This is a genomic window from Cupriavidus sp. CuC1, assembly GCF_044627735.1.
In the GTDB taxonomy this organism is placed as follows: Bacteria; Pseudomonadota; Gammaproteobacteria; order Burkholderiales; family Burkholderiaceae; genus Cupriavidus; species Cupriavidus ulmosensis.
Window position 1 is genome coordinate 1 of record NZ_JBIUHC010000082.1, and the last position, 45,348, is coordinate 45,348.

The following is a 45,348-nucleotide window of genomic DNA, read 5'->3' on the forward strand; positions in this document are numbered from 1 at the left end:
CGCCGCCCTGCTGCGCGCGCTGGCCGCCGCGCTCGAAGCCGAACGCGAAACCCTGGTGCCGCTGGCCGACCGCGAGAGCGCGCTCGGCCTGCCGCGCCTGAATGGCGAACTGGACCGCACCGCCTTTCAGCTACGCGGCTTTGCCGATGTGCTGGAACGCGGCGACGCGCACGCCAGCCTCGACGATCCCGCCGTAGCCGGCGCACCACCCGCCGGGCGTCCGCGCTTGACCCGCGTGCGCGTGCCCGTGGGGCCGGTGGCGATGTTCTGCGCCAGCAATTTCCCGTTTGCGTTCTCGGTGCTCGGCGGCGACACCGCCGCGGCACTCGCGGCCGGCTGCCCCGTGGTAGTAAAGGCGCATCCGGCGCAGCCGGAACTGTCGCGCAAGACCGCCGCGCTGGCGCAACGCGTGGTGGCCGGGCAAGGCCTGCCTGCCGGCATCTTCGGCTTTATCGAAGGCGCAGCCATCGAGACCGGCGTGCGCCTGGTGCAGGCGGAGGCGATCGCGGCCGTGGCCTTCACCGGCTCGTTCAAGGGTGGCATCGCGCTGGCCAAGGTGGCTGCCGAGCGGCCCCACCCGATTCCCTTCTACGGCGAGCTCGGCTCCGTCAATCCGCTGGTAGTGCTGCCGGCCGCGCTGCACGGCAACAGCGCGGAGCTGGCGCAGAACCTGGCCAGCTCGATCTGCCTGGGCAGCGGCCAGTTCTGCACCAGCCCCGGCGTGATCGTGGTCGGCAAGGACGCCGCCGGCGACGCCTTCGTCGGCGCGCTGGCCGGTGCTCTGCATGCGCTCGCGCCGCACGCCATGCTCAGTGCCGGCGTTCGCTCCGCCTTTGACCAGGGCGTGGCGCGCTGGCGCGCGTCCGACAAGCTCAAGCCGCTGCTCGGCGAAGTGGCGCGCGCGGACGCCGGCGGCCTGCCGCGCCCCTACCTGGCCGAGGTCGACGCCGCGGACTTCATCGCCGATCACAGCCTGCACGAGGAAGTCTTCGGTGCCGCCGCGCTGGTGGTGCGGATCGACTCGCCGGAGCAAGCACAGCAAGTGCTGCGCGCCGTAGGAGGCTCGCTCACCGTGACACTGTGGGGCGTGGATGCCGGCAGCGAAACGCCGGACGCCGCCACGCTGGAACTCGTGCGCGCCGCCACCAAGGTGGCTGGGCGCGTGCTGTTTGCGGGCGTGCCCACCGGCGTGGCCGTGACCGACGCCCAGCACCACGGCGGCCCCTTCCCCGCGTCGACGCAACCGTTCACTACCTCGGTGGGCTACGCCGCGCTCGATCGCTTCCTGCGCCCGGTGGCGTTGCAAGATGCACCAGCCTGGCTGATTGCACGCGAGGGGGTGCCATGCTGAAGACAAGAATGCGGCATATCGTGTTGTTCCGGCGCAAGCCGGACGTGCCCAAGGACGCCACGCTGGAAGCCGCGCTCACCGCGCGCATGGCGGCCCTCGGCGCGCGCATCCCCGCGATAAGGAGCTGGCGCTTTGCCGCCAACGAGCTGGATCGTGCGATCTGCTGGGACTATGTGCTGGAGTCCGAGGTGGATGACAAGGAGGCGCTGGATGCTTATCTGTTCCATCCCTTGCACCAGGCGCTGGTGGCGGATCTGAAGCCTTACTTTGCGTGGGCTGCGGTGGACTACACGGTTTGAGGCGGCGGGGTTTTCCCGCGCATCGGGCACGACCGTCCCATTTGCTGGGAGTGCGCTGGCGATCCCGCCCCGCGAGCATCGCCAGCGCGCGCAAAGCTTCCTATTGTGTTGATTCCCGCAAGATCAAGACAAAGGAGCCCGGGCATGGAGACACAAAACGATTCGCAGCACCCTGAGCAGCACGAACTTCCGCTTCAGCAAGCCGCTTCTGCGCAGCGTCGCGGCTTCCTGAAGGGTAGCCTCGCACTGGCGGCCAGCACCGCCGCCGGTCATGCCGTAGCACAGTGGACACCTTCGCTGCGCTACCCCGACCCCAGCGTCGTCATCCTCGACCCCTCCTTCGCGAAGTACCGTCTGTTCAACGCCAGCGTGGAACAGCTCGCCACCGGCCTGCGCTGGGCCGAGGGCCCGGTGTGGATCGGCGACGGCGGCTACCTGCTTGTCAGCGACGTGGCATCCAACCGCATCATGCGCTGGGACGAGGCCGGCGGCCAGCTCACTACCTTCCGCGCGCCAGCCAACTATCCCAACGGCAACACGCGCGACCGCCAGGGCCGGCTCATCACCTGCGAAGGCGCAATCACGCGGCGCATCAGCCGTACCGAGCACAGCGGCAGAGTGGTCACGCTGGCCGACAACTTCGCAGGCAGGCCCTTCAACTCGCCGAACGACATCGTCTGCAAGTCCGATGGCTCCATCTGGTTCACCGATCCGCCCTTCCAGCTCAGCAACAACTACGAAGGCCGCATCGGCAAGCCAGAGCTGCCGCACGCGGCTTATCGAATCGACGGCGAGACCGGCAAGCTCACCCAGGTCATCAGCGACCTGGCCGGGCCGAACGGCCTGTGCTTCTCGCCGGACGAGAAAACGCTCTATGTGATCGAAGGCCGTGCCCAGGCCAACCGGCTGGTGTGGGCCTACAGCGTCGGGCCCGATGGACGCCTGACGAACCGCACCAAACATATCGACGCCAACGGCCCCGGCGCGCTGGACGGCATCAAGTGCGACGAGGACGGCAACATCTGGGCTGGCTGGGGCAGCGGCGGCGCGCCCGGCGTGGACCCGGCACCGCTGGACGGCGTGATGGTGTTCAACCCCAAGGGCAAGCCCATTGGCCATGTCCGCCTGCCGGAGCGCTGTGCCAACCTGTGCTTCGGCGGCCTGGAGAACAACCGGCTGTTCATGGCCAGCAGCCATTCCATTTACGCGCTGTACGTCAATACGCGTGGCGCTGGCGCGGCGTGACGCGAAGCGGGCGTTAAACGCAACCGGCGCGCCCTGCAGCGCGCCGGTTGCGTATGCCTTGGTGCGCTATCGCTAACGACTGCCTACGGCCTCGCCCCAAACTCCACCCTGTCCGCCGTCCAGGCGAGCGCCTGCTCGCTCAGGCTAAACCCAAGCCCCGGCCGGCTGGGCACGATCATCCTGCCGTCGCGCAACTCCAGCCGTTCGTTGAACATCGGCTCCAGCCATTCGAAATGCTCCAGCCACGGCTCCTGCGGATAGGCGGCAGCCAGGTGCAGGTGGATCTCCATGGCAAAGTGCGGCGCCAGCTTCAGGCCCTTGTAGTCCGCCAGGCTCATGATCTGCAGGAAGGGCGTGATGCCACCCACGCGCGGCGCGTCGGGCTGCACGAAGTCGCTGGCATGCGCGGTGATGAGCTGCGCGTGCTCGCCGAAGCTGGTGAGCATTTCGCCGGTGGCGATCGGCGTATCGAGCGAGGCGGCGAGCGCGGCGTGGCCTTCGATGTCGTAGGCGTCAAGCGGCTCTTCGATCCACACCAGGTTGAACTGTTCCAGCACGCGGCCGAAGCGCTGCGCGGTGGTGCGGTCCCATTGCTGGTTGGCATCCACCATGAAGGGAAAGTCGTCGCCCAGCAGTTCGCGCACCGCTTTGACGCGCTTGAGGTCGGTGGCGGTATCGGGCTGGCCGACCTTGATCTTGATGCCGCCGATGCCGTTGGCGCGGGAGGCGTCGATGTTCTTCAGGACCTGGTCCAGCGGCATCGACAGGTAGCCTCCGGAGGTGTTGTAGCAGCGCACGGAATCGCGGTGCGCGCCCAGCAGCTTGGCCAGCGGCAGGCAGGCGCGCTTGGCCTTGAGATCCCACAGCGCGATATCGAACGGGGCGATGGCCTGCGTGGTCAGGCCGCTACGGCCCATCGACGCGCCGGCCCACAGCAGCTTGTTCCAGATGCGGGCGATGTCGTTCGGATCCTCGCCGATCAACTCCGGCGCGATCTCCCTGGCGTGGGCGTACATGCCGGGGCCGCCGGCACGCTTGGAGTAGCCAAAGCCGATGCCTTCGTGTCCGTCGCGGGTACGGATCTCGGCAAAGACAAAGGCGATCTCGGTCAGCGGGCGCTGGCGCCCGGTCAGCACCTTGGCGTCGCTGATCGGGGCCGCCAGCGGCAGGGTCACCAGCGAGACTTTTACCCACGCGATACGATCGCCCGAGGCTTGTGCCGATGGCATTGGCGCGGCGGTTGCTTGATGTGAAACGTTGCTCATGATTCGTCCTTGTCTGCTCGAATTCTGTCTTGCGGCGCAGCGCATGTGCGCCGTTACTCCGGCTTGATACCGGCCTCCTTGATGACCTTGCCCCAGCGCACGGTCTCGGACTGCACGAAGCGCGCGTAGTCCTGCGAGCTGGACGCCACCACCACGAAGCCGTTGGCTTCCAGCTTGGTGCGGACGTCCGGCTGGCGGAACGCCTTCATCATCTCAGCCTCCAGCTTGTCGACGATGGGCTTGGGCGTGCCCTTGGGCGCGGACAGGCCGACCCACGATACCGCCGAAAAGCCGGGATAGCCGGATTCCGCCACTGTCGGCACATCCGGGAACAGCGCATTGCGCTGCGCGCTGGTGACCGCCAGCGCGCGCAGCTTGCCGGCCTTCACATAGGGCAGCACCGCGTCCTGGTTCACGAACATGGTGGGGATCTGGTTGGCCAGCACATCGGTCAGGGCTGGGCCGCCGCCACGGTAAGGAATGCCGACCATGTTCAGGCCCGCCGTCTGCTTGAGCAGCTCCATCGCCAGGTGGCCGGACGACGCATTGGTCACGCCGTAGTTGACCTTGCCCGGGTTGGCCTTGACGTAGTCGACGAACTCCTTGAAGGTCTTTGCCGGAAAGGCGGGGTTGACCACCAGCACGTTAGGGCCGGCGATCAGCTGCGAGATCTGGATGAAATCGCGGCTCGAATCGTAGTTGGGCTTGGGCGTCATGCCGTGCGCGATGGCGTTGCTGCCGATGCCGGAGAGCAGCAGCGTGTATCCGTCCGCGGGGGCTTTTGCCGCTTGCTCGGAGCCGATGGTGCCACCGGCGCCGCCCTTGTTCTCCACGATAAAGGGCTGCTTGAGCGCCTTGCCAAGCTGCTCGGCGATCAGGCGGCCCATGATGTCGCTGGTGCCGCCGGCCGGGAACGGCACGATCATGCGCACGGGCTTGGCCGGCCAGGTGTCGCCTTGCGCGTGCGCGGCAGCCATGATGTTTGCCAGTACGCCCGCGAGCGCCAGCGCGCAGCCGGCGAGGAAGGTTCTTTTGCTGATGAGGGTCATGCTGTGTCTCCTGCTTCTTCTAGTGATTCATTGTCCGGTTTGCTCGCTGCTCTCGCGCAGCGAATGAGGGGCGGGGGAGAGGGCGGGCGTTCACTGTGGCGATGAGATGCCAATCTGCCCGTGGACTTGCCATCGCTCCCGGCGCATGAGCCGATCTCGCTTCGGCCTGCGCCCACCCTCTCCCCCGGTTGCTCTCCCATTTCATGGGAGTGGGGAGCAAACCGTTGGTAAGTCCATTTAGTCCACCAAGTTCATCAAGTCCATTGAGCCAATCAATCCACCACGCCGATCGGCCAGGGCACGAACTCGTTCAGCCCGACCCCGAGCGCTTCGCTGCAGGTCTTCTCGCCGCAGGCGTGGCGCAGGATCTGCGCGAAGATCAGCTGGCCCATCTGTTCGATGGTGGCTTCGCCGTCGATCACCACGCCGCAGTTGATATCCATGTCCTTGACCATGCGCTGGTACATCGGCGTGTTGCTGGCCAGCTTGATGGTGGGCGCGGGCACCGAGCCAAAGCAGGAGCCGCGCCCGGTGGTGAAGCAGATCAGGTTGGCGCCGCCGGCGATCTGGCCGGTGGCGGAGACCGGGTCATAGCCCGGCGTGTCCATGAACACCAGGCCGTGCTGCGTCACCGGCTCGGCGTATTTGTAGACTTCCATCAGTGGCGCGTTGCCGCCCTTCTTGGCGCCGCCCAGGCTCTTCTCCAGCACGTTGGCGAGGCCACCGGCGTTGTTGCCGGGGCTGACGCGGCCGTTGATCTGCGTGTCGCGGCCCTTGTTGTACTCGAGCCACCAGTTGATGCGGTCGACCAGTTTCCGGCCTACCTCGGGCGTGACCGCGCGGGCGGTCAGGGTCTGCTCCACGCCGAAGATTTCCGAGGTTTCCGACAGGATCGCGGTACCGCCGTGGCGCACCAGGATTTCCATGGCCGCGCCCAGCGCGGGATTGGCCGAGAGGCCGGAGAAGCCATCGGAGCCGCCGCATTGCAGGCCAACGGTGATGTGCTCCGCCGAGACGGGCTCGCGCGTGACGGCATTGGCCTTGGACAGCATCTGCTGCACCAGCGCGATGCCGGCCTCGATGGCGCGGCGCGTGCCGCCAGCGTCTTCGATCACCAGCGTCTTGAGCATCGGGCCCGGCTGCAGGCCCTGGTCGGCCAGGAAGGCGGGCAACGCGTTGTGCTCGTGCCCGAGCGCAATCACCAGCGCGCCGACGGTGTTTGGATGGCGGATATAACCGCCGAGCGTGCGGCGCAGCAGGTCCATCGGCTCGCCGCTCATCTCCATGCCACTGCCTTGCTCGTGCACATAAGGCACCACGCCATCGACATTGGGGAAATCCACCATGCGCTGCTCGTCGAACCAGTTGGCGATCTTGCGCGCCACCGTCGCGCCGCTATGGCCAACCAGGAACACGCCGATGTAGTTGCGCGTGGCCACACGGCCATCGGCGCGCACGATGCCCATGAACTGCGCGCGCTGCGCCGGCGGCACGTAGTCCGTGGGCTTGTAGTCCAGTCCGTGGCGGTAGTCCTTCACCAGGTCGCCGAAGGCGATGTTGTGGCTGTGCATCCAGGTGCCGGGCGGCAGGTCCTCGGCCGCGAAACCGATCACCGTGTTGTATTTGAGCACCGGCTCGCCCTTGGCGATAAAGCGCGCGGCCACCTTGTGGCCGGATGGCACGAGCTGCAGCGTGACGAGGCTCTCGCTGGGCACGGCGGTGCCGGCTGGCACTTCCATGCGCGCCACCACCACATTGTCCTGGGGGTCGAGGCGGATAAACGGGTTGCGCGCGCTGTCCTGGCTATTGGGATTGGGATTGGGATTCATCTTGTTGTCCTTTGCGAGGTGGTTCAGGCGAGCACGCCGATGGGCCAGGGCACGAACTCGTTCTCGCCCACGCCCAGCGCTTCGCTGCGGGTCTTCTCGCCCGAGGCATGGCGCAGCATCTGCGCGAAAATGCGTTGCCCCATCTCCGCCACCGTGGCTTCGCCATCCACCACCGGGCCGCAATCGATGTCGAGGTCGTCCTCCATGCGCGTGAAGGTGCGCGTGTTGGAGGCCAGCTTGATGGTGGGCGCGGGCAGCGCGCCAAAGCCGGAGCCCGTGCCGGTGGACAGGCAGATCAGGTTGGCGCCGCCGGCAATCTGCCCGGTTGCGGAAACCGCTTCATAGCTGGGCGCATCCATGAACACCAGGCCGCGCGCCATGACGGGATGCGCGTACTCGTAGACCGCCGTCACGGGCGAACTGCCGGCGCGGCGCACGCCGCTGGCCGCTTTCTCCAGCGCGTTGCTCAGGCCGCTGGCGCCGCCGTCGGCACGCACTCGGCGGTTAATCTGGGTGTCGCGCCCCGCGTGGTACTGCCGCCACCACGCGATGCGTTGCGCGAGCTGGCTCGCCACCTCCGGCGTGGCAGCCCGCGCGGCGAAGCGTTGCCCCAGGCTTACCAGGTCCACGGTTTCCGACAGGATGGCGGTGCCGCCGTGCGCCACCAGCAGGTCCACCGCCGCGCCCAGCGCCGGGTTGGCCGAGATGGCACAGAGGCCGTCCGGCCCGGCGGATTGCAGGCCCACCACCAGGTGCTCCGCGCAAACCGGCTGCCGCACGTGCGCATTGGCCGCCGGCAGCATCTGCTCGACGATGGCGATGCCCGCCTCGATGGTGTTGGCGGTGCCGCCGATTTCCTGCATCACCAGCGTCTTCAGGCAAGGGCCCGCGGCCAGCTTCTCCTGCTCCAGGAAGCCGTAGATATTGTTGCGCTCGCAACCCAGCGCGATCACCAGCGCGCCGGCGATGTTGGGATTGCGGATGGTGCCCGACAAGGTGCGGCGCAGCAGGTCCATCGGCTCGCCCGTCATCTCCATGCCGCAGCCGATCTCGTGCACGAATGGCACCACGCCGTCGACATTGGGATACGCAGCCAGGCGCGACTCGGTGAACCAGTCGGCCACCTTGCGCGCGGCGGTGGCGCCGCAATTGCCCACCACGAACACGCCGATATAGTTGCGCGTGGCAACGCGCCCGTCGGCACGCACGAAGCCCTGGAAGGTGGCGCGCTGCGCGGCGGGCACGGCTTGCAGCGATGTGCTTGCGCAGACGGCCGCGCCTGGCGCATCGCTGGCCGCGTCATCCGCCGCGAGGTTGTGCGCATGCACCCAGCCGCCGGCAGGCACGTCTTCGGCCGCGCGCCCGATGGCGATGCCGCACTTGATCACCGGCTCGCCTTTGCGGATGGCCCGCGCGGCGAGCTTGTGCCCCGCGGGGATGTCCTGCAATGCGTTGGCGCCGGCTTCCGGCAGGGCCGTGCCGGCGGCGATCTCGGTGCGCGCCAACACGACATTGTCGGACTCGGCAAGGCGGACGGTCAGCTTGGATGAGGACTGGATCATGGTGTCTCGGTGAGGCTTGGCGCCAGCGTTTTTCCGGAGGATGGCGGGGCCGCTGCGCGCTCTTATGGATGCGCTTCCATTTTTCGGGATGGTGGCCGACAATACAAGCCTGCCCGGCGCCGCCCGGGCGCCGGTTTCCCATGATCTGGGACAAAGCCACAGGCGAATGCGCCCTGAAGTGATTCGCACCGATCAAACCAGGGAAAACGTGTAGCCCACGGCACCGCCCCACCTATCACCAATACCGAGACCAATACCGAGCCAATGGCAACCAACAAGGCCGCGCCAGCACAGCAAGACGACCCTGCCCCGGGCGGCGGCCGCATGGTCGACGTGGCGCGCATGGCCGGCGTATCGCGCGTGACGGTCTCGCGCGCCATCAGCCATCCGCACCAGGTCTCTCCCGCCACCTTGGCGGCCGTGCGGGACGCCATCGCCAAGCTGGGCTATGTGCCCAACCTGAACGCCGGCAGCCTCGCCTCGCGGCGCTCGCGCATCGTCGGGGCCATCGTGCCCACGCTGTCCAATGCGTGGTTTGCCGAGACCATGGACGGGCTCGGCGAAGTGCTGGAGGATGGTGGCTACCAGTTGCTGCTGGGCCAGACACGCTACCGGCAAGCGCAGGAAGAAAGCCTGATCGATGCCTTTATCGGCCGGCAGGTGGACGCGGTGGTGCTGACCGGCGTGAGCCACGCTGGCACGGTGCGCGCCAAGCTGCGCCGCTGCGGCATGCCGGTGGTGGAAACGTGGGATCTCACCGACGACCCCATCGACATGGTGGCGGGCTTCTCCAACCGGGCGGCGGGCGCCGCCGTGGCCGCGCACCTGCTGGCGCGCGGCCACCGCCATCTCGGCTTTATCGGCGCCGAGGAAGACCGCGCGCTGAAGCGCCTGGCGGGCTACCGCGAGACCATCGCCGCGCAGGGGCTGCCCGATGTGGCGGTCTGCACGGTGACGCCGCCCTCCTCCATCGCGGACGGCGCGCGCGGCCTCGTCGAGCTGGTGCGCCAGAACCCGCGACTGCAGGCCGTGTACTGCAGTAACGACACGCTCGGCGTGGGCGCGCTGCAGGCGTGCCGCGAGCAGGGCTGGGCGGTGCCGGGGCGCATGGCGGTGGTGGGCTTCTCCGACCTGGCCATCGCCGCGGCCAGCGTGCCGGCGCTGAGCAGCGTCAAGGTGCAGTCACATGAAATGGGCAGACGTGCCGGGCAGATGTTGCTGGCACGGCTTGGCGCACCGGATAGCGCACGGGATAGCGCACGCGAGCGCGAAGCCCGCATTGTCGATCTCGGCTTCAGCGTGGTTGCACGCGAGAGCAGTTGAGGCCCGCCATGAAGCACACCAAGCCCACTGATCTGCAACCGCAAACCCGTACCGGCGCCGTGCGCATGGCGGACGTGGCCCGCGCCGCCGGCGTGGCCAGCGTGACAGTGTCACGCGTGATCAACCACCCCGACACGGTCGCGCAAGCCACGCGCGAACTGGTGCAGGCCACCATCCGGCAACTCGGCTACGTGCCGGACCTGACCGCCGGCAGCCTGGCTTCCACCCGATCGAAGATCGTCGGGGCCATCGTGCCCACGCTGTCCAACGCGTGGTTCGCCGACACCATGGACGGCCTGGCCGCCGCGCTGGCGCCGCAGGGCTACCAGTTGATGCTGGCGCAGTCGAGCTATCACCCGCGCGAGGAGGCAGGCCTGGTCGACGCTTTCCTCGGCCGGCGCGTGGACGCCATCGTGCTGACGGGCGTGAGCCATGAGAAGAGCGTGCGCGACAAGCTGCGCCGGCTCGGCCTGCCGGTGGTGGAAACCTGGGATTTGACCGACGACCCGATCGACATGGCAGTGGGCTTCTCCAACGCCGGCGTGGGCGCGGCTGTGGCGCAGTACCTGTGCGAGCGCGGGCACAAGCGCATCGGCTTTATCGGCGCGGACGAGTTGCGCGCGCGCAAGCGGCTCGAAGGCTTGCAGGCGCATCTGGCCGAGCTTGGCATCGCGCCAGCCGAAATGGAATTGCTGCCACCGCCCTCCACCATCGACGCCGGCGCGCAGGCATTGACGCGGTTGCTGGAACGCGCCCCGCGCATCCAGGCCGTCTTCTGCAGCAATGACATCCTCGGCGTGGGCGCGCTGCTGGCATGCCGTCAGCACGGCTGGCAGGTGCCGGGCCGTATCGCCGTGGTGGGCTTCTCCGACCTGGCGATGGCGGCGGCCAGCTATCCCACGCTGACCACGGTGCAGGTGCAGCCGCGCGAGCTCGGCCGCCAGGCCGGCGAGGTATTGCTGCGCCGGCTGCAAGGCGCCGCGCGGCCCAGCCGCCGCGCGCAGCGGGTGATGGACCTGGGCTTTCGCATCGTGCCGCGCGAAAGTGCATAAGGACGAAAGCGCATAAGCGCATAAACGCATCGACGTACAATCTGCGCATTCCAGAAAAACAATCCAAGGAGACAAGCATGGCAGTCATCGGACCGGACGTGAGCTTGCACCCCACCGCCTACGTGCACGAATCGGCCTACCTCTATGGCAAGATCACCGTGCATGAAGGCGCTTCGATCTGGATCAATGTGGCGGCGCGCGCCGAGAGCCGGGAGATCGTGATCGGCGCCTACACGAATATCCAGGACTTCGCGATGCTGCATATCGGCGACCGCACGCCGACCCTCATCGGCAGCCACTGCTCCATCACCCACCACTGCACCATCCACGGCTGCACGATCGGCGACAACTGCCTGATCGGCATCAACGCCACCATCATGGACGGCTGCGTGATCGGCGACAACTGCATCATTGCCGGGCATGCCTTTCTCAAGGAAGGCACCGTGATCCCGCCCAACTCCATCGTGATGGGCAGCCCGGGCAAGGTCACGCGCACGCAGAACAACTATGTGCGCAACCGGCTGAATGCATTCCTGTATTACAAGAATGCGCTGGCCTATGCGCAGCAGAATTACCGGGCGTGGGAAGGCCCGGCGTTTTCGGCGCAGATGATGCGGGAGGTGGAGAGGCTGCAGGCGGAGCTGGAAGCGGCCGACGTTTGAAGACGGTCATGACGCAGGGACACGCCGCGTTCAAGGCCTCCCCACTATGCGCTGAGAACGTAGGTCTTGCCGTATTGCGCAAGCAACGCATCCTCTGTGAGCAGCACCATCGCCTCGCTCATCACTTGCGCGATCAGCATGCGGTCGAATGGATCCTTGTGATTGGCGAAAGTCGGCAAACCCTCAACCAGAAGCGCGTGTTTTGCCTCAACGGGTAGCAACTGGTAGCCTGAGAGGCGGAAGGCAACCGCGGCTTGCGCTGCGGTTATGGCTGCCGGCAACTTGCCGAGCGAACTCTTGATGGCAATCTCCCAAATGCTAGCGGCGCTGACCCAGATCTCATTCGTGGGCGCCTGGATCAACCCGCGGGCTTGGGGCGAAAGCCTTTCGTCGTCGAAGCTGGCCCAGAGCGCGATATGCGTGTCGAGCAGGAGTTTCACCGTTTGGTGCTCCCTGGCTCGCCCACGCCGAACAAGCGGGCGACCTCGTCATCGGCTGCATTGAATTGCTCCAGGCTGAAGGACTGCCAGTTGGCCAGCACGGCTTTGCCAGCCCCGATCCGGCGCGCAACGTCCTTCTCGGGTGGCAGGATGGGAACAAGTTTGGCGGCCGGCTTACCGTTGCGGGCAATCACTACCTCCTTCTCTTCGCCACTCTCGATCGCTTCCACCAGCCTGGAGAGGCCCGATTTGGCGTCGTGCATGTTCACAATCAGCATGGCAGGCTCCGCTTTATCTAGCTAATCAATTAGCTAAGCCTAGCATCCGCGGCTCGGGACCACAAGCCCACTGCTGTCGCGGTTCACCAGCCGAGCAGATCTTTGTCTCCCGCCTCCACGCCCAGGGGTGCATGACCATGCACATCCGCTCCTCAAAAGATATCCGGCTCCCGCGTCGGCTCCGTCCCCCGCAACAACGCAAAGTCACACCCTTCATCCGCCTGCGTGACCTGCTGCGCGAAGATCGCGCCATAGCCTCGCTGGTAGCGCGGCGGCGGTGGCGTCCACGCGGCGCGGCGGCACTCCAGCTCGGCATCGTCCACCAGCAACGCCAGCTTGCGCGCCGGGATATCCAGCTCGATCAGGTCGCCGGTGCGCACCAGCGCCAGCGGCCCGCCAACAAACGATTCCGGCGCCACGTGCAGCACGCACGCGCCGAAGCTCGTGCCGCTCATGCGCGCGTCGCTGATGCGTACCATGTCGCGCACGCCTTGCTGCAGCAGCTTCTTCGGGATCGGCAGCTGGCCCCATTCCGGCATGCCCGGCCCGCCCAGCGGCCCGGCATTGCGCAGCACCAGCACGCTGTTGGCGTCGATGTCGAGATCGGGTGCGTCGATGCCGGCGTTCAGCGCTGCGTAGCTGTCGAACACCACCGCGCGGCCGGTGTGGCGGTGCAGGTGCGGCTCGGCGGCGGCGGGCTTGATGACGGCGCCGTTGGGCGCGAGGTTGCCGCGCAGCACGGCGAGGCTGCCGCCGCCCACCAGCGCGCGTTCCACCGGCAGGATCACGTCGTCGTCATGCACCGGGGCGCCGGCGATGTTGTCGCCTAGCGTGCGGCCGTTGACGGTGAGTGCGCCCACACGCAGCAAGTGCCGCAAGCGCTCAAGCAGCCCGCGCAAACCCCCTGCGTAGAAGAAATCCTCCATCAGGTACTTGCCGGCCGGGCGCAGGTTGGCGATCAGCGGCGTGCTGGCGGCGAGCGCGTCAAAGCGCTGCAAATCCAGCGCCACGCCGGCGCGCCGCGCCATCGCCACCAGGTGCACCAGCGCGTTGGTGGAGCCGCCCAGCGCCAGCACGCACACCACGGCATTGTCGAAGGCCGCGGCGCTCAGCACCTTGGCGGGCGTGAGGTCTTCCCACACCATCTCGACGATGCGCCGCCCGGTCTGCACGGCCATCTGCGCATGGCGCGAGTCCGGCGCGGGAATGGATGCCGCGCCCGGCAGGGTCAGGCCCAGGGCTTCGGCGGCGCTGGTCATGGCAGAGGCGGTGCCCATGGTCATGCAGTGCCCTGGCGAGCGGGCGATGCCGCCCAGCACCTCTTCCCAGTCATCGTGCGTGATGGTGCCCGCGCGCAACTCGGCCCAGTTCTTGAACATGTCGGAGCCCGAGCCCAGCGTCTTGCCGCCGGCATTGCCGCGCAGCATGGGCCCGGCCGGCATGAAGATGGCCGGCAGGTTCATCGAGGTGGCGCCCATGATCAGCCCGGGCGTGGTCTTGTCGCAGCCGCCCATCAGCACCACGCCATCCACCGGATAGGAGCGCAGCAGCTCCTCGGCTTCCATCGCCAGCAGGTTGCGGTACAGCAGCGCGCTGGGTTTCTGGAATGGCTCGGCTAGCGACATGGCGGGCATCTCCAGCGCAAACCCGCCGGCCTGCCAGACGCCGCGCTTGACCTCCTGCGCGCGTTCCTTGAAATGCGTGTGGCAAGGGTTGATCTCGCTCCACGTATTCAGGATGGCAATGACCGGCTTGCCGCGATATTCCTCCGCGCCAAAGCCGATCTGCGCCATGCGCGAGCGGTGGTTGAAGGTGCGCATCGACTCCTTGCCGAACCAGCGGTGCGAGCGCAGTGTCTCGGGCGTCTTGCGAATGGGCTGCTGTGCCTCTGTCATGGGGGGGCCGCCGCGGTGCTTAGCCGCGCGCCGGCGTGGACCACACGCCGGCCGCCTGCAACAGTCCGCGCGTATAGCCCAGCGCGAAGGACATGAAGCGCTCGCGGTTTTCGTCAAGGTCCGACACGGGCACGTGGTCCGGGCACAGCGGGCCCTGGTAGCCGCCACGCTGGTAGGCCTTGATGGCCTGGAACATGTCGACGTCGCCTTCGTCCGGGAACACTTCCTGGAAATCGAGATAGCCGCCGCGGATATTGCGGAAGTGAACCATGAAGATGCGGCCGGTGGCGGCGAACTCCTCGATCACCGGGATCATCGCGCGGCCCGGCTCCTTGAACATCTCCGCAACGGTGCCCTGGCAGAAGTTCAGCCCGTGGTTGGCGCTTGGGCTGAGCGCGAGGAACTTGCGGATGCCGTCGGCAGAACCAATCACGTGCTCGATGCCGTTGAGGCCGCCCACCGGGTAGGCAGGGTCATGCGGATGGCAGGCCAGGCGCACACCGGCGCGGTCGGCGACGGGCACCAGTCCTTCGACCAGGAATTCGATGGCGTCCCAGCCGGCATTCTCGGTCACCGGTGGCACGTCGCGCGCCATTTTCTGGCCACACAGCATGGCGGTCTCGGCGTCGCCTTCGTCCTGGTTGGTGGGGTAGCCCACGCCCCAGTAGGAATGCTTGCGGTCGTCGTCCGCCGAGTACTCGACATAGACGAAGCCGGAGTTCTGCGCGCCGCCGCGCCCCCGCTTCAGGCCGGTGCGGGTGATGCCAACCATCTGCACGTTGTACTTGAGGCAGGTGATGCCGGCGTCGGCAGCCTTCTGGATGTTCTGCGCCAGCACGTCGCGCTGCTTGCGCGCGCCGTCGAGATCCACCAGCGAATCCAGCAGGATGGAGCCCACGTCGAGCGCGAACACGTCGAGCTTCAGGCCAAAGCCCTCCACCCACTTGCGATAGGCAGTCAGCTTGCCGGCATCCCAGGCGCTGACGCCGCCCGTGGCCGACACCAGCTCGGTGCCGCGGTTGTCCAGCACCACGCTTTCGACCCCGAGCTGGGTGGACAGGCGCAGGCGGCGCTCGTCGGGGTTGAGTAGCTGTTCGCTGATGTACATGCTGCGTCTCCTGGATACGAATTGGGGCGCGGGCGTCTTGGCCGCCACGTCGCTCCACGCTGGAGCCGGGGCATGTCCACCCGCGATGAACACGTGTCCATTCTTCTGTAAGCGGCTGCCTGCCGCAAGCGCGGAACGCGGCCGGCGCGCGCCAAACCGGCTCGGTGTCCCAGGATGTGGAAAAAGCCGGCCATCGGCACCCGGCTTGCATGGATTGGAATCAATCGGCCCGCCCGGCGGGCCGAAGCTGCACATCTCCACGGCATTTCCCAAAGGCTGGGACGCCGCCCACTCCCGGCGCCGGGCACCGCTATCTTGTTTCAAAGTCCTTCTCTAGCATGCAGCCATACACCCCGGCAGCACCCTGCCTCGGGGACGCGCCACCACACAAGGCCAGGCGCCTTCGTGCCATCAAACAAGACTGGAGACCGCCATGTCAGCCGTCATGACATCCGCCACCTCGGACGCGGCGGGTTCCGCATCCGCGGCCACATCCACCACCGCCGCACAGCCCTCGGCAGCCGCCATCGCCACCGGGCGTTACCGTTACCTGATGCTGGCCCTGATCACCATCGTGCTGGCGCTGAGCACCGGCGACCGCGCCACGTTGTCGGTGGCGGGCCCGCATATGGGCAAGGATCTCGGGCTCGATGCGGTGCAGATGGGCTGGCTGTTTTCTTCCTTCGCCTGGGCCTATGTGCTGAGCCAGGTGCCGGCCGGATGGCTGGTGGACAAGATCAGCGCCAAGCAGGCCATCGGCCTGGGGCTGGTGCTGTGGTCGCTCACCACCTTGCTGATGAGCACGGTGCACTGGTTTGCCTTTGCCTTCATTGCGCTGCTGGTGCTGCGCTTCCTGCTGGGCGCGATGGAGTCGCCGGTGGGTCCGTCATCGGGACGGGTGATCGCGGCTTGGTTTCCCTCCACCGAACGCGGCGTGGCCGGCGCGATCTTCAATAGCGCGCAGTACCTGTCGCTGGTGGTGTTCACGCCGCTGATGGGCTGGCTCGACCATCGCTTCGGCTGGCAGCACATCTTCTCGGTGATGGGCGCGCTCGGGCTGCTGCTGGCGTGGGCGTGGTATCGCCTCTATCACGCGCCGGCCGCGCATCCGCGCGTGACGCAGGCGGAGATCGACTACATCGAGCAAGGCGGCGCGCTGGTGCACCTCGGCGGCAAGAGCGCCAAGGGCAGCAAGGGCCCGACGCTGGCGCAGCTCGGCCAGCTGTTCCAGAGCCGCATGCTGGTGGGCATCTTTATCGCGCAGTACTGCATCAGCGCTATCACCTGGTTCTTTGTCTCGTGGTTCCCGAGCTACCTGGTGAACGGGCGCGGCTTCTCCATCCTGCAAGCGGGCTTCGTGGCCGCGGTGCCGGCCATCTTCGGCTTTGTCGGCGGCGTGTCCACCGGCTTCGTCTCGGACGCCCTGCTGCGCCGCACCGGCTCGCTGACGATGGCGCGCAAGCTGCCGATCACCATCGGGCTGCTGCTCAGCGCGACCATGATTGCCTGCAACTACGTCGACACCGACTGGATCGTGATCGCGTTGATGAGCATCGCCTTCTTCGGCAAAGGCTTCGGCTCGCTGGGCTGGACCGTGGTGGCCGACACCGCGCCGGCCGCCATCGTGGGCAGCACCGGCGGCGTGTTCAATGCGGTGGGCAATATTGCCGGCATCGTTACGCCGATCGTGATCGGCTACATCGTGGCCGATACGCATTCCTTCAATGGCGCCCTGGTGTACGTCGGCGCGCATGGCCTGCTGGCCATCCTGAGCTACTGGCTAATCGTGGGCAAGATCGAGCGGGTAGTGCTGCCGGCCGAAGGCTGAGCGAGCGCCAGGTCAGCTAGACCAGCCCGAGATCCACCACCCGGGCATCGGGAAACACATGCGCCAGGCGCGCGTCGTCCAGCCCGTACAGGCGCTTGAACATCCCGCCCAGCATCGCGCGGTATTCATTGAGCACCGGCCAGTCGCGATTCTGGTTCAGCGTGCGCTGCTCCACCGCCACTTGCTCGCCGGCGATGCGCCCGCCGCGCACGGCGCCGCCGGCCACCCAGTACACCGTGCCATGACCGTGGTCGGTGCCACGCGTGCCGTTCTCGCGGAAGGTGCGGCCGAACTCGGAGACCACCACCACCGTGGTCTTGCTCCACACCGGCCCGATCTCATCGGCAAAGCCGGAGATGCCGCGCCCGAGGTTATCCAGCAGGTTGGCCAGCTGCCCCTGGGCGCCGCCCTGGTTCACGTGCGTATCCCAGCCGCCGACATCGATAAAGCCGAGATTGAAGCGCTCGCGCATCAGCCCTGCCATGCGGCGCGCTTCCACCTCGAAGCCCTTGGCGCTGAGCGCGCGGCGGTTGGCCGCCTGCATTTCCTGCATGCGCCCCGCCATGTCCGGCTCGGCCTGCGCGGGCAGGCTCGCGGCCATCATGCTGTTGCGGCGTTGCATGGCTTCGGCCTCCTGCGCCACCGTCTGGCGCAGCTCGAAGCCCTCGTTGATCAGCGACTCGAAGCGCGTGCCGCGATACATCTGCGCGAGAACGCGCGTCTGGCGCTCGTCGAAGGGGGTGCGCCCGGTGCCCTTGAGCGAGACGTTGGGCACGGTGAGCGCGCCGCTCAGCACCATCGGCAGGCCGTCGGTAAAGGCAACCGGCGCGGCGCGTGCGCCCATGGACTCGGCCAGCCGGTTGAGAAAGCCGGTGCCGCGCAGCGAAGCATCGATGCGCCCGCTGCCCTTGCCGTTGCCGGCGAGCGGCAGGCCAGCCTCGACCCCGTCCTGGGTCTCGAAGTGGCTGCGCGACAGATCATCCGTGCCGGCAAACGGCACGAACGCAAGCTGCTGCTTCTGCCACAGCGGCAGCAGGCTGTCCTTGAGCGCGGGATGCAACGCCCAGGCATCGATGCCCCTGCCCGCGCCGCCATCGAAGGCCGCCGCGAGTGACAGCGCGGCGCGTGGATCGGCCAGGGCGCCCTGCGCTACCGGCCTGGCAATGGCGATGTTCGGGCGCGACGCGTAGTAGAAATCGCTGCCCGCGGGCACCAGCACATTGGTGGCATCGTAGCCACCGCGCAGGAACACCAGCAGGAAACGCGCATCGGCCTGTTGCGGCAGCGCGTACACGCGCGAGACGATGCCGGGCGCCAGCGCCGCCAGCCCGGCAAGCCCTGCGCCTTTTAGCCAGTCACGTCGTTGCATGAGGTACTCCTTGTTCAGGGCGGACCGCTCAGTCCTGCATCCATTCCGGTGACGAAAGCAGGATGGTGTTCCACTCCGCCTGCGACGTCGCCTGCGTCATCGCGGTGCGCGTAGCGGGGCCCAGCGTGGACTCGATGCTGTCGAAGAACACACGGTTGCTCAGCAGCGGAAAGCCGGTGCGCTCTGCCGGCTTGCCATCGTCCTTGGAGAACAGCCCGGCCTGCCCCGAGCCAATGGCGCGCGCGATCTCGAAGCGCTTGACCATCTGCCCGGAACTGGCCCATGCGCTCTCCGCGGCCGGGAAGCCGTCCGGCGTGATGCGGCCATAGAGCGGCTCGCCAAGCTGGTTAAGCCAGCCGATGGCCGGGCGCAGGTTGGCCACCGTGCGGCCGTCATACGCCAGCCGCAGCGACGAGGCCACGAACTGCATCGGGTCCTTGAACTTGCGCGTGCCGGAGGCCAGCGTGGTGTTGAGCTCAGGCGACAGGAAGAGCGTGCGCAGCACCGCCGCGATATCGCCGTCGGTCTGCGTGAAGGTGCCGGCCATGCGGTTGACAAGCGACGGCGGCGGCGTGTCGCCCACGAAGTGCGCGGCGAGCTTGTAGGAGATGAACCGCGCGGTGGCCGGATCGCGGCTGAGAATCTCCACGGCCTGCTCCACCTCGTGGAAACCGGTCGGCTCGATGCGATGGCCAAGCAAGGTCTTGGGCCCGAAGTCGTGCCGGTTCGGGTTGAACTCGAACAGCCCGCCTGCGCGGTAGAGCGCCTGCTTTTGTGGCGGTAGCTTGGGCGGCTCCGCGCTGGCGTTGATGCCAAGGCCGGTCAGCACGCGGGCCAGTTCCTGCACATCCTGCTGCGTATAGCGCGAGCCGCTCGGGCCGCCGGCCACGCCCAGCGTGTGCAGTTCCATCAGCTCGCGTGCATAGTTCTCGTTGATGCGGTTGACCGCGCTCTGCGCGTTGTCCAGGTACTCCAGCATGGCCGGCGACGTCACGGTCGCCATCAGCAGGTCGCGGAACTTGCCCAGCGCATGCGGGCGCACCGCCTTGTCTTCATAGTCGGCCAGCACCCAGCGCACCGAGCCCTTGCCGGAGTACACGCTGAAGTGGTTCATCCAGAACCACGTCATCTGCTCGCGCAACTGCGCGGGCGAGTAAAGCGCACGCAGCAGATGGCGGCGGCTGGTGTCGAGCACCACGTCGTTGCCGCTGCGGTTGAGCGCGTCGCGCGCCTTCTGTTTTTCGTCTTCGTCGGTGAGGGTGTTGATGCGCTGCTGCTCGGCGCGCACGCTGCGCAGCCTTTGCTCGCCGCTTTGCTGCGCAATGCTCAGCGCGCCGATGGTGGCGGCGAGCTCGCCCGTATCGGTGCCGGGTGCCTTGAGCTGTTCATCCAGATAGCGCTCGCGTCCCAGCTTGCGCAACCGTTCGATGCTGGCCTGGTTGGCGCCGAAGGTGACGGTGTTGAGCCAGTGCAGGTCGGCCGGCTTCAAGGCCGCGCCGGATGCGCCGCCCTCCGGCGCGCCGCCTTGCGCGCAAGCACCCAGCAGGCCGGCGGCCGCGCTCAGGAGGCACACCGTTATCAGGCGTGACTTCAGACGTGACTTCAGGCGTGAAATGCGCAAGGACATGGTTGGCCTGCCTCGAACCCCGTGGGGTGACACCGCTCTTACGCTGGCGGACGGGTTTTGGTTGACGTGGATTCACCCGATATCCAGCCTGAACCAGTAAGCAAAATGAAAGTTCCCGCCGCTTTACCGGCGCAAGGTCGCGCCCCAGAACACCAGCGCGGCAGCACTGATCGCCGCGCCCAGCATGCAAACGCCGGGCCATCCTGCGCGCGCATAGACATGCGTCGAGGCGATCGATCCCGCACCGCTGCCAAGCGCATAGAACAACATGTAGCAGCCCACCAGCCGGCCATGCGCTTCCGGCCGCACGCGAAACACCATGCTCTGGTTGGTGACATGGATGGCCTGCCCGGCGAGGTCCAGCACGATGATGCCCGCCACCAGCAGCCACAGCGACTCCCGCGCGAAGGCCAGCGGCACCCAGCACGCCACCAGCAGCACCAGCGCGATGCCGGTAGTCCACTGCCCCAGCCCGCGATCCGCAAGGCGGCCGGCACGCGCGGCCGCCAGCGCGCCCACGGCGCCAACCAGCCCAAAGGCGCCGATGGCGGTATGCGACATCGAATACGGCGGCGCGCTCAGCGGCAGCACCAGCGCGGTCCAGAACACGCTGAACGCGGCGAACATCAGCATGGCGAGCACGCCGCGGACCTGCAGCGTACGCTCCTGCGCCAGCAGCGTGAACATCGAAGCAAGCAAGCTGAAGTAGCGCATCTTCACCGGCGCGCTGGCCTGCCGCGGCAAACGGCGTGCCAGCAGCGCGATCATCAGCAGCGCCAGCACGCCCGAGACCACGTACACCGCGCGCCAGCCGGCGAGATCTGCCAGCGCGCCCGCCATGGCCCGCGCCATCAGCAAGCCGATCACCACGCCACCCTGCGCGGCGCCCACCACGCGCCCGCGTTCGGACGGCGCGGCGAGCGTGGCGGCGAAAGCGATCAGCCCTTGGGTCATCGCCGTGCCCAGCAGGCCCACGGCGAGCATGCCTGCCAGCAATGCCGTGCGCGTGGAAGCCACGGCCACCAGCGCCAGCGCCACGGCGAGCAACAGCAGTTGCAACAGGATCAGGCGGCGCCGATCTACCAGGTCGCCCACCGGCACCAGCAGCAGCAACGCCAGCGCGCAGCCCGCCTGCGTGGCCGTGACGACGATGCCGACCGAACCGTAGCCGAAGCCGAACTCACGCGCCATCGCATCGAGCAAGGGCTGCGCGTAGTAGACGTTGGCCACGCTGAGCCCGCACGCCAATGCGAACAGCCAGACCAGCGGGGCCGGCATGGCAGACGGCGCGTCCACGGTTTCCGCTAACGATGCGGTGGCTACGGTGGCTGGGTTCAAGGTCATCACGGCTCCATCTGGTTTTATAAAGAAACCGAACGGAGTCTAACCACATCGGTTTCTTAAAGCAACCAGATGCAGCCATCCGCACACCAAGATGGCACCATCAAGTGTCACATAAGGCGCCTCTGCAAAGCTGCCGCGTATATCGTATAGTCACGATATTAATTTTGTGAGAAGCGGATATATGTTTCGCCAAAACGCGAAACAGCCCGCGTCTCGGATACCGGACAAACCCACCCAATGGACATCGACGCCATCCACAAGGCCCTGGCCAATCCCGTGCGGCGCAACATCCTCGCCTGGCTGAAAGCCCCGCAGGAGAATTTCGCCATGCAGGACTACCCGCTCGAGCTGGGCGTCTGCGCGGGCCTGATCGACGCGCGCACCGGACTGTCGCAATCCACCGTGTCGGCGCATCTCGCCACGTTGCAACGCGCCGGGCTGGTGACTTCCAAGCGGGTTGGCCAATGGATTTTCTTCAAGCGCGACGAGCAGACCATCCAGGCCTTCCTCGATCACATGCACAGCGATCTTTGATACAGCGGCGCGCGAGCGCCTACTTATGCACCCACGGTGCGCCACCCTCCTCGACACCCAGACAAACTGACATGACCTCTCTATTCGACCCCATCCGCATCGGCGACCTCGACCTCCCCAACCGCGTCATCATGGCGCCCCTGACGCGCTCGCGCGCAGTGGGCGGCGGCCGCGTGCCCAACGCCCTGATGGCCGAGTACTACGTGCAACGCGCCTCCGCAGGCCTCATCCTCAGCGAAGCCACCTCCGTCACCCCGCAAGGCGTGGGCTATGCCGACACCCCGGGCATCTGGTCCGACGAGCAAGTGGCCGGCTGGAAGGTCGTCACCGATGCCGTGCACGCCGCCGGCGGCCGCATCTTCCTGCAACTGTGGCACGTGGGCCGTGTTTCCGATCCGGTCTTCCTCGACGGCGAGCTGCCAGTGGCGCCCAGCGCCATCGCCGCCGCGGGCCATGTCAGCCTGGTGCGCCCCAAGCGCGCGTTTGTCACCCCGCGCGCGTTGGAAACCGATGAGATCCCCGGCATCGTCGCCGCCTACCGCCACGGCGCCGAGAACGCCAAGGCCGCCGGCTTCGACGGCGTGGAAGTGCACGGCGCCAACGGCTACCTGCTCGACCAGTTCCTGCAGGACAGCACCAACAAGCGCACCGACGCCTACGGCGGCTCGCTGGAAAACCGCGCGCGCCTGCTGCTGGAAGTGACCGACGCCTGCATCGACGTGTGGGGCGCAGCGCGCGTGGGCGTGCACCTGGCACCGCGCGCCGATGCGCACGACATGGGCGACTCGGACCTGCCGGCCACCTTCGGCTACGTGGCGCGCGAACTCGGCAAGCGCGGCATTGCCTTCATCTGCTCGCGCGAAGCGCTGGGCGAGCCCCGCCTCGGCCCTGCGCTGAAGAAGGCGTTTGGTGGCACCTATATCGCCAACGAGAAGATGACCAAGGAAACGGCCGAGCACGTGCTGCAAGCCGGTGAAGCCGATGCGGTGGCCTTTGGCCAGCTGTTCATCGCCAACCCCGACCTGCCGCGCCGCCTGCAGATCGACGCGCCGCTGAACGCGCCGCAGCCCGAGACTTACTACCATTCGGGCGCCGAAGGCTATATCGACTACCCGGCGCTCGCCTGAGCACGGTTGCCGGCCCGCGCTGGCTTGCGTGAGCACACGCGGCCAGCGAACTGGTTGAGCAGGATGCGCGAACGGGCTCACTGACTTGCGAGTTGTGTCTTCCCGTGCGTGCGCTATAGCGCGGTGAGCTCAACGCAAGGTCAAGCCGCCGGCGGCCCGAACTCCGCCACCACGTGGTCGATAAAGCTGCGCAGCTTCGGTGTCACGCGGCTGGCCGCGAACACCACATGCATCGGCCGGGACGGCGCCTCGTACTCGGCCAGGATGCGCACCAGCTGACCGGACGCCAGCGCACCCTTCACCGCCACCTCCGGCCCGAGGATGATGCCGAAACCATCCAGCGCGGCAGCGATCAGCGCCTTGATGTCGTTGGCCTGGAAGCGGCTGCGCACCGGCACGGTCAATGGCTTGCCGTCCTTGCCGGCAAAGTGCCACTCGCTTGCCGGCGGCTGCGATGAATAGGCAAAGCCCAGGCATTCGTGCCCCGAGAGTGCTTGCGGCGTCTGTGGCGCGCCGTGCTCCGCCAGATACGCGGGAGAGGCGCAGGGCAGCAAGCGGTAAGGCATCAGCGGGCGCGCAATCAGCGAAGAATCCGGCAACGATCCCAGGCGGATCGCTGCCTCAAACCCTTCGTCGATCAGGTCGACAAAGCGGTCGGTCAGCGTGAGATCGACCTGCACATCGGGATGCGTGCGCAGGTATCGGGTCACCACCGGCACCAGGCTGAACGCGCCGAAGGTCACCGGCGCGGTGATGCGCAGCTTGCCGCGCGGCGAGGCGGATAGCTCCTGCGCCACCGACTCCGCCGCCTCGGCATCGGCCAGCAGGGTTTTGCAACGCTCGTAGAAGATCTTCCCGATTTCGGTCAGGCTTTGCCGCCGGGTGGTGCGGTTGAGCAGACTGGCGCCCACCCGCTCTTCCAGGTAGTTCACATGCTTGCCGGCCATCTGCGAGGAAATGCCGAAAGCCAGCGCCGCCGCCGCGAACGAGCCAGTGTCCGCCGTCTTCACAAAGACGGCCATGCTCGTCAACCGATCCATCATTCGCAACTCCCAGTTTCCACAGCCGGGCGAATCCGCCCATTTATCTCGTTTGAGTTTCCAATCATAGTCTTTCCAACCGCAGTCAATCGCTCGGCGGCACGCTTGAAAGACTCAGATGGAGATAAGGCAATGAAAATCGGCATCCTCGGGGCGGGCTATATCGGCCGCGCGCTCGCCATCCTCGGCACGCAACATGGCCACCAGGTCATGATCAGTAACTCCCGCGGCCCACAAACGCTGTTGAGCACGGTGGCGGCGATCCGCTGCGCCGCCGGCACCGCCGAGCAGGCAGCCGCGTTCGGCAATGTGATTGTCGTCGCCGTGCCGCTTGCCAGCTACCGGTCGATCCCGGCGCAAGCGCTCAAGGGCAAGATCGTGATCGACACCGGCAACTACTACCCGCAGCGCGACGGCCAGATCGCGGCGCTGGACAACGGCGCGACGACCACCAGCGAACTGCTGGCGGATTTCCTGCCAGGCGCGAAAGTGGTGAAGGCATTCAACGCCATCCTGGCGAAGGACATCGACACCACCGGCCAGCCGGCCGGCACCATCGGCCGCCGGGCATTGCCCATCGCCGGGGACGACACCGAAGCCAAGCAGGTGGTCGCCGGCCTCGTCGACCAGTTCGGTTTTGATACGGTCGACGCGGGCAAGCTGTCGGAAGGTTGGCGCTTCGAGCGCGCCATGCCGGCATATTGCATTGCGCTGGATAGCGCCGGGCTGAAACAGAAGCTCCAAGACGCGGAACTGGATGTCAGGCAGGCGGAAGGGGCCTGGCGCCATTGAGCTTTCAGCGCTCCGGTAGCTCCGGCGGAAGAAGCCCAGCGAACTCGATGCCCGGTATGCCGACGATGTTCGGGACCGTGATCACGGTGAGTTCTACGTCGCCCTTGGCGACGGCGTTCAGGACCGCGCGGTGGCGAACAGCGCGGCGCACCGCATTTTTTCTATACTGAATCCATCGAATGCGCCTTGGCGGAGTGGCCATCGCCTTCATGGCGGGCCGGGGGCCGCGAGTGGAAGCTGAAGAACAAGAAGTACGCGATGATCGACAATCTGTTCCCCCGCGCGTGCATGGCTTCACGCCATCACGCGGCGGGGATCGCAAGGCCGCTGGCAATGGTCGCCCTGACCTTGGCCATCCAGGGCTGCGGAGGTGGAGGGGACGGCGGCGGTGACGTCATCCCGGCTTTTGTCTCGCCCGCCAACGTGGTCATCAGCGATGTCAACCAGGATGGCGAGCTCGATCTTGTGGTGTCAGCCGCCACCGTTCACTCTGCGCCCCCACACCCGGGATTTGTCGTCGTTCTGACGCAGAAGCCACTGTCGCCTGGTACTTTCACAGCTAGCGTGCGCTTCGGTGCGGAATTCGATCCCTCAGGACTGGCGCTCGGGGCCCTCTCCGGCAATGGCGGGAAAGACATCGTCCTGGGAAGTCAGAACACCAAGGCCGGCACGCTGCTTCCCAATAACTTCGTCATTCTCAGGCATGACCCGAGCCGCCTCGGCTCGTTCCTCAGCCCGCAGCTAGTGCCAATCGGAACGCACGTCATCAACGACGTGGCCGTCGGCGATGTCAACGGTGACGGCAGACCCGATATCGTCGTGACGGCGAGCCCGGCATCTGCCGGTCCGACGGTCCTTGTTTTCACGCAGAGTGCGATGCAGCCTGGCACGTTCGTGTTGTCCCAGTCGATCATGACTGCCACAGGTTCCGGGGCAGTTGCCCTCGCCGACCTGAACGGCGATGGCCGTCTGGACATCGCGGTAACGGCTTCCGTGGACAACGGTCCTGGTAAGGTGCTGGTCTTTATGCAGGATGCCGTCACCCCTGGAACCTTCCTGCCGGCGACGGAGTACGTGGTTGGACTCCAACCGACGGCCATCGCGATTGGTGACCTGAACGGCGACGGCAAGCCGGATCTGGCCGTGGCAAACCAAGGCGCCGGCAACGGGTCGAGCCCCAGTATGTCCGTCCTGCTTCAGGACACCGCATCGCCCGGGCGATTCTTGAACGCGGTCAGCTACCCGTCCGCCCGTGCGCCGATGGCCATTGCCATTAGCGACATCGACGGCGACGGCAAGCTGGATATCGTCACGGCGAATGCGAGTGGTGCCCCGCCGTTCAATGGGAGCGTGCAAATCTACTTCCAGGGCCAAATACGCGGGGCCTTCGGCAATCCAGTCAGGATCGGGAATTTCCAAGGCGCCCACACGATGGCCGTGGGCGACCTCAATGGCGACAAGGCACCGGATATCGTCGTGGACGACGGCGAGGGCATCGCCATCCTGTTCCAGAACGCGCAACAGCGTGGCCAGTTCCTGCCCGCCGTGCACCTTGCTCTCTGACGAGTGCGGTGAGAGAGGCGGCCAACGACGGCTGCTGCAACGGGATCGCAGAGCCGATTTCGATTGCACGCCCCTTGTCCAGCAATACTCGCGGTGTTTGCGTTTCGTAGCGTTATCCAGCCGGTCATCGCAAAGCGGCAGTGCGAAATGGGCGTCACTTGTGCCGCCGGCCGCCTCCAAGCGAATCAACGATGATCATCGTGCGATCCAGTACGCCCTGGTCGTCAAAGTAGACACTGAAGTGGGCCGGCTGATAGCCACTCGCATAGAGCCGGTACGACCATGCCTCGCGCTTCATGAGCGGGTAGTACTGGACAGGCTCGCGCGGCAGGCCGAAGCGCTCGGCCACGTCGCGCTTGGTCCAGACCCCCGGCTTTGCCTCGTAGATCTCTTTCTCCGTCAACATCTGGCGGAAGTTGACGAGCTCTCCGTTCGCGCCAAAATCTGCGGCGTAGACCTCATATCCCAAGGGCTGGTGCGAATAGATCCACCGGCTGGTGCCGCCGGCGAGCTCATAGGTCTCCGTGGGCGCGCCAAAGGTCTCGCGCACGGAGCTTGCCGGGCTGCCTATCATTTTCTGCGCAGTCTGGACGGGTTGCAGGGACGCACAGGCTGACAGCGCAACCGCGGTGCCGGCCAGCCACTTGGCGAAACGATATTGCATGACCATTCTCCACTGCCGAAAGGTGCAGTTTCTTTCGGCTGGTCTTCGATCCAAGCATAGTCCACCCGCTACATTCCGGGCCCTGACCCTACGCCGCCAGCCCCGCCGGCGCCACCACCGATGCCGCCGGTACCTGGCGCCGGCTGGAATCCGGGCGCGCTTCCTGACGATGCGCCGCCCGTCATGCCCGCCCCCGATCCGGCCGTGGTGCCGGGCTCGTCCCCGCCTCCGCCACAAGCCGCAAGAAGGCATGCGGCAAGCAACGCCGCAAGGGTTCTAGCCGACATGATGTTCTCCTGTGTCGCATCAGTGAACGCACCCCCTGGTATTGCCAAGCGCTTCAAGGCCCAAGCACGAACTCCACCTGGATGTTCATGTGCACGGCGTCGCCAATAGTGGGGAACCATGCTGCCAGGCCGAACTCCCGGCGGCTGACTTCTCCGGCCGCGGAGAAGGCAAGCGTGCCGTCGCGCCGCGGCTCTCCGATGGCGCCGCCTGGTGTTACGAGAAGGCGGACCGGACGCGTGATGCCATGGATCGTGAGGTCGCCGAGAAGCCACCCGCTGCCCTCTGCGGTCCGGACAAAGCGAGTACTCACAAAGCGGATCTCCGGATAGCGGGCCACATCGAGCATGCCGCCGCCCCGGATGATCGGAGACAGGAAGCGCGGGCGCGCCTCAACGCTTGCGGCATCGATCGTCACGATGACGCGGCCCGAGTCAAGACCGGCCCGCGTCCCTTCGAGCTGCGCATTCATGCGGTGAAAGCGCATCTTGATCTGTGAGTGCGAGAAGGCGTCGACGTCGAACGTGACGCTCGAGCGTTGCGGCGCTAGCATGTACCGATCGGGGGGCCGCCCGTCGGCCTCGGTTGGCTGGGTCTGGCCGACGGCGCCCGCCAGCGATGCGAATGTGGCGAGCACAAGTTCGGCGATTGCGTGCCCGCGGGTGGCCCGAAACCAGAGTGGCGAATCGCGCACGATGCCTCCACGGCAGAAGAACTGTGGTCCGGTTGAGTAAACGCTTCGCGGCCAGGATTTATTCCATTGCGCGCCGCCGCGAATGCCGAAGGGTCGGTTGCCAGTCTATCCACCCCTCCTTCAGCCGGCTGAGGTGGTGAATCACTGTGCGCACACGAGCTGAAGGCCGCGGTATAGTGCGGGCTCCAGAACTCAGCGCTGCGCCTGATGGACAGGATTCGCATCATCAACCCCGATGCCTATTTGGAAACGCCGGCAGGACGGGTATGGACGCCGGAACGCAGCAAGTTTGCGTGGTCGAGCAGCTTTGCTGCACTCGAACAGGCGCTGATTGAAATGCGTGACCTTCAGCCGCGAGTGCTCATCGTCTGCGGACTGCAGGGCGCAGGCAAATCTCATTGGATCGCACGTCACGCGAGCGACTACGCGCCTTGCATTTGCTTCGATGCGGCGTTGCCGGGCGCGCGGCATCGGAGCCCGATCATCGAGATCGCCCATCGACGGAGTGCCCAAGCACTGGCGATATGGATTGACACTCCGCTAGCCGTCGCGAAGATGCGCAACGCCGACAGGCCAGCGGACAAACGCGTACCGGACGAAAGCATCGAGAGTGTAGGAAACTTGTTCGAGCCGCCTTGCATTGAAGAGGGATTTTCCAAAGTGCTCAGAATCGCGGGATCCTGAGTCCCGATGTCGGTGAAGAACTCCAAGCAAAGCCGGGCCAGCCATGGGGCCCGGCTTTCTTCTTCACACTACGCGCTCAATCCGCCTGCGCCCCCGAGCGCTTCACCACCGCGCCCCACTTGCGAATCTCGCTGTCGACGAATTTGCCGGTGTCCTCCGGGCTCAGCGGCATCGGCTCCGAGCCGCGGTCGGTGATGAATTTCGACAGTTCGGGCGACTGCAGCGCCTTCACCGTTTCCGCGTTGAGCTGGCTCACGAGCGCGGGTGGCAGGCCTTTGGGCGCCATCAGGATGGCCCAGCCCAGGGCCTCGAAGCCGGGAACGCCTTCCTCGCGCACCGTGGGCACGGACGGCAGCTGCGGCGTGCGCTTGGCCACCGTGACCGCCAGCGGCACGGCCTTCTTCGATTGGATCAGGGGCAGCGCCGCCGTCACCGAATCCACCATCAGCGGGATCTGGTTGCCGAGGAAGTCGGACTGCGCCGGGCCGCTGCCCTTGTAGGGGATGTGCACCATGAAGATGCCAGCCTGGGCCTTGAGCATTTCGGCGGACAGATGCTGGGTACCGCCGACGCCGGCGCTGGCGTAGCTGTACTTGCCGGGCGCGGCCTTGGCCTTGGCGATCAGGTCGCGCAGCGAGGCGATGCCGGAAGCCGGCGTGGCGAGGAACACCAGCGGCACGGAGAACACGCCGGAGATCGGCTGGAAATCCTGGCGCGGGTTGTAGTTGAGCTTCTTGTACAGCGTCTGGTTGATCGCCATCGCGCTGCCGGCCATCACCAGCGTGTAGCCATCGGGCGCGGCGTGGGAAGCGATCTCCATGCCGAGGTTGCTGCCCGCCCCGGCGCGGTTGTCCACCACCACCGGCTGACCTAGCTGCTTGCCCAGCCGCTCGGCCAGCGCGCGCGCAAAGATGTCCGTGGCCTGTCCCGGCGGAAAGGGCACGATCAGCTTGATGGGACGGTCGGGATAGGCGGCGTGGGCAACGGTGGCGGCCGTCGTCAATGCTGTTGCGGCGGCGATGAGGGCAAAGGGCTTCTTCAAGGGGCTCTCCTGGGTTATTGGTCTTATGTGTTGTGCCGGGTATGCGCATGCCGCGCAGTGCATGGGCATGACCGCACAGGGGAGAATTCTACGGGATGGCGCATCGCTTGCCGGCGGCCCCGTCACGCGCAAGCACTGGGCGGCCCTACTGCGGCAGCTCTATCGCAGCGATCCGTCGTATCGCCGGTAACCGCCAGCAGCGGCAGGCGGCTCCGTAGCCGGCTCAGCGCCTGTGGTCGAAGCGCCGCGCCAGCCGCTCGCCGCCGAACTGCACCAGCGTGACCAGCGCCACCAGGATCACGATCACGTTGAACATCACCGCGGTCTCGTAGCGCTCGTAGCCGTAGCGGATGGCCAGGTCGCCCAGGCCGCCGGCGCCCACCGCGCCGGCCATGGCCGATGAGCCAATCATGGCGATCACGCTGACCGTGGCGCCGCCGACGATGCCGGGCAGCGCCTCGGGCAGCAGCACGTGGCGCACGATGTGCCAGCGCCGGCAGCCCATGGCGCGCGCGGCCTCGACCAGGCCCGGATCGATCTCGTTCAGGCTGACCTGCGCGATCCGCGCAAAGAAGGGAATCAGGTGCACGCTCAGCGGCACCACCGCCGCCCACGTGCCCATGGTGGTGCCGACGATCAGCCGCGTCACGGGCAGCATCGCCACCAGCAGGATGATGAACGGGATCGAGCGAAAGGTATTGACCAGCGCCGACAGCGTGCGGTGCAGCCGCGGCCGCGGACGCAAGCCGCCCGGCGCGCTCAGCGTGAGCACGATGGCCAGCGCCATGCCGCACACGAACACCACCAGGCAGGCGGCGCTCACCATCAGCATGGTCTCGCCCAGCGCCTTTACGTACTTGTCAGCCATTGGCGGGAACATAAGCCTGTCTCTCGATATTGGCGCGCGCACTCGCGTACGACGCGTTGGCCGCATTGGCCGCATTGGCGGCATGAATGGCATTGGAAAACTCGCCGCCGGCCGGCACCGGCAACTCCAGCCGCAGCGGGCGCAACAGCGCCAGCGTGGCGGCGGCCTGTGGCTCGGCAAACACCTGCCACACCGTGCCCAGCTCCACCACGCGGCCTTGGTCGAGCACCAGCACGCGGTCGCAAGCCTGGCGGATCACCGCCATGTCGTGCGTGATCAGCACCACGGTCAGCCCAAGCTTGCGGTTGATATCGCGTAGCAGGGCCAGGATCGATTCGGTGGTCTCCGGGTCCAGCGCCGAGGTAGCCTCGTCGCACAGCAGGATCTCCGGCCGGTGCACCAGCGCGCGCGCAATGCCCACGCGCTGCTTCTGCCCGCCGGACAGCGTGGCCGGATAGACCTGCGCCTTGTCGGCCAGGCCCACCAGCTCCAGCAGCGCCATCACGCGCGGCACGATCTGCGCGCGCGGCACGCCGGCCACGCGCAAGGGCAAAGCCACGTTCTCGAACACGGTCTTGGCGGACAGCAAATTGAAATGCTGGAAGATCATGCCGATGCGCCGGCGCAGCGCTACCAGGCCGTCTTCCTCCAGTTCGCCCACATCCGCGCCATCCACGCGCACCTGCCCGGCGCTGGGACGCTCGAGCATGTTGATGGTCCGCAGCAGCGTGGACTTGCCCGCGCCGCTACGGCCGATGATGCCGAAGACTTCTCCGCGCGCCACCGTGAACGACACGGCCTGCAGCGCTGCCACCGGCGCGCCCGGGTAATGCTTGCCGAGATGCTCGAAGACGATATGCGGCAGGCTTGATTGCAGCGGGAGCGCTTGTGACACGATGAAGATCCTCCGGTAACGGCGAGAACAATGACATCAGAACGCCGGGATGACCGAGCCCTGGTACTTGGTCAGGATGAACTTGCGCACCTCATCCGAGTGGTACGCCTTGATCAACGGCGCCACCCACGGCGCAGCCTTGTCGCGCTCGCGCACGGCGATCACGTTCACGTACGGGTTGTGCTCCTTCTTCTCCACCGCAATGCCATCGCGCGTGGCGATCAGGCCGGCTTGGTAGGCAAAGGTGTTGACCACGGCGGCGGCGTCCACGTCAGGCAGCGAACGCGCCAGCACGACCGAGGCGCTTTCCACCAGGTCCAGCTTCTTGGGATTGGCCGTGATGTCACCCAGCGTGGCCGTGCCGGTGTACGGGTCGAAACCATCGCGCAGCTTGATCAGCCCATGGTCGCGCAGGATCACCAGCGCTCGGGTCTGGTTGCTCGGATCGTTGGGAATGCCCAGCCGCGCGCCCTGCGGCAGCGACTCCAGGGACTTGTACTTGCGCGAGTAAAAGGCGATCGGCGAGATCAACGTATCGGCCACCGCCGCGATCTTGTAGCCGCGCTGGTTGATCTGGTCGCGCAGGAACGGCTTGTGCTGGAACGCGTTGGCGTCGAGATCGCCGTTGTTCAGCGCCTCGTTAGGGCTGGCGGTGCCGGTGATCACGATCGGCTCCACGTTGAGGCCTTGCTTCTTGGCCACCTTGGTCACCACTTCCCAGATCTCTTCGTCCACGCCGCCGCGCACGCCTACCTTGATGGGCTTGTCGGCGGCCAGCGCCGGGGCGGCGCCGATGGCGAGCGCCGTCGTGGCGGCCAGGACCGTGGAGAAAATTGCGCGCAGGTTCATATGCCGTTCACCTCGAATGTTTGCTGGCGATGATTGAGTTGGCGGGATGCCAGGGGAACCAGTCTAGGCAGGCGACGGCATGCCGGTCCAAGAATAAAACCGCAGTAGCAAATCCGGAAAACCTGCCAGCGATTGGGCGGGCCTGCATGACTCGATAGGAAAACCGGGGCGCCAGACCGTATCATGCACACCTATTTTTGAATTCGCGCAAGAACAGAGGATGAAATGAGCAGAAGGAATCTGGCGCCGCTGTGCCTCGTGCTGAGTTGCAGCGCCGTGTTCGCGGCAGGTGGGCCATCGAGCGGGCCCGTAGCCATCAAGACGCCTGCGTCGCAGGAGGTATTCAAGACGCTGTGGAATGCCGAGATTCCGTCCTTCGTTGAATTCAAGGGCGAGCCGGTGGTCTTCGCGCTCAAAACGCAGGACCAATACCTGGTCACGCTGCCCTACGCCGCTCAGGCTGATGCGAGCAAGCTTCCGCGCACCAGCAGCGACGTGTTTGAATCCAGGCTGACGTGGATCGCAGCCACCACGCAAATGCTGGTGGCGGTGGTCAAGCTACCCGCAGGACAGTGGCCCACCGACGGCAAGGCGCCGGTGATACTTGCAGAAAGCACGCTTGCCATCGACCGGGATTGCGCATTGAAAGGAATGCCGAGCTCTGGCTCCGAGGACGGCCCGATGCCCAAGTCGCTCGAAGAATTGTTTGTCCCCGCGGCGACCGAGTCCACAAGAATCCTGCATTTCTTCAGGCTGGAAACTGGGTGGTCGGAATTCTATTCGGGCGGTGGCGGATCCTTTGCCGTCCAGCACATGCTCGAATGGTCATCCGACGACAGGTATCGCAAGGAGATCTACTGGCGGGCCTGCGCGCCTGCCAACTATTCTCAAATGATCGCCGGCGGCTGGAACCCGGACGGCACGCGTGGCCACAATGAATACGAGGGAAAATGGACGTGGCGCTTCACCAGGAAAGCGACGCCCTATCCGGCGTTGCTGCTGCAGCTGCTCGATGCCGACAAGAAGGGCAAGCCGGTGGCGAGCTGGAAGACGGCCTGGCAGGATGAGTCGCCGTACCGGGTGGACTACTACAACTTGAAAGCGCCAGACTAGCAACCGTGGCGACCGGGCGGCCAAGCATGCGCAACGAAGTATGCATATCCATGCGCCGAATTGTTCCTTCCGCGCGCAGGGCCGGCTGCGTAGAGTGACGGGTTTCAGTACGCCCGGCAAGCACACCGGCTACCTGTAAGCCACGCCCTTGCCCCGACCTACTTCAGGTACTTCCATCCGCCATTCTGGATCTGGACCAGCGCCGCTGCCCGCTTGTCGTAGCCAACATGGTCGGACCGGGACATCGTCGTCACGCCTTGGGTAGTCACGACACCGCTGGTGCGCTCCAGCGCGTCGCGCAGCGCAATGCGGAACGCCTCGGTGCCCGGCTTGCCCTTGCCAAGGGCGGCGGGAATCGCCGCACGCAGCACCAGGCCCGCATCCCAGACGTTGGCCGAGAAGATCGAGGCTGAGTTAGGGCCGTACGCGGCCTCGTAGCGCTTGACGAAATCCTGCGCGACGGGCCGCATCGGGCTGCCCGGCTCCAGCTGGTCCGCTACCAGCACCGGCCCGACCGCGAAGATCGCGCCCTCCGCATCCTTTCCGGCAACGCGCAGGAAATCCCGGTTGGCAATGCCGTAGGTCTGGTAGACGCGTCCTTTGTACCCGCGTTCGGTGAGCGTTTTCTGCGGCAGGGCGCCGGGTGTGCCGGATGCGGCGACAAGGACGGCGTCCGGCTTCGCGGCGATGATCTTCAGTGTCTGCGCCACCACGCTGGTGTCCGTGCGGACATATCGCTCCGTCGCCACGAGCTTGATGCCGGCCTTGTCCGCCAGCGGCTGGAGTGCGGACAGCCATGCGTCGCCATAGGCATCCGAGAAGCCCATGAATGCCAGCGTCCTCGTGCCGGCCTGTTGCATATGGCCAAGCGTGGCGCCGATCATCAGGTTCTCATTCTGGATCGCCTTGAATGCCCACCGTCGTTTCTCGTCCTGCGGCTCGACGATCTTGGCGCTGGCGGCCAGGCTCATCAGCGGCACCTTGGTCTCGGCGGCGACGTCGACCAGTGGAATGGTGGACGGCGTGACCGATGAGCCCATCACCACATCCACCTTGTGCTCATCCACCAGGCGGCGGAAATTGCGCACGCTGACGCTCGGATCCGAGGTGTCATCGAGGACGATGAAGTTCAGCTTCTGCCCTGCCACCTCCTTGGGCAGGAGGTCGATGGCACTCTTTGCCGGAATGCCCAGCGATGCCGCCGGACCGGTCAGGGACAGGGTCACGCCAACGTTGATATCGGCATGCGCCGGGCTTGCGGCCAAGGCGGCAATGGCAAGCATCGCTGCCATCAGTGAGCGGGTGGGATGGAACATCGTCTTGTCTCCTTGGAGGATCGCGGCCATCTGCGTGGCGCGTGTTGTGATGCTGTTGCCGGGCAGTGGCGCGCCACGGCGTCGCTCAGATGTCCAGTTCCAGCTCGGGCGTCAGCGCCCGGGAAACGCAAATCATGACGGCCGTGTTCGCCTCGCGCTCTTCGCCGCTCAGCACGTAGTCCCGGTGGTCCGCCTTGCCAGCCAGCAGCGGCACCTCGCAACTGCGGCACAGCCCCTCGCGGCAGGAGAAAGGCAACGGCACGCCGTTCTGTTCAAGCGTTTCGAGAATGGTGGCGCCGGCGGGCACGGTGAAGCGGCCGCCGTGCCGGTGCAGGACCACCGTGAAAGCGTGGTCCGCATCGGCATTGGCACCGGCCTGCTGCGGATCCGCGCCGAACCGCTCGAAATGCGTGGCGGCTCGCGGCACGCCCGCCGCGTCTGCCTTGGCGGCCACCGCATCCATCAGTGGCGACGGCCCACAGCAATACACGTGACTGCCTTCGGGCAGCGCGCCAAGAAAGGAGGAGAGGTCCGCCAGCGCGCCATGGCGCTCGTCATCGACATGCAGCTGCACCCTTTCCCCATATCCCGACAAGGCATCCAGGTAAGCCGCCCGCCGGCGCGAGCGCATGCAGTAGAGCAGCTTCCACGGCCTGTCGTTGGCCTCGCACCAGCGGATCATGCTGAGGATCGGCGTGATGCCGATGCCGCCGGCGATGAACACGTGCGCCGTGGCCGCCGCGTCGATGCCGAACAGCGAACGCGGCACGCTCACCTTGAGCGAGTGGCCCTCCTCGATCGCGTCATGCAGATACTGCGAGCCGCCGCGCGATGAAGGCGCAAGCCCCACGCCAAGGCAGTAGCGGTCGGTCTGCGCCGGGTCGTTGCACAGCGAGTATTGCCGGACGATGTTGCCGGGCAGGTGCACATCGATATGCGCACCCGCGGTGAACGCCGGCAAGGCACCGCCGCAGGGCCGGCGCAGCTCGATGCCGCGAACCCCTTCGGCCTCGGCGGTCACCCTGGATACGATCAGTTCGAGCATGCCGTGCTACCTCTGCGCGGACATCGCCGCCCTCTCGGCGGATGCCGCCGCTTCCTCTTCGAGCTTCTGGTTCACGGCCCAACGGAATTGGGAGAGCGCAGCGTCGATGGAGAACGGCATCATCTTGAAGCTGGGCTCAAGCTCAAGGCTTCTCTGTTGCGCCGAGATGATCTCGCGGTCCTCGGCGAACGCGGTGACCACGCTTTGATGAATCGACGCGGTGACTTCCGGCTTGTCGATGGCGAAGTTGTGCGGATGGGCGAAGAAGTAGTGCGTGGAGTTCTCGGTCTCCGGGGTGATCGCCTGGCAGCCGCGGAATTCGGCAGCGTCGACACGCACGCCTTCCGGCGCGCCCGTGCCGGTGGGAGACATGCCGGAATCCATCAGCAGGATGGCCGGAATCGTGAAGTTGTAGATATTCCAGCGGTCGACTTTACCGGGGTAGTCCTTCACGGCCTTGGCGAAGGCGGGCGCTTCGGTATTGATGGCCCAGCGCGTGATCCGCACACCGCCATCGATCCGCTCCACCTTGGGCTTGACGGCCGCATAGTCCTCGCTACCGCCCAGGGTGGTCGGATGCACGAAGGGCAGGTGCGAGAAATCGAGCAGGTTGTCGCAGATCAGCAGGTAGTTCACGTCGTAGTGGATATAGCCGTCCAGGCTGCGCCATTCGGGGTGATCCAGCCATTGCGTGTCCGGGATCAGCGACGGATCGGCCTGGTCGGGGTCGCCCATCCAGATCCACACCCAGCGGTGTTGCTCGACGATCGGGAACTTGCGCACCTTGGCCTGCGGCGCAATGCGTTCCTGCGCGGGGGCCTCGATGCATTTTCCCGCGCTGTCGAACTTCAGGCCGTGATACATGCAGCGGATGCAATCGCCTTCCCTGCGCCCGACGGACAGCGGCGCGCCGCGATGGCAGCAGCGATCCTCCAGCGCCACGATGCTGCCGTCTTCCTTGCGGTACATCACGACAGGGACACCGATGATGGTGCGGGAGAACATGCCTTCGCCGGGGATTTCCTTGTCCCAGCCGGCGACATACCAGGTGTTTTTGATAAACATGCGAAGTTCCTTGGAGCGATCTCTTTGCACCCGGGGTGGAAATTCAGGGCGCAGGTTGCCATGCCCGCATTGCGTAAGAGCCTTGCGTGTCGCGGACGTTAAAACTGGCAGGCCGGGCTAAAGCGCCGTGGCCTGGACAAGGGAGGTAATCAGGATGGCGGCAATGCGCCGTGCGGGCTGGGATGCGGGTGGCAACGTGTGCGTGCTTGCGGTGTCATGTCTTGTCTCCAGATGCGCTGACCCATCTCCGGGGTCCTTGACTGCAGAATAGATTTGGAGGAAACATGCGTCAACGTCATCCACCTAATAGCGAGAATGTACGCCATGCATGCAGACGAGCTGGACCTCAACCTCCTGACGGTGTTCGATGCGATGCTGCGGGAGCGCAGCGTGACCAAGGCCGCGCAAGAGCTGGGCCTGACGCAAAGCGCGATGAGCCACGCGCTGAACCGGCTGCGAGCCTTCTTCGACGACCAGTTGTTCGTCAAGACGCCGGCGGGCATGATGCCCACGCACAAGGCGGAGGAGCTGACCGAGGCTATAGTCGGCGTGATGGCCACGGTGCGCCAGCAGGTGTTGTCGCAGTCCCGCTTCGATCCGCAGGCGGCGCGGCGCACGTTCAACCTGTGCATGACCGATATGGGCGAGCTGGTCTTCCTGCCGCCGCTCATCAGCAGGCTGCGCCGCGAAGCACCGCACTGCACGCTGCGCACGCTGCAGGTCCCGCTCCAGCAGATCGAAGGCATGCTCGGCACGGGAGAAGCCGACCTGGCGCTGGGATCGATCCGCGCCGCACCGGAAGGCTTGTTCCAGCAGCGCCTCTTCATGCATTCGTTCGTGACGATCGTGAGCGTGCGAAACCATGAAGTGGGCGAGGCCCTGACGCTCGAGCAGTTCCAGCGCATGCCGCAGATCGTGGTCACCCTGTCAGGGCGCGCCAGCGCGGCTTACGACAGCGCGTTCGACGACCATGGCATCAAGCGCAATATCTACCTGTCGACGCCGCACTTCCTGGTGGTGCCGTTGCTGATGGAGCAGCAGCCAGACCTGATCGCCACGGTGCCGCTGGAACTCGCCAACGTCTTCGCCCGCTACGGCACGGTGCGCGTGATGCAGCCGCCGGTGGCACTGCCGGAATTCGCCATCAAGCAGCATTGGCATCCGCGATTCCACCACGACCCGGCCATCATCTGGCTGCGCGAGCTGGTGAAGCGCACCTTCGAACACTATCCACGGGTCTACGATGGCGAGGACGAGGCAACTGCGCCGCCGCCACCAAAGCCATCCCGGCGCGTGGCAAAAGGTAAGTGAGCGGCGGCTAGCCGTTCCCCGCGACGGCTTCCATCGGCTCCATCGGCTCCATCGGCTCCATCGCGCCAAAGCGCCACGATAGCCGCCGCGCCGCCTGCAACAGCGTCCTGGCCGTCGCGCCATCGGTGCTGCTGTCGAAGCTGGCCGACGTGCCGATCAGGGCAATGACAAGCGCGATGCTGCCGGTGTGGTCGAACACCGCGGCAGCGAGCGTGTCGATGCCGGGCACCGGCTTGCTCAGCGCATTGTCGATCCGCCGCGCGCGGATCTGCGCCAGCCGGGCAGCATATGCCGGCGCAAGCGCCTCGCCTGCGCCACCGTCCGGTTCGACGACTTCCGCCTTGGGCACGCCCGCCAGCCGCAGCGCATCCTGGTCCAGCAGGCCCATCAGCACGTGCGCCGGCAGGTGCGCCGCAAATAGCCTGCCGATCGCCGTATTGACCAGCGACAGTACGGTGCCAACCCGCAAGCTCACGTGCTGCGGCCGCGCCGCCTCCTCCAGCCGCACCACCGTCGGCCCGAGCGGGCCAAGGACCGCCATCGCCACGCTCAGGCTCGTCGTGCCGGCCAGCTCGATCACTTCGGGCTCGGCCTCGCGCGTTGGCGAAAGCCGTTGCAGGGCCACCAGCCCGAGCTCCAGGCCGAGGGGGCCGGACAGGAAATTGCCTGCCGCGTCCCGCGCCAGCAAGCCGATCTTTTGCAGGCTGACCAGATGCGGGAACGCCTTGGCGGGTGCCATGCCGGCCGCGCGGGCGAGGTCGCGCAAGGGCAGCGGCCGCCCGGCCGCCACCAGCGCGGCAAGCAACTGGCCGGTGTTGTCCAGGGACTGGATGCCGCGCTGCGGTTTGGCGGCTTCGCCCTGGCTGTCGTCGATTGGCATGGGGGCTGGTGTCATTCGGAAGGCTCGGCGATGGCGTCACGGATGGCAGCGGCGGTGTCGAGCAGTGCGACAGCCACGGGGCCCCGCCAGTCCACATCGATGGTGCCGGTCGATCCCACCACCGTCAGCGCCAGGCGCAGCCGGCCGCTGGCGTCCAGCACCGGCGCGCTGAGACTGCTGACGGCGGGGCTCGGTGCGTCGATGCTGCGCTCGATGCCGCGCTCGCGGATGGCGGCGAGGGTGGCATCGAAGGCGGTGGCGTCGATGGCGGGCGTGTCGCCGGCGTGCTGTTGCTCCCAGATCGCCTGCCATTGCGCGGGCGCAAGGAACGCGCAGAACACGCGGCCGGTTGCCGTTGCCGACAGCGACATCACCGTGCCGACGTGCAGGTTCACATGCAAGGGAGAGCCGGCGTGCTCGTAGCGAACGATGGTGGGGCCCTGCGGCCCGGCGGCGCAGATCGCCACGCTGAACCCGCACGACCCGGCCAGCGCGGCCACCAGCGGCACTGCCGCCCGGTAGGCGGGATCGTGGTCCAGGTACAGCATGCCGAGCTGCAGCGCCAGCGGGCCCGGCTCGTAGCGCCCGGACAGGTGGTCGCGCTTGATCAGGCCAAGCCGCACCAGGCTGACGAGGTAAGTGTGTGCTTGCGCGGGCGCAATCTGCACGCTGGCGGCGAGGTCGGCCAGGGTCATCGGCATACGGACATCGGCCAGCGCCCGCAGGAAGCGGCCACCAACTTCCACGCTCTGTATGCCGCGCTGCGCTTTTTCCTCGCCGCCGCTATCCGTCGTGTTGTTCGCCGCGTTGTCCGCCGTGTTGGCCTCTGATCGCGCTGATCGTGCTGGTCGTGGCATTCGGCCCCCGCTTGAAAACCCAGATAGTAATCGACCCGGCGCCATCCACCTTGCCAGACCGAGGGTTTCCCCTTGGATTTCCGTGCCTTATTTGTGCTTTATTTGTCGCTTACCCGCCTCACCCCGTGAATTAGTCAAAAACAACATGCTTTGTTATTGACTAATTTTGGCAGGATTCCTAAGATGACCTTACCCCGATACCGGTGCAGCTATAGAGTGAATACGGGGCGAGACAGTCCCCGCTATGCAGTGATCCGCTCCGGCGCCTGCTGTCTCGTCTTTTCCCCACGCAAGACAAAAGAGAAGAGGCAAGCATGAGCAAGGCATTCGCATCCCAGGCCGACCTGGAAGCCAAGAAAGTCACCTTCACCCAACTCTCCGAGAACGCTTACGCGTACACCGCCGAGGGCGACCCCAATTCTGGCGTGATCATCGGCGACGATGGCGTGCTGATTGTCGACACCACCGCCACCCCCGCCATGGCGCAGGACCTGATCGCCAGGATCCGCTCGGTCACCGACAAGCCCATCAAGTACGTGGTGCTCTCGCACTACCACGCGGTGCGCGTGCTGGGCGCATCGGCTTACTTCGCCGAAGGCGCGCAGCAGATCATTGCCAGCCGCGGCACCTACGAAATGATCGTGGAGCGCGGCGAGGCCGACATGAAGTCGGAGATCGAACGCTTCCCGCGCCTGTTCGCCGGCGTGGAGACCGTGCCGGGCCTGACCTGGCCGACGCTGGTGTTCGAGAAGGAAATCACGCTGTACCTCGGCAAGCTCGAAGTCCGCATCGCGCACCTGGGCTCGGGCCATACCAAGGGCGATACCGTGGTCTGGCTACCTTTGCAGAAGGTGCTGTTCTCCGGTGACCTGGTGGAATACGACGCCGCCTGCTACTGCGGCGACGCGCAGCTCGAGCAGTGGCCGGCCACGCTCGACGCCCTGCAGGCACTGGGCGCCGAGAAGCTGGTTCCCGGCCGAGGCCCTGCCCTGACCAACCCGGAAGAGGTCAAGAAGGGCATCGAATACACCAAGGACTTCGTCACCACGCTGTTCCAGGCCGGCAAGGAAGCCGTGGTGGACCGCCTGGACCTGAAGAGCGCGATGGCGCATACGCGCAAATCGATGGACCCGAAGTTCGGCCACGTCTTCATCTACGAGCACTGCCTGCCGTTCGACGTGTCGCGTGCCTTCGATGAAGCCAGCGGCATCCAGCATCCGCGCATCTGGACCGCGCAGCGCGACAAGGAAATGTGGGCCGCGCTGCAAAACTGAAGGCCAATCGCCGCATAGATGGAATGGCCGTACCGAGTGGATGGAGACACAGGCATGAGCAACGACTACCAGAACCTGTCATTTGCGTATCAGCCTTGCCGCGAGCAAGGGCAGGAACACACTGGCAACCCGCATCCCGTCATCGTCGTAGGGGCCGGCCCGGTGGGCCTGGCCACCGCGATCGACCTGGCCCAGCACGGCGTGCCGGTTGTGCTGGTGGACGATGACTGCACGCTGTCGAGCGGATCCCGCGCGATCTGCTTTGCCAAGCGCACGCTGGATGTCTTCGACCGGCTCGGCTGCGGCGATCCCATGGTGGCCAAAGGCGTGTGCTGGCACGTCGGCAAGGTCTTCGTGCGCGACGAGCAGGTCTACACTTTCGACCTGCTGCCGGAGGCCGGCCACCAGCGGCCCGCCTTCATCAACCTGCAGCAGTATTACGTCGAAGGCTTCCTGCTCGACCGCGCGCGCCAGTTGCCCAACCTGGAGATCCGCTGGAAGCACAAGGTGACGGGCATCGAACAGTGTCACGCCGGCACGCCGGACGCGGCCGTGGTGCTCACCGTCGACACGCCGGACGGCCCCTATGCGCTCACCGGGCGCTATGTGGTGGCGGCCGATGGCTCGCGCAGCCCGCTGCGCAACCTGCTGGGCCTCGACAGCAAAGGCCGCACGTTCAAGGATCGCTTCCTGATCGCCGACGTGAAGATGGAAGCGGAATTCCCGACCGAGCGCTGGTTCTGGTTCGACCCGCCCTTCCATCCGAACCAGTCCGTGTTGCTGCACCGCCAGCCCGACAATGTCTGGCGCATCGACTTCCAGCTCGGCTGGGATGCCGATCCCGTGCTGGAGAAAACGCCGGAGCGCGTGATTCCGCGCGTGCAGGCGCTGCTTGGCCCGGATGCAAAATTCGAGCTGGAATGGGTCAGCGTCTATACCTTCTCCTGCCTGCGCATGGACAGCTTCCGCCACGGCAACGTGTTGTTCGCCGGCGACTCCGCGCATGGCGTCTCGCCGTTCGGCGCGCGTGGCGCCAACAGCGGCGTGCAGGATGCGGAGAACCTCGCGTGGAAGCTGGCCTACGTGCTCCAGGGCCACGCGCCGGACAGCCTGCTCGATACGTATGCGAGCGAGCGCGAGTATGCCGCCGACGAGAACATCCGCAACTCGACGCGCTCGACGGATTTCATCACGCCGAAGAGTGCCGTGAGCAAGGTGTTCCGGGATGCCGTGCTGGAACTCTCGAAGAAGCATGCGTTTGCGCGGCAGCTGGTCAATAGCGGACGGTTGTCATTGCCATCCGTACTGCGCGATTCGCCGCTCAACACGGCCGACACCGACGACTTTGCGGGTGCCATGGTGCCGGGCACGGCTTGCGTCGATGCGCCGGTCTCCGGTGAGCAAGGCCAAGGCTGGCTGTTGCCGAAGCTTGGCGGGCAATTCACCGCCCTGGTATTCGGCACGCCCGACGCCGAGAGCCTGGCCGCATTGCAAAAGCTGCTGCACGGCACGCTGCCACTCAAGCTTGTCGTGGTCAGCGCGGATAGGGCGTGCGCCGCATTGCCCGGCATATCGGTGCTGCACGACACCGAGGGCCTGGCGGCACAACGCTACGACGCGCGGCCCGGCACGCTCTACCTGATCCGCCCCGACCAGCATGTGTGCGCGCGCTGGCGGCAGGTCGACATCGCCGGCGTCCAGCGGGCCATGTCACGCGCGACCGGTAACGAGCAGGGCACGCAAGCCGGCGCTCCGGCAGCGCAAGCGGCCGCCCCGGTGGCTGCATGAATCCCGCTGGGACAGTCCGAATCAGAGAGACAGCAATGGCACTCAACACCCACCCCAACCTGGCGCGCGCCGATGACTTCTACGAAGCCCTGATCGACATGCACCGCGATCTCGACGACGGCCAGAGCCAGGCGGCCAATGCGCAACTGATCCTGTTGCTCGCGAACCATATCGGCGACCACGACACGCTCATCGCCGCCATGCAGCTCGCGCGGCAGGGCGCGGCGCAGGAGATCAGCGCACAAGCCTGATTACGGCGGGCGCTGCCCGCGCCCTCTTTCACTCGTTGCCAATACGCGCCAGACGTCGGCATCCAGGGCCCCGCCGGGCCCGCGTTCCCGGAGACAATCCATGACCTATCCCTCTGCAGGGGCCATCGCGCCCCCGACTTCTGCTGCCCGCGACGAAGACGCGCTCTATCGAAAGATCTGGCTGCGCATCATCCCGTTCCTGTTCGTCTGCTACGTCATCTCCTTCCTGGACCGGATCAACATCGGTTTTGCCCAGTTGCAGATGAAGCAGGACCTGGGCTTCAGCGATGCGATGTACGGGCTGGGTGCCGCCGTGTTCTATGTGGGCTACGTGCTGTGCGAGGTGCCCAGCAACATGCTGCTGGCCCGCTTCGGCGCGCGCCGCACCTTCACCCGCATCATGTTGCTGTGGGGCCTGGCATCGGTCGGCATGATGTGGGTGTCCACGCCCACGCACTTCTATACGCTGCGCTTCCTGCTGGGCGTGTTCGAAGCCGGCTTCTTCCCCGGCATCGTGCTGTACCTGACCTACTGGTTCCCGGCGCGGCGGCGCGCTGCCGTGATGGCCATCTTCTTCGCGGGCGTTGCCGTGGCCGGCGTGCTGGGCGGGCTGGTGTCGGGCTGGATCATGCGCGACATGGCCGGCGTGCTCGGGCTCTACGGCTGGAAGTGGATGTTCGCCATCGAAGGCGCACCAGCCATCGTGCTCGGGCTGATCGCCGCCGTCTTCCTGGTCGACGGGCCGCAGCAAGCTAACTGGCTCACCGACAAGGAGAAGGCATTGCTTGCCGCGCACAATGGCCCAGCCGGACGGGCCACGCACGCGCACTCGTTCAGCGCGCTCATCGAGGCGCTGCGCAATCCCCGCATCTACCTGTTTGCGTTCATCTACTTCGCGCTGACATGCGGCTCGCTGACCTTGAGCTTCTGGATGCCGTTGATGATCCGGGACTTCGGCATCACCGACGTGATGTCGATCAGCCTCTACTCCGTCATCCCGAATGCGATCGGCGCCGTCGGCCTGATCCTGATTGCCCGCCACTCCGACCGGCGCGGCGAGCGGCATCGCCACTTCGTAGCCTGCACGGTTGGCGGCGCGCTGGCACTGGCGCTGCTGACCCTGCACCTGCCCAGCTTCGCGGCAATGCTCGCGCTGCTGTCCGCCGCGTGCGTGCTGATCTTTGCCGCGCTGCCGATCTTCTGGTCCTTGCCGCCTAGCCACCTGCCTGCGCATACCGCGGCTACCGGCATTGCCTTTATCAGCAGCATCGGCATTACCAGCGGCATCGTCAGCCCGTGGGTCATCGGGCAGATCAAGACGCACACCGGCAGCATGGACAATGCGTTGTATCTGTTGGCGGGGTTGCTGGTAGCTAGTGGCATCGCCATGTGGGTTGGGGTGCCGAGGGGCGAGTCGCGGCATCCTTCGATATAAGGTTCATGCCGGTTCCCGTCGTTTAGAAGAGATGGCTGACGCCGCATGATGCATGTCCGGCACTACCCGTGCGCGCGGGTCTAGTGTCCCATTCCGTTGTTAACGGATCTATATTTTTGCAGGATGGTGGTATCGACGAACCGGAGATGCCAGCATGCCAATGGGACGACTTCGTCGCTCACTACAAGCAGAAATGCAAGTCATTCGATTGGGCTGCCTCCGCTGATTCGATCCTTGCCGAGCTCAGTAGACGTTGTGAGCGAATCAGCGGAACAGGACACTGTCTAGCCCGCTGACGCGGGGGTGTCTCTTGTGGGCGGGGTTTTGATGCTTCTAGCTGCTGGCGCGGCTGTACGGGGTTGGCCGTTTACACACGTGTGAGATGTCACTTTTCTTTACTCGTAAAGAGGGTGGAGACAAAAGAAAGAAAGACCTATTCTTCCTAAACTG

At 66.1% G+C, this 45,348-nt stretch carries 41 protein-coding genes and 1 pseudogene; 19 read left to right on the plus strand and 23 right to left on the minus strand.

All coding sequences use genetic code 11. The annotated features are described in order from the left end of the window. The 3 genes from ACGLHR_RS29890 to ACGLHR_RS29900 form a co-directional block, all read left to right on the plus strand. Positions 1–1,351 (plus strand): aldehyde dehydrogenase (NADP(+)) (locus tag ACGLHR_RS29890; RefSeq protein WP_400098131.1); only part of this gene is annotated, 1,351 nt, incomplete at its 5' end. Continuing rightward, positions 1,345–1,650 carry a Dabb family protein gene (locus tag ACGLHR_RS29895; protein ID WP_400098132.1) on the plus strand — a complete coding sequence of 102 codons (306 nt, stop codon included), beginning with the start codon at positions 1,345–1,347 and terminating at the stop codon, positions 1,648–1,650. The genes ACGLHR_RS29890 and ACGLHR_RS29895, both read left to right, overlap by 7 nt. 144 nt (positions 1,651–1,794) lie before the next feature. After that, positions 1,795–2,895 carry an SMP-30/gluconolactonase/LRE family protein gene (locus ACGLHR_RS29900; protein ID WP_400098133.1) on the plus strand — a complete coding sequence of 367 codons (1,101 nt, stop codon included), beginning with the start codon at positions 1,795–1,797 and terminating at the stop codon, positions 2,893–2,895. Between the two features lie 83 nt (positions 2,896–2,978). Here ACGLHR_RS29900 and ACGLHR_RS29905 read toward each other — a convergent pair whose 3' ends face one another. The 4 genes from ACGLHR_RS29905 to ACGLHR_RS29920 form a co-directional block, all read right to left on the minus strand. Then, complete coding sequence (locus ACGLHR_RS29905) at positions 2,979–4,160, minus strand: mandelate racemase/muconate lactonizing enzyme family protein (RefSeq protein WP_400098134.1); 1,182 nt, start codon at positions 4,158–4,160, stop codon at positions 2,979–2,981. Between the two features lie 53 nt (positions 4,161–4,213). Continuing rightward, complete coding sequence (locus ACGLHR_RS29910; protein WP_400098136.1) at positions 4,214–5,209, minus strand: Bug family tripartite tricarboxylate transporter substrate binding protein; 996 nt, start codon at positions 5,207–5,209, stop codon at positions 4,214–4,216. A 272-nt stretch (positions 5,210–5,481) separates the two neighbouring features. Further along, entirely contained in the window at positions 5,482–7,038 is a 1,557-nt protein-coding gene (locus ACGLHR_RS29915; RefSeq protein WP_400098138.1) for a UxaA family hydrolase, read from the minus strand. Positions 7,039–7,061: 23 nt separating this feature from the next. Beyond that, on the minus strand, positions 7,062–8,600 hold the full coding sequence (locus tag ACGLHR_RS29920) for a UxaA family hydrolase (protein ID WP_400098140.1): 1,539 nt from the start codon (positions 8,598–8,600) through the stop codon (positions 7,062–7,064). Positions 8,601–8,864: 264 nt separating this feature from the next. Here ACGLHR_RS29920 and ACGLHR_RS29925 point away from each other — a divergent pair, with 264 nt between their 5' ends. The 3 genes from ACGLHR_RS29925 to ACGLHR_RS29935 all read left to right on the plus strand — a co-directional run bounded on the left by ACGLHR_RS29925 (position 8,865) and on the right by ACGLHR_RS29935 (position 11,637). Further along, positions 8,865–9,923, plus strand: a complete 1,059-nt coding sequence (locus tag ACGLHR_RS29925; protein ID WP_318232073.1) for a LacI family DNA-binding transcriptional regulator — start codon at positions 8,865–8,867, stop codon at positions 9,921–9,923. An 8-nt stretch (positions 9,924–9,931) separates the two neighbouring features. Continuing rightward, positions 9,932–10,975: a LacI family DNA-binding transcriptional regulator gene (locus tag ACGLHR_RS29930; protein WP_318232072.1), complete on the plus strand. Its 1,044-nt coding sequence runs from the start codon at positions 9,932–9,934 to the stop codon at positions 10,973–10,975. A 77-nt stretch (positions 10,976–11,052) separates the two neighbouring features. Continuing rightward, positions 11,053–11,637 (plus strand): gamma carbonic anhydrase family protein, encoded by a 585-nt coding sequence (locus ACGLHR_RS29935; protein WP_400098143.1) that lies wholly within the window; start codon positions 11,053–11,055, stop codon positions 11,635–11,637. A 44-nt stretch (positions 11,638–11,681) separates the two neighbouring features. Here the strand turns inward: ACGLHR_RS29935 and ACGLHR_RS29940 are convergent, their stop codons facing one another. From ACGLHR_RS29940 to ACGLHR_RS29955, 4 genes are all read right to left on the minus strand, one after another. Then, entirely contained in the window at positions 11,682–12,077 is a 396-nt protein-coding gene (locus ACGLHR_RS29940; protein ID WP_400098144.1) for a type II toxin-antitoxin system VapC family toxin, read from the minus strand. After that, the gene (locus tag ACGLHR_RS29945; RefSeq protein ID WP_318232069.1) at positions 12,074–12,355 is read right to left on the minus strand and encodes a type II toxin-antitoxin system Phd/YefM family antitoxin; all 282 of its coding nucleotides are present in this window, start codon (positions 12,353–12,355) and stop codon (positions 12,074–12,076) included. The genes ACGLHR_RS29940 and ACGLHR_RS29945 overlap by 4 nt, the downstream gene beginning before the upstream one ends. A 152-nt stretch (positions 12,356–12,507) precedes the next feature. Next, positions 12,508–14,250 carry an L-arabinonate dehydratase gene (gene araD / locus ACGLHR_RS29950; protein ID WP_400098146.1) on the minus strand — a complete coding sequence of 581 codons (1,743 nt, stop codon included), beginning with the start codon at positions 14,248–14,250 and terminating at the stop codon, positions 12,508–12,510. 19 nt (positions 14,251–14,269) lie between these two features. Beyond that, positions 14,270–15,358 carry a mannonate dehydratase gene (locus ACGLHR_RS29955; protein WP_400098148.1) on the minus strand — a complete coding sequence of 363 codons (1,089 nt, stop codon included), beginning with the start codon at positions 15,356–15,358 and terminating at the stop codon, positions 14,270–14,272. A 433-nt stretch (positions 15,359–15,791) separates the two neighbouring features. Here ACGLHR_RS29955 and ACGLHR_RS29960 point away from each other — a divergent pair, with 433 nt between their 5' ends. Then, positions 15,792–17,186, plus strand: coding sequence for an MFS transporter (locus tag ACGLHR_RS29960; RefSeq protein WP_400098150.1), 1,395 nt, complete (start codon positions 15,792–15,794; stop codon positions 17,184–17,186). 16 nt (positions 17,187–17,202) lie between these two features. Here the strand turns inward: ACGLHR_RS29960 and ACGLHR_RS29965 are convergent, their stop codons facing one another. The 3 genes from ACGLHR_RS29965 to ACGLHR_RS29975 form a co-directional block, all read right to left on the minus strand. Beyond that, complete coding sequence (locus ACGLHR_RS29965) at positions 17,203–18,555, minus strand: DUF1501 domain-containing protein (RefSeq protein ID WP_400098152.1); 1,353 nt, start codon at positions 18,553–18,555, stop codon at positions 17,203–17,205. 28 nt (positions 18,556–18,583) lie between these two features. Continuing rightward, positions 18,584–20,182 (minus strand): DUF1800 domain-containing protein, encoded by a 1,599-nt coding sequence (locus ACGLHR_RS29970; protein ID WP_400098154.1) that lies wholly within the window; start codon positions 20,180–20,182, stop codon positions 18,584–18,586. A 123-nt stretch (positions 20,183–20,305) separates the two neighbouring features. Continuing rightward, positions 20,306–21,526 carry an MFS transporter gene (locus ACGLHR_RS29975; RefSeq protein WP_318232063.1) on the minus strand — a complete coding sequence of 407 codons (1,221 nt, stop codon included), beginning with the start codon at positions 21,524–21,526 and terminating at the stop codon, positions 20,306–20,308. A gap of 237 nt (positions 21,527–21,763) precedes the next feature. Between ACGLHR_RS29975 and ACGLHR_RS29980 the strand changes: the two genes are divergently transcribed. Then, a complete protein-coding gene (locus ACGLHR_RS29980) occupies positions 21,764–22,060 on the plus strand; it encodes a helix-turn-helix transcriptional regulator (protein WP_318232062.1) in 297 nt (98 codons plus the stop codon). 71 nt (positions 22,061–22,131) lie between these two features. After that, positions 22,132–23,187: an alkene reductase gene (locus ACGLHR_RS29985; RefSeq protein ID WP_318232061.1), complete on the plus strand. Its 1,056-nt coding sequence runs from the start codon at positions 22,132–22,134 to the stop codon at positions 23,185–23,187. Positions 23,188–23,327: 140 nt separating this feature from the next. On the opposite strand, the gene ACGLHR_RS29990 is transcribed toward ACGLHR_RS29985, so the two are convergent. Continuing rightward, the gene (locus tag ACGLHR_RS29990; RefSeq protein WP_400098191.1) at positions 23,328–24,227 is read right to left on the minus strand and encodes a LysR family transcriptional regulator; all 900 of its coding nucleotides are present in this window, start codon (positions 24,225–24,227) and stop codon (positions 23,328–23,330) included. 132 nt (positions 24,228–24,359) lie between these two features. On the opposite strand from ACGLHR_RS29990, the gene ACGLHR_RS29995 reads away from it, so the two are divergent. Together ACGLHR_RS29995 and ACGLHR_RS30000 are read left to right on the plus strand one after the other, a co-directional pair. Then, complete coding sequence (locus ACGLHR_RS29995; RefSeq protein WP_400098156.1) at positions 24,360–25,019, plus strand: NADPH-dependent F420 reductase; 660 nt, start codon at positions 24,360–24,362, stop codon at positions 25,017–25,019. 258 nt (positions 25,020–25,277) lie between these two features. Further along, positions 25,278–26,582 carry an FG-GAP repeat domain-containing protein gene (locus ACGLHR_RS30000; protein ID WP_400098157.1) on the plus strand — a complete coding sequence of 435 codons (1,305 nt, stop codon included), beginning with the start codon at positions 25,278–25,280 and terminating at the stop codon, positions 26,580–26,582. Positions 26,583–26,736: 154 nt separating this feature from the next. Here the strand turns inward: ACGLHR_RS30000 and ACGLHR_RS30005 are convergent, their stop codons facing one another. Together ACGLHR_RS30005 and ACGLHR_RS30010 are read right to left on the minus strand one after the other, a co-directional pair. Continuing rightward, positions 26,737–27,246, minus strand: a complete 510-nt coding sequence (locus ACGLHR_RS30005; protein ID WP_400098159.1) for a hypothetical protein — start codon at positions 27,244–27,246, stop codon at positions 26,737–26,739. Positions 27,247–27,586: 340 nt separating this feature from the next. After that, a complete protein-coding gene (locus tag ACGLHR_RS30010) occupies positions 27,587–28,225 on the minus strand; it encodes a YceI family protein (RefSeq protein WP_400098161.1) in 639 nt (212 codons plus the stop codon). A 207-nt stretch (positions 28,226–28,432) separates the two neighbouring features. Between ACGLHR_RS30010 and ACGLHR_RS30015 the strand changes: the two genes are divergently transcribed. Beyond that, the gene (locus ACGLHR_RS30015; RefSeq protein WP_400098163.1) at positions 28,433–28,909 is read left to right on the plus strand and encodes a kinase; all 477 of its coding nucleotides are present in this window, start codon (positions 28,433–28,435) and stop codon (positions 28,907–28,909) included. Positions 28,910–28,985: 76 nt separating this feature from the next. Here the strand turns inward: ACGLHR_RS30015 and ACGLHR_RS30020 are convergent, their stop codons facing one another. The 4 genes from ACGLHR_RS30020 to ACGLHR_RS30035 form a co-directional block, all read right to left on the minus strand. Beyond that, on the minus strand, positions 28,986–29,951 hold the full coding sequence (locus tag ACGLHR_RS30020) for a tripartite tricarboxylate transporter substrate binding protein (RefSeq protein WP_400098165.1): 966 nt from the start codon (positions 29,949–29,951) through the stop codon (positions 28,986–28,988). A 223-nt stretch (positions 29,952–30,174) separates the two neighbouring features. Continuing rightward, on the minus strand, positions 30,175–30,831 hold the full coding sequence (locus tag ACGLHR_RS30025; protein WP_400098167.1) for a methionine ABC transporter permease: 657 nt from the start codon (positions 30,829–30,831) through the stop codon (positions 30,175–30,177). Next, on the minus strand, positions 30,812–31,714 hold the full coding sequence (locus ACGLHR_RS30030) for a methionine ABC transporter ATP-binding protein (RefSeq protein ID WP_400098169.1): 903 nt from the start codon (positions 31,712–31,714) through the stop codon (positions 30,812–30,814). Before ACGLHR_RS30030 ends, ACGLHR_RS30025 begins: the two co-directional genes overlap by 20 nt. A gap of 36 nt (positions 31,715–31,750) precedes the next feature. Further along, on the minus strand, positions 31,751–32,563 hold the full coding sequence (locus ACGLHR_RS30035) for a MetQ/NlpA family lipoprotein (protein ID WP_318232053.1): 813 nt from the start codon (positions 32,561–32,563) through the stop codon (positions 31,751–31,753). 225 nt (positions 32,564–32,788) lie between these two features. On the opposite strand from ACGLHR_RS30035, the gene ACGLHR_RS30040 reads away from it, so the two are divergent. After that, entirely contained in the window at positions 32,789–33,676 is an 888-nt protein-coding gene (locus tag ACGLHR_RS30040; protein WP_400098171.1) for a hypothetical protein, read from the plus strand. 158 nt (positions 33,677–33,834) lie between these two features. Here the strand turns inward: ACGLHR_RS30040 and ACGLHR_RS30045 are convergent, their stop codons facing one another. The 3 genes from ACGLHR_RS30045 to ACGLHR_RS30055 form a co-directional block, all read right to left on the minus strand. Continuing rightward, positions 33,835–34,992, minus strand: a complete 1,158-nt coding sequence (locus ACGLHR_RS30045; protein WP_400098173.1) for an ABC transporter substrate-binding protein — start codon at positions 34,990–34,992, stop codon at positions 33,835–33,837. Between the two features lie 85 nt (positions 34,993–35,077). Further along, the gene (locus ACGLHR_RS30050) at positions 35,078–36,037 is read right to left on the minus strand and encodes a PDR/VanB family oxidoreductase (protein WP_400098175.1); all 960 of its coding nucleotides are present in this window, start codon (positions 36,035–36,037) and stop codon (positions 35,078–35,080) included. A gap of 6 nt (positions 36,038–36,043) precedes the next feature. Continuing rightward, entirely contained in the window at positions 36,044–37,102 is a 1,059-nt protein-coding gene (locus ACGLHR_RS30055) for a Rieske 2Fe-2S domain-containing protein (protein WP_400098177.1), read from the minus strand. 324 nt (positions 37,103–37,426) lie between these two features. Between ACGLHR_RS30055 and ACGLHR_RS30060 the strand changes: the two genes are divergently transcribed. Further along, positions 37,427–38,413 (plus strand): LysR family transcriptional regulator, encoded by a 987-nt coding sequence (locus tag ACGLHR_RS30060; RefSeq protein WP_400098179.1) that lies wholly within the window; start codon positions 37,427–37,429, stop codon positions 38,411–38,413. Between the two features lie 7 nt (positions 38,414–38,420). On the opposite strand, the gene ACGLHR_RS30065 is transcribed toward ACGLHR_RS30060, so the two are convergent. Then, complete coding sequence (locus ACGLHR_RS30065) at positions 38,421–39,293, minus strand: IclR family transcriptional regulator (RefSeq protein ID WP_400098181.1); 873 nt, start codon at positions 39,291–39,293, stop codon at positions 38,421–38,423. Between the two features lie 11 nt (positions 39,294–39,304). Next, positions 39,305–40,150 (minus strand): IclR family transcriptional regulator, encoded by an 846-nt coding sequence (locus ACGLHR_RS30070; RefSeq protein ID WP_400098183.1) that lies wholly within the window; start codon positions 40,148–40,150, stop codon positions 39,305–39,307. A gap of 314 nt (positions 40,151–40,464) precedes the next feature. On the opposite strand from ACGLHR_RS30070, the gene ACGLHR_RS30075 reads away from it, so the two are divergent. The 5 genes and pseudogenes from ACGLHR_RS30075 to ACGLHR_RS30095 form a co-directional block, all read left to right on the plus strand. Then, positions 40,465–41,424 (plus strand): MBL fold metallo-hydrolase, encoded by a 960-nt coding sequence (locus ACGLHR_RS30075; protein ID WP_400098185.1) that lies wholly within the window; start codon positions 40,465–40,467, stop codon positions 41,422–41,424. 54 nt (positions 41,425–41,478) lie between these two features. Next, positions 41,479–43,212 (plus strand): FAD-dependent oxidoreductase, encoded by a 1,734-nt coding sequence (locus ACGLHR_RS30080; RefSeq protein ID WP_400098187.1) that lies wholly within the window; start codon positions 41,479–41,481, stop codon positions 43,210–43,212. A gap of 35 nt (positions 43,213–43,247) precedes the next feature. After that, on the plus strand, positions 43,248–43,463 hold the full coding sequence (locus ACGLHR_RS30085) for a DUF2783 domain-containing protein (RefSeq protein WP_400098189.1): 216 nt from the start codon (positions 43,248–43,250) through the stop codon (positions 43,461–43,463). A gap of 100 nt (positions 43,464–43,563) precedes the next feature. Next, a complete protein-coding gene (locus ACGLHR_RS30090) occupies positions 43,564–44,898 on the plus strand; it encodes an MFS transporter (protein ID WP_318232043.1) in 1,335 nt (444 codons plus the stop codon). A gap of 164 nt (positions 44,899–45,062) precedes the next feature. Then, positions 45,063–45,194, plus strand: a pseudogene (locus tag ACGLHR_RS30095) (IS630 family transposase); the annotation flags it as partial. Positions 45,195–45,348: the final 154 nt, after the last annotated feature.

What these genes read in the sequence shown, in the direction of transcription:
- ACGLHR_RS30040 (WP_400098171.1), top strand. Translation starts at nt 32,789, where the DNA reads ATGAGCAGAAGGAATCTGGCGCCGCTGTGCCTCGTGCTGAGTTGCAGC.
- ACGLHR_RS29955 (WP_400098148.1), bottom strand. Translation starts at nt 15,358, where the DNA reads ATGTACATCAGCGAACAGCTACTCAACCCCGACGAGCGCCGCCTGCGC.
- ACGLHR_RS30000 (WP_400098157.1), top strand. Translation starts at nt 25,278, where the DNA reads ATGATCGACAATCTGTTCCCCCGCGCGTGCATGGCTTCACGCCATCAC.
- ACGLHR_RS29905 (WP_400098134.1), bottom strand. Translation starts at nt 4,160, where the DNA reads ATGAGCAACGTTTCACATCAAGCAACCGCCGCGCCAATGCCATCGGCA.
- ACGLHR_RS30055 (WP_400098177.1), bottom strand. Translation starts at nt 37,102, where the DNA reads ATGTTTATCAAAAACACCTGGTATGTCGCCGGCTGGGACAAGGAAATC.
- ACGLHR_RS29935 (WP_400098143.1), top strand. Translation starts at nt 11,053, where the DNA reads ATGGCAGTCATCGGACCGGACGTGAGCTTGCACCCCACCGCCTACGTG.
- ACGLHR_RS29915 (WP_400098138.1), bottom strand. Translation starts at nt 7,038, where the DNA reads ATGAATCCCAATCCCAATCCCAATAGCCAGGACAGCGCGCGCAACCCG.
- ACGLHR_RS29980 (WP_318232062.1), top strand. Translation starts at nt 21,764, where the DNA reads ATGGACATCGACGCCATCCACAAGGCCCTGGCCAATCCCGTGCGGCGC.
- ACGLHR_RS29945 (WP_318232069.1), bottom strand. Translation starts at nt 12,355, where the DNA reads ATGCTGATTGTGAACATGCACGACGCCAAATCGGGCCTCTCCAGGCTG.
- ACGLHR_RS29895 (WP_400098132.1), top strand. Translation starts at nt 1,345, where the DNA reads ATGCTGAAGACAAGAATGCGGCATATCGTGTTGTTCCGGCGCAAGCCG.
- ACGLHR_RS29900 (WP_400098133.1), top strand. Translation starts at nt 1,795, where the DNA reads ATGGAGACACAAAACGATTCGCAGCACCCTGAGCAGCACGAACTTCCG.
- ACGLHR_RS30085 (WP_400098189.1), top strand. Translation starts at nt 43,248, where the DNA reads ATGGCACTCAACACCCACCCCAACCTGGCGCGCGCCGATGACTTCTAC.
- ACGLHR_RS29920 (WP_400098140.1), bottom strand. Translation starts at nt 8,600, where the DNA reads ATGATCCAGTCCTCATCCAAGCTGACCGTCCGCCTTGCCGAGTCCGAC.
- ACGLHR_RS30050 (WP_400098175.1), bottom strand. Translation starts at nt 36,037, where the DNA reads ATGCTCGAACTGATCGTATCCAGGGTGACCGCCGAGGCCGAAGGGGTT.
- ACGLHR_RS30025 (WP_400098167.1), bottom strand. Translation starts at nt 30,831, where the DNA reads ATGTTCCCGCCAATGGCTGACAAGTACGTAAAGGCGCTGGGCGAGACC.
- ACGLHR_RS29930 (WP_318232072.1), top strand. Translation starts at nt 9,932, where the DNA reads ATGAAGCACACCAAGCCCACTGATCTGCAACCGCAAACCCGTACCGGC.
- ACGLHR_RS30070 (WP_400098183.1), bottom strand. Translation starts at nt 40,150, where the DNA reads ATGCCACGACCAGCACGATCAGCGCGATCAGAGGCCAACACGGCGGAC.
- ACGLHR_RS29960 (WP_400098150.1), top strand. Translation starts at nt 15,792, where the DNA reads ATGTCAGCCGTCATGACATCCGCCACCTCGGACGCGGCGGGTTCCGCA.
- ACGLHR_RS29965 (WP_400098152.1), bottom strand. Translation starts at nt 18,555, where the DNA reads ATGCAACGACGTGACTGGCTAAAAGGCGCAGGGCTTGCCGGGCTGGCG.
- ACGLHR_RS29985 (WP_318232061.1), top strand. Translation starts at nt 22,132, where the DNA reads ATGACCTCTCTATTCGACCCCATCCGCATCGGCGACCTCGACCTCCCC.
- ACGLHR_RS29975 (WP_318232063.1), bottom strand. Translation starts at nt 21,526, where the DNA reads ATGACCTTGAACCCAGCCACCGTAGCCACCGCATCGTTAGCGGAAACC.
- ACGLHR_RS30075 (WP_400098185.1), top strand. Translation starts at nt 40,465, where the DNA reads ATGAGCAAGGCATTCGCATCCCAGGCCGACCTGGAAGCCAAGAAAGTC.
- ACGLHR_RS29970 (WP_400098154.1), bottom strand. Translation starts at nt 20,182, where the DNA reads ATGTCCTTGCGCATTTCACGCCTGAAGTCACGTCTGAAGTCACGCCTG.
- araD (WP_400098146.1), bottom strand. Translation starts at nt 14,250, where the DNA reads ATGACAGAGGCACAGCAGCCCATTCGCAAGACGCCCGAGACACTGCGC.
- ACGLHR_RS29995 (WP_400098156.1), top strand. Translation starts at nt 24,360, where the DNA reads ATGAAAATCGGCATCCTCGGGGCGGGCTATATCGGCCGCGCGCTCGCC.
- ACGLHR_RS30045 (WP_400098173.1), bottom strand. Translation starts at nt 34,992, where the DNA reads ATGTTCCATCCCACCCGCTCACTGATGGCAGCGATGCTTGCCATTGCC.
- ACGLHR_RS29910 (WP_400098136.1), bottom strand. Translation starts at nt 5,209, where the DNA reads ATGACCCTCATCAGCAAAAGAACCTTCCTCGCCGGCTGCGCGCTGGCG.
- ACGLHR_RS30060 (WP_400098179.1), top strand. Translation starts at nt 37,427, where the DNA reads ATGCATGCAGACGAGCTGGACCTCAACCTCCTGACGGTGTTCGATGCG.
- ACGLHR_RS30090 (WP_318232043.1), top strand. Translation starts at nt 43,564, where the DNA reads ATGACCTATCCCTCTGCAGGGGCCATCGCGCCCCCGACTTCTGCTGCC.
- ACGLHR_RS30005 (WP_400098159.1), bottom strand. Translation starts at nt 27,246, where the DNA reads ATGCAATATCGTTTCGCCAAGTGGCTGGCCGGCACCGCGGTTGCGCTG.
- ACGLHR_RS30080 (WP_400098187.1), top strand. Translation starts at nt 41,479, where the DNA reads ATGAGCAACGACTACCAGAACCTGTCATTTGCGTATCAGCCTTGCCGC.
- ACGLHR_RS29925 (WP_318232073.1), top strand. Translation starts at nt 8,865, where the DNA reads ATGGCAACCAACAAGGCCGCGCCAGCACAGCAAGACGACCCTGCCCCG.
- ACGLHR_RS29990 (WP_400098191.1), bottom strand. Translation starts at nt 24,227, where the DNA reads ATGGATCGGTTGACGAGCATGGCCGTCTTTGTGAAGACGGCGGACACT.
- ACGLHR_RS30035 (WP_318232053.1), bottom strand. Translation starts at nt 32,563, where the DNA reads ATGAACCTGCGCGCAATTTTCTCCACGGTCCTGGCCGCCACGACGGCG.
- ACGLHR_RS30015 (WP_400098163.1), top strand. Translation starts at nt 28,433, where the DNA reads ATGGACAGGATTCGCATCATCAACCCCGATGCCTATTTGGAAACGCCG.
- ACGLHR_RS30065 (WP_400098181.1), bottom strand. Translation starts at nt 39,293, where the DNA reads ATGCCAATCGACGACAGCCAGGGCGAAGCCGCCAAACCGCAGCGCGGC.